The organism is Streptomyces sp. SYSU D01066-1 (genome assembly GCF_054956795.1).
This window is the reverse complement of record NZ_JBUDHV010000002.1, coordinates 114,594-172,264: the sequence shown is the minus strand read 5'-3', so window position 1 is coordinate 172,264 and position 57,671 is coordinate 114,594. Positions and strand designations below refer to the sequence as shown.

General features: G+C 72.2%; 44 protein-coding genes, 2 tRNA genes and 2 pseudogenes (2 of these 48 cut by a window edge). 36 read left to right on the top strand and 12 right to left on the bottom strand.

The genetic code is table 11. The annotated features are described in order from the left end of the window. On the top strand, positions 1 to 482 hold the 3' portion of the coding sequence (locus ACY1JF_RS02705; RefSeq protein ID WP_462703313.1) for a ribose-5-phosphate isomerase. Its footprint begins 4 nt before the window's first position; only the last 482 of its 486 coding nucleotides appear in the window; the start codon falls outside the window, past its left edge; its stop codon occupies positions 480 to 482. Between the two features lie 73 nt (positions 483 to 555). Next, positions 556 to 1,365: an Fpg/Nei family DNA glycosylase gene (locus tag ACY1JF_RS02700; protein ID WP_462703312.1), complete on the top strand. Its 810-nt coding sequence runs from the start codon at positions 556 to 558 to the stop codon at positions 1,363 to 1,365. Between the two features lie 32 nt (positions 1,366 to 1,397). Here the strand turns inward: ACY1JF_RS02700 and ACY1JF_RS02695 are convergent, their stop codons facing one another. Then, positions 1,398 to 2,648: a GNAT family N-acetyltransferase gene (locus ACY1JF_RS02695; protein WP_462703311.1), complete on the bottom strand. Its 1,251-nt coding sequence runs from the start codon at positions 2,646 to 2,648 to the stop codon at positions 1,398 to 1,400. A 164-nt stretch (positions 2,649 to 2,812) separates the two neighbouring features. Between ACY1JF_RS02695 and ACY1JF_RS02690 the strand changes: the two genes are divergently transcribed. Beyond that, on the top strand, positions 2,813 to 4,009 hold the full coding sequence (locus tag ACY1JF_RS02690; RefSeq protein WP_462703310.1) for a SpoIIE family protein phosphatase: 1,197 nt from the start codon (positions 2,813 to 2,815) through the stop codon (positions 4,007 to 4,009). A gap of 32 nt (positions 4,010 to 4,041) precedes the next feature. After that, positions 4,042 to 4,542, top strand: coding sequence for an HD domain-containing protein (locus tag ACY1JF_RS02685; protein ID WP_462703309.1), 501 nt, complete (start codon positions 4,042 to 4,044; stop codon positions 4,540 to 4,542). 52 nt (positions 4,543 to 4,594) lie between these two features. Here the strand turns inward: ACY1JF_RS02685 and ACY1JF_RS02680 are convergent, their stop codons facing one another. Continuing rightward, positions 4,595 to 5,692, bottom strand: a complete 1,098-nt coding sequence (locus tag ACY1JF_RS02680) for an acyltransferase family protein (protein WP_462703308.1) — start codon at positions 5,690 to 5,692, stop codon at positions 4,595 to 4,597. Between the two features lie 432 nt (positions 5,693 to 6,124). Between ACY1JF_RS02680 and ACY1JF_RS02675 the strand changes: the two genes are divergently transcribed. Further along, positions 6,125 to 6,319 (top strand): hypothetical protein, encoded by a 195-nt coding sequence (locus ACY1JF_RS02675; protein WP_215168989.1) that lies wholly within the window; start codon positions 6,125 to 6,127, stop codon positions 6,317 to 6,319. A gap of 45 nt (positions 6,320 to 6,364) precedes the next feature. Here the strand turns inward: ACY1JF_RS02675 and ACY1JF_RS02670 are convergent. Continuing rightward, positions 6,365 to 6,438: transfer RNA gene (locus ACY1JF_RS02670), tRNA-Gly, on the bottom strand. Positions 6,439 to 6,601: 163 nt separating this feature from the next. Here ACY1JF_RS02670 and ACY1JF_RS02665 point away from each other — a divergent pair. The 5 genes from ACY1JF_RS02665 (at position 6,602) to clpX (ending at position 11,581) form a co-directional block, all read left to right on the top strand. Further along, positions 6,602 to 6,678: transfer RNA gene (locus ACY1JF_RS02665), tRNA-Pro, on the top strand. A gap of 215 nt (positions 6,679 to 6,893) precedes the next feature. Further along, positions 6,894 to 8,327 (top strand): trigger factor, encoded by a 1,434-nt coding sequence (gene tig / locus ACY1JF_RS02660; protein WP_462703307.1) that lies wholly within the window; start codon positions 6,894 to 6,896, stop codon positions 8,325 to 8,327. Positions 8,328 to 8,763: 436 nt separating this feature from the next. Then, complete coding sequence (locus tag ACY1JF_RS02655) at positions 8,764 to 9,369, top strand: ATP-dependent Clp protease proteolytic subunit (protein WP_030858107.1); 606 nt, start codon at positions 8,764 to 8,766, stop codon at positions 9,367 to 9,369. 51 nt (positions 9,370 to 9,420) lie between these two features. Then, positions 9,421 to 10,101, top strand: coding sequence for an ATP-dependent Clp protease proteolytic subunit (locus ACY1JF_RS02650; RefSeq protein WP_308288771.1), 681 nt, complete (start codon positions 9,421 to 9,423; stop codon positions 10,099 to 10,101). Positions 10,102 to 10,291: 190 nt separating this feature from the next. After that, the gene (clpX, locus tag ACY1JF_RS02645; protein WP_462703306.1) at positions 10,292 to 11,581 is read left to right on the top strand and encodes an ATP-dependent Clp protease ATP-binding subunit ClpX; all 1,290 of its coding nucleotides are present in this window, start codon (positions 10,292 to 10,294) and stop codon (positions 11,579 to 11,581) included. Between the two features lie 74 nt (positions 11,582 to 11,655). On the opposite strand, the gene ACY1JF_RS02640 is transcribed toward clpX, so the two are convergent. After that, complete coding sequence (locus ACY1JF_RS02640) at positions 11,656 to 12,720, bottom strand: hypothetical protein (RefSeq protein ID WP_462703305.1); 1,065 nt, start codon at positions 12,718 to 12,720, stop codon at positions 11,656 to 11,658. Positions 12,721 to 12,856: 136 nt separating this feature from the next. Here ACY1JF_RS02640 and ACY1JF_RS02635 point away from each other — a divergent pair, with 136 nt between their 5' ends. The 11 genes from ACY1JF_RS02635 (at position 12,857) to ACY1JF_RS02585 (ending at position 28,805) form a co-directional block, all read left to right on the top strand. Continuing rightward, positions 12,857 to 15,481 carry a valine--tRNA ligase gene (locus ACY1JF_RS02635; protein ID WP_462703304.1) on the top strand — a complete coding sequence of 875 codons (2,625 nt, stop codon included), beginning with the start codon at positions 12,857 to 12,859 and terminating at the stop codon, positions 15,479 to 15,481. Between the two features lie 151 nt (positions 15,482 to 15,632). Further along, the gene (gene folC, locus ACY1JF_RS02630) at positions 15,633 to 17,144 is read left to right on the top strand and encodes a bifunctional tetrahydrofolate synthase/dihydrofolate synthase (RefSeq protein WP_462703303.1); all 1,512 of its coding nucleotides are present in this window, start codon (positions 15,633 to 15,635) and stop codon (positions 17,142 to 17,144) included. Between the two features lie 6 nt (positions 17,145 to 17,150). Next, positions 17,151 to 17,492 (top strand): DUF4233 domain-containing protein, encoded by a 342-nt coding sequence (locus ACY1JF_RS02625; protein WP_462703302.1) that lies wholly within the window; start codon positions 17,151 to 17,153, stop codon positions 17,490 to 17,492. A 388-nt stretch (positions 17,493 to 17,880) separates the two neighbouring features. Beyond that, positions 17,881 to 18,294, top strand: a complete 414-nt coding sequence (ndk, locus tag ACY1JF_RS02620; protein ID WP_462703300.1) for a nucleoside-diphosphate kinase — start codon at positions 17,881 to 17,883, stop codon at positions 18,292 to 18,294. Positions 18,295 to 18,593: 299 nt separating this feature from the next. Beyond that, positions 18,594 to 19,613 (top strand): rod shape-determining protein, encoded by a 1,020-nt coding sequence (locus ACY1JF_RS02615; protein WP_006133575.1) that lies wholly within the window; start codon positions 18,594 to 18,596, stop codon positions 19,611 to 19,613. A gap of 232 nt (positions 19,614 to 19,845) precedes the next feature. Then, positions 19,846 to 20,793 (top strand): rod shape-determining protein MreC, encoded by a 948-nt coding sequence (mreC, locus tag ACY1JF_RS02610; protein WP_462703299.1) that lies wholly within the window; start codon positions 19,846 to 19,848, stop codon positions 20,791 to 20,793. 14 nt (positions 20,794 to 20,807) lie between these two features. Next, positions 20,808 to 21,479 (top strand): rod shape-determining protein MreD, encoded by a 672-nt coding sequence (mreD, locus tag ACY1JF_RS02605; RefSeq protein ID WP_462703298.1) that lies wholly within the window; start codon positions 20,808 to 20,810, stop codon positions 21,477 to 21,479. Positions 21,480 to 21,721: 242 nt separating this feature from the next. Then, the gene (gene mrdA / locus ACY1JF_RS02600) at positions 21,722 to 23,989 is read left to right on the top strand and encodes a penicillin-binding protein 2 (protein WP_462703297.1); all 2,268 of its coding nucleotides are present in this window, start codon (positions 21,722 to 21,724) and stop codon (positions 23,987 to 23,989) included. After that, positions 23,986 to 25,185, top strand: coding sequence for a rod shape-determining protein RodA (gene rodA / locus ACY1JF_RS02595; RefSeq protein WP_462703296.1), 1,200 nt, complete (start codon positions 23,986 to 23,988; stop codon positions 25,183 to 25,185). Before mrdA ends, rodA begins: the two co-directional genes overlap by 4 nt. A 61-nt stretch (positions 25,186 to 25,246) precedes the next feature. Further along, a complete protein-coding gene (locus ACY1JF_RS02590; protein ID WP_462703295.1) occupies positions 25,247 to 26,758 on the top strand; it encodes a CYTH and CHAD domain-containing protein in 1,512 nt (503 codons plus the stop codon). A gap of 88 nt (positions 26,759 to 26,846) precedes the next feature. Further along, positions 26,847 to 28,805 carry a TIGR03960 family B12-binding radical SAM protein gene (locus ACY1JF_RS02585; protein WP_462703294.1) on the top strand — a complete coding sequence of 653 codons (1,959 nt, stop codon included), beginning with the start codon at positions 26,847 to 26,849 and terminating at the stop codon, positions 28,803 to 28,805. 157 nt (positions 28,806 to 28,962) lie between these two features. Here ACY1JF_RS02585 and ACY1JF_RS02580 read toward each other — a convergent pair whose 3' ends face one another. Next, positions 28,963 to 29,916, bottom strand: coding sequence for an IS481 family transposase (locus ACY1JF_RS02580; RefSeq protein WP_462703293.1), 954 nt, complete (start codon positions 29,914 to 29,916; stop codon positions 28,963 to 28,965). Positions 29,917 to 30,121: 205 nt separating this feature from the next. Further along, complete coding sequence (locus ACY1JF_RS02575; protein WP_462703292.1) at positions 30,122 to 30,406, bottom strand: transposase; 285 nt, start codon at positions 30,404 to 30,406, stop codon at positions 30,122 to 30,124. A gap of 326 nt (positions 30,407 to 30,732) precedes the next feature. Here ACY1JF_RS02575 and ACY1JF_RS02570 point away from each other — a divergent pair, with 326 nt between their 5' ends. Both ACY1JF_RS02570 and ACY1JF_RS02565 read left to right on the top strand, forming a co-directional pair. Next, positions 30,733 to 30,816 carry a putative leader peptide gene (locus tag ACY1JF_RS02570; RefSeq protein WP_462703481.1) on the top strand — a complete coding sequence of 28 codons (84 nt, stop codon included), beginning with the start codon at positions 30,733 to 30,735 and terminating at the stop codon, positions 30,814 to 30,816. A gap of 100 nt (positions 30,817 to 30,916) precedes the next feature. Beyond that, complete coding sequence (locus ACY1JF_RS02565) at positions 30,917 to 32,224, top strand: sulfite oxidase (protein WP_462703291.1); 1,308 nt, start codon at positions 30,917 to 30,919, stop codon at positions 32,222 to 32,224. A 69-nt stretch (positions 32,225 to 32,293) separates the two neighbouring features. Here the strand turns inward: ACY1JF_RS02565 and ACY1JF_RS02560 are convergent, their stop codons facing one another. Together ACY1JF_RS02560 and ACY1JF_RS02555 are read right to left on the bottom strand one after the other, a co-directional pair. Beyond that, positions 32,294 to 33,016 carry an IclR family transcriptional regulator gene (locus ACY1JF_RS02560; protein ID WP_462703290.1) on the bottom strand — a complete coding sequence of 241 codons (723 nt, stop codon included), beginning with the start codon at positions 33,014 to 33,016 and terminating at the stop codon, positions 32,294 to 32,296. Further along, positions 33,007 to 34,482 (bottom strand): APC family permease, encoded by a 1,476-nt coding sequence (locus ACY1JF_RS02555; protein ID WP_462703480.1) that lies wholly within the window; start codon positions 34,480 to 34,482, stop codon positions 33,007 to 33,009. Before ACY1JF_RS02555 ends, ACY1JF_RS02560 begins: the two co-directional genes overlap by 10 nt. A gap of 223 nt (positions 34,483 to 34,705) precedes the next feature. Here ACY1JF_RS02555 and ACY1JF_RS02550 point away from each other — a divergent pair, with 223 nt between their 5' ends. From ACY1JF_RS02550 to ACY1JF_RS02535, 4 genes and pseudogenes are all read left to right on the top strand, one after another. Beyond that, positions 34,706 to 36,151 carry an APC family permease gene (locus tag ACY1JF_RS02550; RefSeq protein ID WP_462703288.1) on the top strand — a complete coding sequence of 482 codons (1,446 nt, stop codon included), beginning with the start codon at positions 34,706 to 34,708 and terminating at the stop codon, positions 36,149 to 36,151. A 91-nt stretch (positions 36,152 to 36,242) separates the two neighbouring features. Beyond that, positions 36,243 to 38,210, top strand: a complete 1,968-nt coding sequence (locus ACY1JF_RS02545; protein WP_462703287.1) for a primary-amine oxidase — start codon at positions 36,243 to 36,245, stop codon at positions 38,208 to 38,210. Positions 38,211 to 38,248: 38 nt separating this feature from the next. After that, positions 38,249 to 38,659 (top strand): hypothetical protein, encoded by a 411-nt coding sequence (locus ACY1JF_RS02540; RefSeq protein WP_462703286.1) that lies wholly within the window; start codon positions 38,249 to 38,251, stop codon positions 38,657 to 38,659. A gap of 135 nt (positions 38,660 to 38,794) precedes the next feature. After that, positions 38,795 to 39,040 (top strand): annotated as a pseudogene (locus tag ACY1JF_RS02535) (molybdopterin-dependent oxidoreductase); the annotation flags it as partial. Here the strand turns inward: ACY1JF_RS02535 and ACY1JF_RS02530 are convergent. After that, the gene (locus ACY1JF_RS02530; RefSeq protein WP_462703285.1) at positions 38,994 to 39,509 is read right to left on the bottom strand and encodes a carboxylesterase family protein; all 516 of its coding nucleotides are present in this window, start codon (positions 39,507 to 39,509) and stop codon (positions 38,994 to 38,996) included. The pseudogene ACY1JF_RS02535 and the gene ACY1JF_RS02530 sit on opposite strands and share 47 nt — an antisense overlap. 90 nt (positions 39,510 to 39,599) lie before the next feature. Next, entirely contained in the window at positions 39,600 to 40,433 is an 834-nt protein-coding gene (locus ACY1JF_RS02525) for an SDR family oxidoreductase (protein WP_462703284.1), read from the bottom strand. A 102-nt stretch (positions 40,434 to 40,535) separates the two neighbouring features. Between ACY1JF_RS02525 and ACY1JF_RS02520 the strand changes: the two genes are divergently transcribed. After that, positions 40,536 to 41,351 carry a helix-turn-helix domain-containing protein gene (locus ACY1JF_RS02520; RefSeq protein WP_462703283.1) on the top strand — a complete coding sequence of 272 codons (816 nt, stop codon included), beginning with the start codon at positions 40,536 to 40,538 and terminating at the stop codon, positions 41,349 to 41,351. A gap of 342 nt (positions 41,352 to 41,693) precedes the next feature. On the opposite strand, the pseudogene ACY1JF_RS02515 reads toward ACY1JF_RS02520, so the two are convergent. After that, a pseudogene (locus tag ACY1JF_RS02515) lies at positions 41,694 to 42,895 on the bottom strand (recombinase zinc beta ribbon domain-containing protein); the annotation flags it as partial. 102 nt (positions 42,896 to 42,997) lie between these two features. Here ACY1JF_RS02515 and ACY1JF_RS02510 point away from each other — a divergent pair. The 8 genes from ACY1JF_RS02510 to ACY1JF_RS02475 all read left to right on the top strand — a co-directional run bounded on the left by ACY1JF_RS02510 (position 42,998) and on the right by ACY1JF_RS02475 (position 56,761). Continuing rightward, positions 42,998 to 44,047, top strand: coding sequence for a hypothetical protein (locus ACY1JF_RS02510; protein WP_462703282.1), 1,050 nt, complete (start codon positions 42,998 to 43,000; stop codon positions 44,045 to 44,047). 48 nt (positions 44,048 to 44,095) lie between these two features. After that, positions 44,096 to 44,872 carry a TIGR03936 family radical SAM-associated protein gene (locus ACY1JF_RS02505; RefSeq protein WP_462703281.1) on the top strand — a complete coding sequence of 259 codons (777 nt, stop codon included), beginning with the start codon at positions 44,096 to 44,098 and terminating at the stop codon, positions 44,870 to 44,872. 278 nt (positions 44,873 to 45,150) lie between these two features. After that, positions 45,151 to 49,713: an Rne/Rng family ribonuclease gene (locus ACY1JF_RS02500; protein ID WP_462703280.1), complete on the top strand. Its 4,563-nt coding sequence runs from the start codon at positions 45,151 to 45,153 to the stop codon at positions 49,711 to 49,713. A 401-nt stretch (positions 49,714 to 50,114) separates the two neighbouring features. Continuing rightward, positions 50,115 to 51,224 carry a DegT/DnrJ/EryC1/StrS family aminotransferase gene (locus ACY1JF_RS02495; protein ID WP_462703279.1) on the top strand — a complete coding sequence of 370 codons (1,110 nt, stop codon included), beginning with the start codon at positions 50,115 to 50,117 and terminating at the stop codon, positions 51,222 to 51,224. A 2-nt stretch (positions 51,225 to 51,226) separates the two neighbouring features. Then, on the top strand, positions 51,227 to 52,252 hold the full coding sequence (locus ACY1JF_RS02490; protein ID WP_462703278.1) for a Gfo/Idh/MocA family protein: 1,026 nt from the start codon (positions 51,227 to 51,229) through the stop codon (positions 52,250 to 52,252). Beyond that, on the top strand, positions 52,242 to 53,825 hold the full coding sequence (locus tag ACY1JF_RS02485; protein WP_462703277.1) for a glycosyltransferase family 4 protein: 1,584 nt from the start codon (positions 52,242 to 52,244) through the stop codon (positions 53,823 to 53,825). The genes ACY1JF_RS02490 and ACY1JF_RS02485 overlap by 11 nt, the downstream gene beginning before the upstream one ends. Next, on the top strand, positions 53,822 to 55,468 hold the full coding sequence (locus ACY1JF_RS02480; protein ID WP_462703276.1) for a glycosyltransferase family 2 protein: 1,647 nt from the start codon (positions 53,822 to 53,824) through the stop codon (positions 55,466 to 55,468). The genes ACY1JF_RS02485 and ACY1JF_RS02480 overlap by 4 nt, the downstream gene beginning before the upstream one ends. Before the next feature lie 9 nt (positions 55,469 to 55,477). After that, complete coding sequence (locus tag ACY1JF_RS02475; protein WP_462703275.1) at positions 55,478 to 56,761, top strand: nucleotide sugar dehydrogenase; 1,284 nt, start codon at positions 55,478 to 55,480, stop codon at positions 56,759 to 56,761. Positions 56,762 to 56,830: 69 nt separating this feature from the next. Here the strand turns inward: ACY1JF_RS02475 and ACY1JF_RS02470 are convergent, their stop codons facing one another. Continuing rightward, on the bottom strand, positions 56,831 to 57,671 hold the 3' portion of the coding sequence (locus tag ACY1JF_RS02470; RefSeq protein ID WP_462703274.1) for an acyltransferase family protein. 302 nt of this gene lie beyond the right edge of the window; only the last 841 of its 1,143 coding nucleotides appear in the window; its start codon lies off the right edge, out of view — the gene reads right to left on this strand; its stop codon occupies positions 56,831 to 56,833.

Genomic DNA, 57,671 nt, shown 5'->3' with positions numbered 1-57,671 from the left:
GCGTGTATCTCGGCTCCGACCATGCGGGCTACGAACTCAAGAACCACCTCGTCGAGTGGCTGAAGGCCGCGGGCCACGAGCCCGTCGACTGCGGGCCCCACGTCTACGACGCCCAGGACGACTACCCGCCCTTCTGCCTGCGCGCCGCCGAGCGGACGGCCGCGGAGGACGGCGCCCTCGGCGTCGTCATCGGCGGCAGCGGCAACGGCGAGCAGATCGCCGCCAACAAGGTCGAGGGCGTACGCGCCGCACTGGCCTGGAGCGAGGAGACGGCCGCCCTCGGCCGCCAGCACAACGACGCCAACGTCATCGCGGTCGGCGCCCGCATGCACTCCCGGGAGGAAGCGACGAAGTTCGTCGAGACCTTCCTCAACACCCCCTTCTCGGGTGACGAGCGCCACAGCCGCCGCATCGACATGCTGACCGCGTACGAGACGACCGGGGACCTCCCGCCGATCCCGGCCCACCACCCGCAGCAGTAGGCCGGCAGGTCCCCGCCGCCCCGCCGCGGGATTCGGCGGGGCGGGGCGGACGAGAGGAAAAGGAAGACAGCAGGTGCCAGAAGGGCACACGATCCACCGGCTGGCCCAGGACTACGGCGCCGCCTTCGCCGGCCGGGCCGTCCGGGTGACCAGCCCCCAGGGCAAGTTCTCCGACGCCGCGGCCCTCCTGGACGGCGCGGAGCTGACCGCCACCGAGGCGCACGGCAAGCACCTCTTCCTCGGCTTCCGCGACAGCGACTGGGTCCACATCCACCTCGGCCTCTTCGGCAAGGTCACCTTCGGCCCGGCCCCCGCGCCCCCGCCCACGGACACCGTCCGGCTGCGCCTGCTGAACGACACCGCCCACGTCGACCTGCGCGGCCCCACCGCCTGCGCGCTGATCACCCCCGCCGAGAAGCGGGCGATACACGACCGCCTCGGCCCCGACCCGCTGCGCGCGGACGCCGACCCGGCCGCCGCCTACGCCCGGATCTCCCGCAGCCGCACGACGATCGCCGCGCTGCTCATGGACCAGAAGGTCATCGCCGGCGTCGGCAACGTCTACCGCGCCGAGGTCCTCTTCCGGCACGGCGTCGACCCCTACCGCCCGGGCCGGGACATCGGCCCCGCCCTCTGGGACGCGCTCTGGCAGGACCTCGCCGGCCTGATGCGCGAGGGCGTCCGCACCAACCGCATCGACACGGTCCGCCCCGAGCACACCCCGGAGGCGATGGGCCGCCCGCCCCGCGTCGACGACCACGGCGGCGAGGTCTACGTCTACCGCCGGGCCGGCCGGCCCTGCCACATCTGCGGCGGCGAGATCCGCACCGCCGGCCTCGCCGCCCGCAACCTCTTCTGGTGCCCGGCCTGCCAGCGTCCCTGACCCGGCCCCCGCGGCCCGCGGACACCCCGCGTTCAGAAGTTGTGCGGCAGCCACGGGGCGACGTCGGAGCCGAACCCCAGCGACGCCTGTGCCAGGGCCCCCGGCCGCAGCTCCCGCACCCGCCCGGCCAGGCCCAGCGCGGTCAGCGGCACACCGCCGAGATAGGCCGAGCCCAGGTCCGCCGCGGACAGGGCGAGGTCCGCCGGATCGGACGTCCGGGCACAGGACGCCCCCTTCTCGTCGCCCACCAGCCGCCAGCGCCCCGCGTTCCACGGGCAGAAGGAGTCCTCGACCTCGAGGACCACGTCCACCGGCGCCCGGTACGTCCGCGCCTGAAGCGCGGCCCCCACGTCCACCAGCCGTACGTACAGCATGTCCCGCAGCTGCGGCAGGCACCGCCGGATGTCGGAGACCTGGTACTGCCACCCGTCGTCGGCCGGCCGGCGCCGCACGCTGAGCGTCGTCGTCAGGTCGATGTCGAACAGGAACCGCCACAGCGCCGCCCGGGTCGCCGGGTCGAGCCCCTCCAGGTCGGCCAGGACCACCGTGCCCTCGTCCCCGGCCTTCCCCCACCCCGGCCGCACCCGGAACCGCGCGTACCCCGTGACCTCACCCTCCCGCGACGCGACCACGCACTGCAGCGGTGACGCCCCCTCCCGCCCGCTCTCCGGGTCCAGCAGCCCCAGCCGCTCCCACCCCGGCTGCCGGGCCAGCATCCCCGGCCGCCCCGGCACCAGCCGGGCGTACACCGCCTCGCACGCGTCGAGGACCTCCGCGGGCGGTGCGTACCGCAGCCGTACGCCGTCCGTCCCGGCCGGGACGGACAGCCGTACCCGGCTGGTGTCGATCTCCGCGCTGACCTGGACGGTCGCCGCGCCGTAGCCGAACCGGCCGTAGATCGCCGGCTCGGACGCCGTCAGCGCCGCCAGCGGCTCGCCCCAGGAACGTATGTCGTCCAGCTGCCGGCGCATCATCGACGTCAGCACGCCCCGGCGCCGGTGCGTCGCGGCGACGCCGACCATCGTGACCCCCGCGGTCGGCACCAGCGCGCCGCCCGGCACGCTCATCCGGAAGCCGAACGCCCCCGCCGTCCCGACGCACTCGTCCCCCTCCCAGACACCGAGCGAACGGCCGACCTCGGTCAGGGAGTTGTACAGCGCCCGCTCCTCGGGCGCCTCCGGCACCCCGCCGAAGGCGCGCAGCAGGGTGTCGTACCACCTGTCCCACTCGTCCTGCCGCAGTACCCGCGGGGCCGTCGTCCGCTCCGTGCCGTCCGTCCTCATGGACCATGCCTATCAGGGACGACGCGGGGCGGGCCAGGGAAATTTCTCCCGGTGGCTCACACGGCGGTCCCGCTTGCAGTTCACTGTGAACTCCGGCCTCGGACGGGGGACAAGTGGTACCTCCCGTGCCAAGCGCCCGCTCCGATGGATAGGGTCCCGAACTGATGGCAGCAGGACGACAGCGGCGTGCGGAAGCCGACACGTTCACGGCCCGGTTGAAGAAGCAGTGGCACCGGGCCCGCGTCGCGCTGCGCAAATCCGCCGTCGACTACTTCCGCGGCGACGGCTCGGACTGGATCGCGCTGGCCGGGCTGCTGCTCACCGTCCCCGTCATCGCGGTCAGCACCATGGTCAACTCCGTGTGGGTCTCCCCGGCCGCGCTGGTCCTGCCGATCGTCGCCGGCGGCCTGCTGCTGCGCCCCTCCAGCCTGCTCGGCCTGTACGCGGCGGCGGCCACCGCGCTGATCGTGGAGTCCGTCCGGCTCGGCCCGTACACCGAGGGCCCCTCCCGGGTCACCCCGGGCGTGGTCCTCACCGTCGCCGCCTGCGGGTTCATCGGCCTGCTGATCGCCCAGTTCCGCAGCCGGGTCGGCGTGCCCTGGCGGCGCGGCGGCACCATGCTCTTCGACCTGCGCGAACGCATCCGGGTGCAGAGCAAGCTGCCCAAGCTGCCCCCGGGCTGGCACCGCGAGATGGCGCTGCGCCCGGCCGGCGGCCAGTCCTTCTCCGGCGACTTCGTGGTCGCCGCCCGGACCAACGGCGGCCGGACCCTGGAGGTCGTCCTCACCGACGTCTCCGGCAAGGGCATGGACGCCGGCTCGCGCGCCCTGCTGCTCTCCGGCGCCTTCGGCGGCCTGCTGGGCAGCCTGCCCCCGCACGCCTTCCTGCCCGCCGCCAACGGCTACCTGCTCCGCCAGGACTGGGACGAGGGCTTCGCCACCTCCATCCACCTCGTCCTGGACCTCGACTCCGGCGACTACGAGCTGTACACCGCCGGGCACCCGCCGGGCCTCCAGCTCAGCGCCGGCACCGGCCGCTGGGAGGAGAAGGCGGCCGAGGGGCCGCTGCTGGGCGTCTACGACGGTGCCCAGTTCGACCCGGTGAAGGGCTCGCTGCGCCCCGGCGACGTGCTGATGCTGTTCACGGACGGCCTGGTGGAGACCTCCGACCGGGACATCGCCGAGGGCCTGGACCGGCTCACCGGCGAGGCCGACCGCTATGTGGCCGGCGGCTTCCACGGCGCCGCCTGGCACCTGATCGAGGCCGTCGCCAAGGACGTCAACGACGACCGGGCCCTCCTGCTGATCTGCCGGGAGGGGCCCACCACGGCCCAGGCGCTGGCCCAGGCCGCGGACGCCTGACGGCGGGCGAGGGCCCCTGCGACACTGGGGCCATGACCGACCGACCCTCCCCGCCGGCCCCGCTGTCCCTGGCCGACGTCGAAGCCGTCGCCCGCGCCGCCCACGAGGGCCGAACCGACAAGGCGGGCCGCCCCTACGCCGAGCACCTCGCCGCGGTCGCCGAGGGCGTACGGCGCCGGGGCGGCGACGACGAGCAGATCGCGGCGGCCTGGCTGCACGACGCCGTCGAGGACGACGCCCTGCCGGACACCTGGCTGGCCGGGGCCCCGCTGAGCCGCCGTACCAAGGACATCGTGCTCGCGGTCACCAGACGGGCGGGGGAGACCCCCGAGGCGTACGCCGCCCGCATCCTCGCCACCCCCGGCGCGCTGCTGGTCAAGGAGGCCGACCTGGCGCACAACGCCGACCCGGACCGGCTGGCGGTGCTCGACGGGGCGACCCGCGCACGGCTGACCGAGAAGTACACGCGGATGCGCGCGCTCCTCGGCCTGCCGGCGCGAGGGAACGGCGGCCCGCGGGCTTGGGGGACTTGAGGGAACGGCGGCCCGCGGGCTTGGGGACTTCAGGGAACGGCGGCCCGCCGGCTCAGACGGAGACCCTCTCCCGGCGGCCCTCCTCCCGCGGCCGGCCCTGCTCGGCCCGCTCGCGCTCACGGACCGCTTCCGCCGCGTCCCGCCGGAACGCCCACGCCATCGTCGGCTCCATCGCGAACCGGAAGACCCGCCGCACCGGAGCGGTGCACAGCAGCGTGACGGCCGCCGCCGCCAGCACGCTCACCAGGATCTCGCCGAGCGGCCCGTGCAGCCGGGCGTGGTCGAACCAGCCCAGCGCGTCGCCGCCCTTGAGCAAGAAACCGTGCAGCAGGTAACCGTAGAGCGTGCCCGCGCCCAGCGCCGTGCACCACAGGTGCCGGCGCGGCACCCAGGCGAAGAAGCAGGCGGTCAGCACCAGCGAGCAGCCGAACAGCGCCAGCGTCATGACCGGCCCGGTCCACCAGGGCGCTCCCATCTCCTGGGCGGAGTCACGGTGGTAGAACCAGCCGGTCTCCATGCGCGGCACCGTCCACCAGCCGACCACCACGGCCGCCGCGAAGACCGGCACCGACGCGCTCCGCACCCACCGGCGGCGCGCCCACTGGAAGTGCTCGGCCCGCATCCGCAGCCCCAGCACGAAGAACGGCAGGAACTGCAGCACCCGCTGGAGGTCCAGGTCGTCGCCGATCTCCGGCGAGACGGACGCCAGCATGGCGATGGCCAGGGCGACGGGCAGCGGATACCGGATCAGCTTCCAGACCGGCGTGGTCAGCCGCCACACGAACAGCGCGACCAGGAACCACGTCAGGTACCAGGGGTCTAGGAGGCTGATCTCCTGGTCCGGTGCGCCGCCGGCGTAGCGGTTGAAGAGCGAGTACGCCGTCTCGAAGAGGACGTACGGCACGACGACACCGGTGATCAGCCGCCGCAGCCGGTCCGGGCGCATGTCGAAGCCGCGGGAGAAGAAGCCGGAGATGATGATGAACGCCGGCATGTGGAAGGCGTACACCACCTGGTACAGGCCTTCCAGGACGCGGCTGTCGCCCTTGAGCGGCTCCCAGGAGTGGCCCATGGCGACCAGCACGATCGCCAGGTACTTGGCGTTGTCGAAGAACGCGTCACGCTGTTTGGACGGGGCGGCGTGGAACATTCGAGGCACCCTAGCGCCGCCTGTGGGATTCCGTAAAACCCCTGGTGCCCTCCCTGCGCCCGCCCCGGGGCGCCTCGCCCCCGCACCCTCCTTGTCCCGATTGGTCATGACAAGAAGGGGCGGCGACCGGCCATGTGACGGCGTGTCGGTGGGCCCGCCGCGACAGTCCGGCATGCCGGTGGGCGCGTTGTGCGGGACCGGAGCCGAACCGGTCGTACTTTCCTCCCCGGTACCCCTTCGCACCACTGCGCGGACCAGGGGTGCCGGGGCGCCGGGGGCGGCGTGGTGCGCGGCGGACCCGTGGGGCGCCGGTAGACGTTGTGTCACGGTTCGCATGAGGCGGCCGGGTTGGTGGCACGATGGTTCCTGGCGGGGGTGCGCGAGCCGTACCCCCGGGCCGGGAGAGCGGACCGACCTAGGGTGTGATCAGTTGTGGCCATTTCACTGTCTGTGGTGCTGCTGTTGGCGATCATCCTGGTGGTGCTCATCCGCGGGGGATCCCTCAAGGCCGGCCCCGCGATCGTCGCGGTGCTCTTCGGCTTCTTCCTCGCCTCCACGGGCATGGCCCCGTCGATCAACCGCTTCATGAACTCGATAGCGGAGACGATCAACTCGATCAGCTTCTGAGAACGCCCCAGGGCCCGGTTCGCGGAACCGGGCCCTGGGGTCCTCTGGAGCGGGCGACGGGAATCGAACCCGCGTAGCCAGTTTGGAAGACTGGGGCTCTACCATTGAGCTACGCCCGCACAGCACGCGCCGCGGATCACGCGCGGCGGCACTGGAGGCATCGTAGCGGGTCGGCCCCCCTCGTCGCACACCCCGTCGCCGTCGGCGCCGGTCCGGCGCGGTCGCCCGGGGAATGTGGGGGTCCGCGGGGCCGTCGGCATGTACCCTACGTGTCGCACCAGACGGGGTGTGGCGCAGCTTGGTAGCGCGTCCGCTTTGGGAGCGGAAGGCCGTGGGTTCAAATCCCGCCACCCCGACCACCGGCCACCGGCTGCCCGGCGGCCGTCCGGCCGATCACCTCGCACGATCGCGCCGTTTCGGCGTGATCGCCTTTTGGGCCGTGTACCCGCTGCCGTTACTATGCAAGCTGCACGCCCGTGTGTCTCATCCTGTGCAGTCTCCCGGGCGGCGAACATCGGCCGGGCCGCTCTGGCTCCGGCAGAACCCAAGAAGTCAGCCACAAGGAGACCGAACCGTGAAGAGCGCCGTGGAGAACCTGAACCCGACTCGGGTTCGGCTCACTGTCGAGGTGCCCTTCGAGGAGCTCAAGGACAGCCTCGACGCGGCGTACAAGAAGATCAACCAGCAGGTCACGGTGAAGGGCTTCCGCAAGGGCAAGATCCCGGCCCGCATCATCGACCAGCGGTTCGGCCGCGGTGCGGTGCTGGAGGAGGCCGTCAACGACGCCCTCCCGAAGTTCTACACCGAAGCCGTCAACGAGGCCGAGGTGGACCCGCTGGGCCAGCCCGAGGTCGACATCACGGAGCTGAAGGACGGCGAGACGCTGAACTTCACCGCCGAGGTCGACGTCCGCCCGTCGATCGAGATCCCGGACTTCTCCGGCATCGAGGTCGAGGTCGACGCGGTCGAGGTCAGCGACGAGGACGTGGAGAAGTCGGTCGAGCAGCTCCGTGAGCGCTTCGCCTCCACCTCCCCGGTCGAGCGGGCCGCCGAGGACGGCGACGTCGTCACCATCGACCTGGAGGCCAAGGTCGGCGGCGAGGTCCTGGAGGACGGCGTCGCCAGCGGCGTCTCCTACACCATCGGCTCCGGCGAGCTGCTCGACGGCATCGACGAGGCCGTCAAGGGCCTGCGGGCCGGCGAGGAGGCCACCTTCACCTCCGAGCTGAAGGGCGGCTCGGCGGCCGGCCAGGAGGCCGAGGTCACCGTCAAGGTCAGCCAGGTCGCCGCGCGCGAGCTGCCCGAGCTGGACGACGACTTCGCCCAGCTCGCGTCCGAGTTCGACACCCTCGACGAGCTGAAGGCCGACAGCCGCAAGCGCCTCGAGAACATGAAGCAGTACGACCAGGCCACCCAGGCCCAGGAGCGCGTCCTGGACAAGCTCCTGGAGCTGGTCGAGGTCCCCGTCCCCGAGAAGCTCCTCGAGGACGAGGTCAACACGCGCAAGCACAACCTGGAGCACCACCAGCTCGGCCAGATGGGCCTCGACCTCGCGAAGTACCTGGAGATCCAGGGCAAGACCGAGGAGGAGTTCGAGACCGAGACCCGGGAGGCCGCGGTCAAGGGCATCAAGACCCAGTTCGTCCTCGACGAGCTGGTCAAGCAGGAGAAGCTCAACGTCAACCAGGAGGAGCTCACCGAGCACCTCATGCGCCGCGCCGCCTCCTCCGGCATGTCCCCCGACCAGTTCGCCCAGGCCGTCGTCGAGCAGGGCCAGGTCCCGCTCCTGGTCGGCGAGGTCGCCCGCGGCAAGGCCCTGGCCGCCGTGGTCGAGAAGGCCACGGTCAAGGACACCAACGGCGAGATCGTCGACCTGAGCGACGACGAGGAGGAGGAGACGGCCGAGGCCGCCACCGACACCCCCGCCGAGGACGCCTCCGCCGAGGACACCCCCGCCGAGGACACCTCCGCCAAGGACGCCCCGGCCGAGGAGAAGACCGAGGGCTGACCCTCGCGCCGTGTCCGACGGACGCGGACGGGCCCCGAGACGCGATCGCTTCTCGGGGCCCGTCGCGATCAGCCACCGCCACCCCGCCCGCCGGACACCGCCGCCGCCCCCGCCGGGCACCGCCGCCACCGCCCCCGCCGGGCACCGGCGTGCCCGCCCGTCCGGTGGCCGCCGCCGCTCCCCGCAGGCGCCGCCAGGGGCGCGGGAACCGCGCGCCCGGCCGCAGCGGACCCCCGGCCGCCCACAACCCGAAGTCACCGCGGCGCTACGCCCCCGGCGAACACCCCACTTCGCGGGATTCCCCGAAGGGACCCGCGCGTTAGGGTCCATGAATACGAGGGCAGTGGAGTCCCCGAAGACGGCTCCAGCCCCGCAGGGAAACGTGAGACGGCCCGGCGCCGTCGTAAGACGAGCAGGTGGATACGTGACGAATCTGATGCCCTCAGCCGCCGGCGAGCCCTCCATCGGTGGTGGCCTCGGCGACCAGGTCTACAACCGGCTGCTCGGCGAGCGGATCATCTTCCTCGGCCAGCCGGTCGACGACGACATCGCGAACAAGATCACCGCACAGCTGCTGCTCCTTGCCTCCGACCCGGACAAGGACATTTACCTGTACATCAACAGCCCGGGCGGTTCGATCACGGCCGGCATGGCGATCTACGACACCATGCAGTACATCAAGAACGACGTGGTGACCATCGCCATGGGCCTCGCGGCCTCGATGGGTCAGTTCCTGCTCAGCGCGGGCACGCCCGGCAAGCGCTTCGCGCTCCCGAACGCCGAGATCCTGATCCACCAGCCCTCCGCCGGCCTGGCCGGCTCCGCCTCGGACATCAAGATCCACGCGGAGCGGCTGCTGCACACGAAGAAGCGCATGGCCGAGCTCACGGCTCAGCACACCGGCCAGACGGTCGAGCAGATCACCCGCGACTCGGACCGCGACCGCTGGTTCGACGCCTTCGAGGCCAAGGAGTACGGCCTCATCGACGACGTCATCGCCACGGCCGCGGGCATGCCGGGCGGCGGCGGCACGGGCGCCTGAGCCCCCTTTTCGCCCCCAGCCGACCGCCTCAGCCTCTTTCCAGGAGACACTGTGAACGACATCCCCGGCAGCGGCCTGTACGACCGCACCCGCGCCGAGTACACCGGCCCCACGGCCGAGTCCCGCTACGTCATCCCCCGCTTCGTCGAGCGCACCTCCCAGGGCGTGCGCGAGTACGACCCGTACGCGAAGCTCTTCGAGGAGCGGGTGATCTTCCTCGGCGTCCAGATCGACGACGCCTCCGCCAACGACGTCATGGCGCAGCTGCTGTGCCTGGAGTCGATGGACCCCGACCGGGACATCTCGATCTACATCAACAGCCCCGGCGGCTCCTTCACGGCCCTGACGGCCATCTACGACACGATGCAGTACGTGAAGCCGGACATCCAGACGGTCTGCATGGGCCAGGCGGCCTCCGCCGCCGCCGTCCTGCTCGCCGCCGGCACCCCCGGCAAGCGCATGGCGCTGCCCAACGCCCGCGTGCTGATTCACCAGCCGTACAGCGAGACCGGCCGCGGCCAGGTCTCCGACCTGGAGATCGCCGCCAACGAGATCCTGCGGATGCGCACGCAGCTGGAGGAGATGCTGGCCAAGCACTCCACCCAGGAGATCGACAAGATCCGCGAGGACATCGAGCGCGACAAGATTCTCACGGCCGAGGACGCGCTCTCCTACGGTCTGATCGACCAGATCATCACCACCCGGAAGATGGACAACTCCTCCCTCCGCTGAGGCGAGCTGAGGCAAGAGGCTGTATCGTCTGCCGCCCCTTGGCATGGTCCGGCGCGGGTCACGTCAACGCGAACCGTGCCAAGGGGGGCCCGGACGGGGGCCCAGGCAAGGTACCGTCGACATAAGGCAGCACCAGGAGTCCGCTGGACCTCGGCGTCCAGGAGTCTCCCAGGCGAAGGGGAAGCACACCGTGGCACGCATCGGTGACGGCGGCGATCTGCTCAAGTGCTCGTTCTGCGGCAAGAGCCAGAAGCAGGTCAAGAAGCTCATCGCAGGGCCCGGTGTGTACATCTGCGACGAGTGCATCGACCTCTGCAACGAGATCATCGAGGAGGAGCTGGCCGAGACCAGCGAGGTCCGCTGGGAGGAGCTCCCCAAGCCCCGCGAGATCTACGAGTTCCTCGAGGGGTACGTGGTCGGCCAGGAGGCCGCCAAGAAGGCGCTCTCCGTCGCGGTGTACAACCACTACAAGCGGGTCCAGGCCGGTGAGAACGGCGGTGCCCAAGGCCGCGAGGACGCCATCGAGTTGGCGAAGTCCAACATCCTGCTGCTGGGCCCCACGGGCTCCGGCAAGACCCTGCTGGCGCAGACGCTGGCGCGCATGCTGAACGTCCCGTTCGCGATCGCCGACGCCACGGCGCTCACCGAGGCGGGCTACGTCGGCGAGGACGTCGAGAACATCCTGCTGAAGCTGATCCAGGCGGCCGACTACGACGTCAAGAAGGCCGAGACCGGGATCATCTACATCGACGAGATCGACAAGGTCGCGCGCAAGAGCGAGAACCCGTCGATCACGCGCGACGTGAGCGGCGAGGGCGTCCAGCAGGCGCTGCTCAAGATCCTCGAGGGCACGACGGCCTCGGTGCCGCCGCAGGGCGGCCGCAAACACCCCCACCAGGAGTTCATCCAGATCGACACGACGAACGTGCTGTTCATCGTGGGCGGTGCCTTCGCGGGCCTGGAGAAGATCATCGAGGCCCGGGCCGGCGCCAAGGGCATCGGCTTCGGCGCGCAGATCCGTTCCAAGCGGGAGCGCGAGTCGCAGGACCACTTCCAGGAGGTCATGCCGGAGGACCTGGTCAAGTTCGGCATGATCCCCGAGTTCATCGGCCGGCTTCCGGTGCTCACCTCCGTGCACAACCTCGACCGCGAGGCCCTGCTCCAGATCCTGGTCGAGCCGCGCAACGCGCTGGTCAAGCAGTACCAGCGCCTGTTCGAACTCGACGGCGTGGAGCTGGACTTCGAGCGCGAGGCGCTGGAGGCCATCGCCGACCAGGCGATCCTGCGCCAGACCGGCGCCCGCGGCCTGCGCGCCATCATGGAGGAGGTCCTCCAGGGCGTGATGTACGAGGTGCCGTCCCGCAAGGACGTCGCCCGGGTCGTCATCACGGCCGACGTGGTCCTCTCCAACGTCAACCCGACGCTGATCCCCCGGGACTCGCGCGGCGGACGCGGCCCCGGCGAGCAGAAGTCGGCGTAGCCGCCACACGGATGTGACGAGGGGCCCCGGCCGTCCGGCCGGGGCCCCTCGTCACATCCGTGTCCGTCCGCCGGTCACGAGGCGACGCGGACCTCCGCGCGGAGCCTCTTGGTGATGTCCACGACCTCGTCCTTGCTCATGCCGGCCTCGGCCGAGCCCGGCGACACCATCGCGATCGTGCTGTGGTCCGCCCAGGCGCAGAACCAGTCGGAGGTCTCCTCCTCGCTGATCGGGTTGAGGCCCGTGGCCTGCTGGCACTTCATGAGGGCGCCGTCGATGTCCACGGCCTCGGGCTCACCGACGAGTTCGGGCGTGGTGGTGCCGCTGCCGGAGGAGTCCTCCGAGGACGACTTCCGCGCCTTCGAGAAGAAGTTGTCCAGGGCTGCCTCGGGGTCGTCGATCTCCCCGTAGACACCGATCAGCATGAGCGTCGAGAAATCGGTCGACAGCGAACCGGGGTCGCTCGGGTCGTAGCTGTCCAGGTCCATGGTCGAGTACACGCCGACCACGGACGTACCGTTCCTGACGCCGCTCGCGAAGTCCTCCGTGGTGTCGGAGCTCCCGGTACCGCTGTCGGACAGGATCTTGTACTCGCCGTCCAGCACGGTCTCCGGCGCCGTCAGCTTGTGCGCTCCGTCGTCCGCCACGGAACCGGAACCGCCGCCCGCGCCGAAGACGAAGTACAGGCCCACCCCGATCGCCGCGGCCACCGCGACCGCGCCGACTATCAGCCCGGCCTTCTTCCCGCCGCCGGCCGGCGGCGGGGGCTGCGGAACCCCGTAGGGAGCCTGCCCGTACGGCGGCTGCTGTCCGTAGGGACCGCCCTGCTGTCCGTACGGCGGCGGCTGCTGTCCGTACGGCGGCTGCTGTCCGTAGGGGCCGCCCTGCTGTCCGTACGGCGGCTGCGGCGGCGGTCCCTGCGGGGGCGGCGGCGGGTAGCCGTAACCGGGCTGCGGCTGGGGCGGGCCCGGCGGGACCTGCGGAGGGGTGGCCGGCTGCTGGGGGTAGCCGTAGCCGGGCTGCGGTGCCCGGGGCGGCTGCGGCGGGCCGTACGGCCCCGGCTGCCCGTACGGACCGGGCTGCTGACCGGGGTGCGGGGGCTGCTGCCCGCCGTACGGACCCGGCTGGTTCTCACTCATCTCTGGGTTCCCCTCCAGATGTTCACGCGTTCCCGACATCCTGGCCCAGGAGCCGTCCGCGCAGGGCACCGGGGATCGCACCGTTACAAACGAAACGGGTTTCGGGACTCGGTCGCGACACCTCTAAACTGGCCCGGTGACCGAGAACACTCAGCAGCCGCAATCAGCGCCCACGACCGATCTGCCGACCCAGTACACGCCGGCCGACGTAGAGGGGAAGCTGTACGAGCGCTGGGTGGAACGGGGCTACTTCACCGCCGACGCCAAGAGCGAGAAGCCCCCGTACACCATCGTCATCCCGCCGCCGAACGTCACCGGCTCGCTCCACCTGGGCCACGCCTTCGAGCACACGCTGATCGACGCCCTCACCCGCCGCAAGCGCATGCAGGGCTACGAGACGCTCTGGCAGCCCGGCATGGACCACGCCGGTATCGCCACCCAGAACGTCGTCGAGCGGGAGCTGGCCAAGGAGGGCAAGTCCCGTCACGACCTCGGTCGCGAGGCGTTCGTCGAGCGGGTGTGGCAGTGGAAGGCCGAGTCCGGCGGGCAGATCGCCGGCCAGATGCGGCGCCTGGGTGACGGCGTCGCCTGGGACCGCGACCGCTTCACCATGGACGAGGGACTCTCCCGCGCCGTCCAGACCGTCTTCAAGAAGATGTTCGACGACGGCCTCATCTACCGCGCCGAGCGCATCATCAACTGGTGCCCGCGCTGCCTGACGGCGATCTCGGACATCGAGGTCGACTACCAGGACGACGACGGCGAGCTGGTCTCCATGCGGTACGGCGACGGGGAGGACACCGTCGTCGTCGCGACCACCCGCGCCGAGACGATGCTGGGTGACACCGCGGTCGCCGTCCACCCGGACGACGAGCGCTACGCGCACCTCATCGGCAGGCGGATCAAGCTCCCGCTGACCGGGCGGACGATCCCCGTCGTCGCGGACACCCACGTCGACCCGGAGTTCGGCACCGGCGCCGTCAAGGTGACGCCCGCGCACGACCCGAACGACTTCGCCATCGGCCGGCGCCACGACCTGGAGTCGATCGAGGTCCTGGACGAGCGCGGCGTCATCACCGCCCACGGCCCCTTCGAGGGACTCGACCGCTTCGAGGCGCGTTCGGCGATCGTCGCCGCGATGCGGGCCGAAGGCCGGATCGTCGCCGAGAAGCGGCCGTACGTGCACTCGGTCGGGCACTGCTCGCGGTGCAAGACGACGCTGGAGCCGCGGCTGTCGCTGCAGTGGTGGGTGAAGGTCGAGACGCTCGCGAAGGCGGCCGGCGACGCGGTCCGCGACGGACGGGTGGACATCCACCCCGCCGATCTGTCGCAGCGCTACTTCGACTGGGTCGACAACCTCAACGACTGGTGCATCTCGCGCCAGCTGTGGTGGGGCCACCGCATCCCGGTCTGGCACGGCCCCGACGGCGAGACCGTCTGCGTCGGCCCCGACGAGCAGCCGCCGAGCGGTGCGGGATGGGAGCAGGACACCGACGTCCTCGACACCTGGTTCTCCTCCGGCCTCTGGCCGTTCTCCACGCTCGGCTGGCCGGAGCGGACCGAGGACCTCGCGAAGTTCTATCCGAACTCCGTCCTGGTCACCGGGTACGACCTGATGTTCTTCTGGGTCGCCCGGATGATGATGTTCGGCCTGTACGCGATGGACGGCGAGGCCCCCTTCCGGACCATCGCGTTCCACGGGATGGTCCGGGACGAGCACGGCAAGAAGATGTCGAAGTCGTTCGGCAACACCGTCAATCCGCTGGACTGGATGGACAAGTACGGCTCCGACGCCGTCCGCTTCACCCTGGCCCGCGGCGCCAACCCCGGCACCGACGTGCCGATCGGCGAGGACTGGGTCCAGGCGTCCCGCAACTTCGCCAACAAGATCTGGAACGCCACGCGCTTCGCGCTGATGAACGGCGCCACGGTCGAGGGCCCGCTGCCGGAGGCGTCCGAGCTGTCGTCCACCGACCGCTGGATCCTGTCCCGGCTGAACCGCACGGTCGCCGCCGTGGACGCGTACTACGAGGACTACCAGTTCGCCAAGCTCTCCGACGCCCTCTACCACTTCGCGTGGGACGAGGTCTTCGACTGGTACGTCGAGCTGTCCAAGACCACGTTCCAGGCGGGCGGGGCCGCGGCCGAGGTCAGCAAGCGCGTCCTCGGCGAGGTCCTCGACGTCACGCTCAGGCTGCTGCACCCGGTCGTCCCGTTCGTCACCGAGGAACTGTGGACGACGCTGACCGGTGGCGAGTCGGTCGTCATCGCCGAGTGGCCCACCGACAGCGGCTTCCGCGACGAGGCCGCCGAGCGCGAGATCGAGCTGGTCCGGTCCGTCATCACCGAGGTCCGCCGCTTCCGCGCCGACCAGGGCCTCCAGCCCGGCCAGCGGGTCCCGGCCCGCCTCACCCTGGAGGGCACGGCCCTCGCCCCGCACGAGCCGGCCGTCCGCCAGCTGCTGCGCCTCCAGCCGGAGGGCGACTCCTTCACGGCGACGGCGACCCTGCCGGTGGCGGGTGTGGAGGTCGCCCTCGACCTCTCCGGCGCGATCGACGTGGCGGCGGAGCGCAAGCGCCTCGCCAAGGACCTCGCCGCCGCCGAGAAGGAGAAGGCCCAGGCCACCGCCAAGCTCGGCAACGAGGCGTTCCTGGCCAAGGCCCCGGACCACGTGGTCGACAAGATCCGCGGCCGGCTGGCCAAGGCGGAGGAGGACCTGACCCGCATCCAGGCCCAGCTGGACCGGTTGCCGCAGGCGTAAGGCGCTCCCCCCCCCACGGGGTCCCCGGCGCCTTCCCGGCGCCGGGGACTCCGTGCGGGCGCGGGGAACCGCGCGACCAGCCACAACACCCGCGCTCGCCCGCGAAGGCCAGCCGCCGCGCCCCCGGGGGCGCACTCGTAGACTGGGCCCTGTGAGCGACAACCCCGCCGACGCCCAGCCCGACCCCCTCGACTCCTTCGACGAGATCATCGACGCGGAGACCACCCGCGACCCCGACCTCGCCGTGATCGAGGCCGGCAGCCGCACTCTGCGCACCCAGGGCGGCCCCCCGCAGGCCGACGTCCCCGCCCGCCCCGAGGACCCCGAGGTCGACAAGGCGCTGCGCGAGGTCGAGGCGGAGCTGGCCACCCGCTGGGGCGAGACCAAGCTGGAGCCGTCCGTCACCCGGATCGCCGCCCTGATGGACGTCCTGGGCGAGCCCCAGCGCTCGTACCCGTCGATCCACATCACCGGCACCAACGGCAAGACCTCCACCGCCCGCATGGTCGAGGCCCTGCTCGGCGCCTTCGAGCTGCGCACCGGCCGGTACACCTCGCCGCACGTCCAGTCGGTCACCGAGCGGATCAGCCTGGACGGCGCCCCGGTCAGCGCCGAGCGCTTCATCGAGACGTACCGGGACCTCAAGCCGTACGTCGAGATGGTCGACGCGCGGCAGGAGTACCGCCTCTCCTTCTTCGAGGTGCTCACCGGCATGGCGTACGCCGCCTTCGCGGACGCCCCCGTCGACGTCGCCGTCGTCGAGGTCGGCATGGGCGGCAGCTGGGACGCCACCAACGTCATCGACGGGGACGTCGCCGTCGTCACCCCGATCGACCTCGACCACACCGACCGGCTCGGGAACACCACCGCCGAGATCGCCGGCGAGAAGTCCGGGATCATCAAGCAGGACGCCACCGTGATCCTGGCCCAGCAGCCGGTGGACGCGGCCCAGGTCCTGCTGAAGAAGGCCGTGGACGTGGACGCCACGGTGGCCCGCGAGGGCCTGGAGTTCGGCGTCGTCTCCCGCCGGGTCGCCGTCGGCGGACAGCTGCTCACCCTGCGCGGCCTGGGCGGCGAGTACACCGACGTGTACCTGCCGCTGCACGGCGCCTACCAGGCGCACAACGCCGCCGTCGCGCTCGCCGCCGTCGAGGCGTTCTTCGGCGTGGGCGCCCAGCGCCCCGACCCGCTGGACATCGACACCGTCCGCAAGGCGTTCGCCGCCGTCGCCTCGCCGGGCCGCCTGGAGGTCGTACGGACCTCCCCGACCGTCGTGCTGGACGCCGCCCACAACCCGGCCGGCGCCCGCGCCACCGCCGAGGCGGTGGGGGAGGCGTTCGACTTCAGCCGGCTGATCGGCGTGGTCGGCGCGAGCGGCGACAAGAACGTCCGGGGGCTCCTGGAGGCCTTCGAGCCGATCTTCGCGGAGGTCGTCGTCACCCAGAACTCCAGCCACCGGGCGATGGACGCCGACGCGCTGGCGGCCGTCGCCGTCGAGGTGTTCGGCGACGACCGCGTCCAGGTCGAGCCGCGGCTGCCGGACGCGCTGGAGGCCGCGATCACGCTGGCCGAGGAGGAGGGCGAGTTCGCCGGCGGCGGCGTCCTCGTCACCGGTTCCGTCATCACCGTCGGCGAGGCCCGACTGCTGCTGGGAAGGGGCTGACATCCCGTGCGTACCCTCTGCTCCTCGACCCTGATCGGCGAGTTCCTCGTGATCGGCTTCGCCGGGCTGGTCGCCATGAAGGACCCCGGCCTCACCATGGGCGCGGTGTGGACGGTCAGCGGCATCGCGATGTTCCTGTGCGTGGTGCTGTGCGGCGTGGTCACCCGCCCCGGCGGCGTCGTCCTCGGCTGGGCCCTGCAGATCGCCCTGATCGCGTCCGGGCTCGTCGTCCCGATGATGTACGTCCTCGGGGTCGTCTTCGCCGGCCTGTGGTGGGCGTCGGTGCACTACGGCAGGAAGATCGACGAGGCGAAGGCGAGGTTCGCGGCACAGGCCGACGCGGCCTGACCTCCGGGGCCGGGGCCGGGGCCGGGGCCGTGCGGGGGCGGTGCCACCTGGGGGGCCGGGGCCGTGCGGGGGCGGTGCTGTCCGGGTTTCGGGTGCGTGGGGGACGGTGCTGTCTGACCTTCGGGTCCGTGTGGGGGTCGGAGCCGTCTGACTGCCGGGTCCGTGTGGGGGTCGGAGCCGTCCGACCCCCAGGTCCGTGGGGACGTTGCCGTCGCCCGGCCCCGGGTCCGCGTGGGACCGGAGGCCGCCCGGCCCCGGGTCCGCGTGGGACCGGAGGCCGCCCGGCCCCCGGGTCCGCGTCTGAGGCTGACGCTGCGTGACGGGCGCTCCCGCGCGCCCGGTAATCTCAGTCCCCACCCGCACGACCTCACCTTCCAAGGAGCCCGCAGTGACCCAGCGCACCCTCGTCCTCCTCAAGCCCGACGCCGTCCGTCGTGGCCTGATCGGCGAGATCATCAGCCGTATCGAGCGCAAGGCCGGCTGGCGGATCACCGCGCTGGAACTGCGGACCCTGGACCAGGAGACCCTGGAGCAGCACTACGGCGAGCACAAGGGCAAGCCGTTCTACGAGCCGCTCGTGGAGTTCATGGCCTCCGGCCCGGTCGTCGCGATGATCGTCGAGGGCGAGCGGGTCATCGAGGGCGTGCGCGCCCTGGCCGGCCCCACCGACCCGATCGCCGCGGCGGCCGGCTCCATCCGCGGTGACTACGGCGTGATCGTCCGGGAGAACCTGATCCACGCCTCCGACTCCGAGGAGTCCGCCGAGCGCGAGCTGAAGATCTTCTTCCCGGGCCGCGACTGAACCGACCGTTCCCTTTTTCCTGACGGTGTGTCAGCCAAATGGCCCACCTGACCAGGGCGGTCGTGCAAAAGCGACCGCCCTGTGACATATGCGTGCCGATCGGGGGAACGTTTGCCTCCGTCGGCCCGTCTCCACAAGCGAGGCAGTACGTGATCTGCTGACAATGGCGAAGACCCTCGCGCAGTGCTCGCGAAAGCGCGTCTACGATGGAAGCCTTCACGCCACTGCACCCACTTCGCCGACCTGAAAAGCTCTCGAAAGCTCTTGGGAAGGCCAGTCGAATCCTGATGGGGAACTCAATGTCGTTCATCGGCCGTGACATGGCTGTCGACCTCGGGACCGCCAACACGCTGGTGTACGTCAGGGGTCGCGGGATCGTACTCAACGAGCCGTCCGTCGTCGCCATCAACACCAACACCGGCGGCATTCTGGCGGTCGGTGCCGAAGCGAAGAAGATGATCGGGCGCACGCCCGGCAACATCGTTGCCGTGCGACCGCTGAAGGACGGTGTGATCGCCGACTTCGAGATCACCGAGCGCATGCTCCGCTACTTCATCCTGAAGATCCACAAGCGGCGCTATCTGGCTCGTCCGCGCGTCGTCGTCTGTGTGCCCTCGGGCATCACCGGCGTCGAGCGCCGTGCCGTCATCGAGGCGTCGTCCCAGGCCGGCGCCCGCCAGGTGCACATCATCGAGGAGCCCATGGCCGCGGCCATCGGCTCCGGCCTGCCGGTCCACGAGGCCACGGGCAACATGGTGGTCGACATCGGCGGCGGCACCACGGAGGTCGCGGTCATCTCCCTCGGCGGCATCGTCACCGCCCAGTCCATCCGCGTCGCGGGCGACGAACTGGACAACGCCATCATCCAGCACATCAAGAAGGAGTACTCCCTGCTGCTGGGTGAGCGGACGGCCGAACAGATCAAGATCACGATCGGCTCGGCGTACGACCTCGACACCGACGAGCACACCGAAATCCGCGGCCGGGACCTGGTCTCCGGACTGCCCAAGACCGTCGTCATCTCCGCCGCCGAAGTGCGCAAGGCGATCGAGGAACCGGTCAACGCCATCGTCGACGCCGTCAAGACCACCCTCGACAAGTGTCCGCCGGAGCTGTCCGGCGACATCATGGACCGGGGTATCGTCCTGACCGGCGGCGGCGCGCTGCTGCGCGGACTCGACGAGCGGCTGCGCCGGGAGACCGGCATGCCGATCCACATCGCCGAGGACCCGCTGGACAGCGTGGCGCTCGGCTCCGGCAAGTGCGTCGAGGAGTTCGAGGCGCTCCAGCAGGTGCTGGACGCCCAGCCCCGCAGATGACGTGACGCTTCGGTCCCGCCGTACGAGACGATCTCCTCTCGTGCGGCGGATCGTTGATATAGAGACATGGGAACACCCGTTGCGCCCGCCGCCGGGCGGGCCGGGTGCCATCGCCGCACAACAGAAGAACCACTGACGTACCGGTTGCGTATCGCCCAGGCATGACCTGTGCACCGCCTACGCACCGCCGACGAATTCCCGAATTCCGACGAGGAAGGCACGGCCGCCGCACGTGAGGGACACGAAAGAGAGCCGGCTGCTCCTGGTGCTGCTGATCGCCGTCGCGTTCGCGCTGATCACGGTGGACATCCGCGGCGGGGAGGATTCCCCGGTCGACGGTGCCCGGCAGGCCGCGGCCACCGTCTTCGGCCCGATCGAGAGCGGGGTGTCGTCCGCCGTGGACCCCGTCGGCAACGCGATCTCCGCGATCCGTGACTCCGGTGACCGGCACGACCGGCTCGCGCGGCTGGAGCAGGAGAACGCGGCCCTGAAGGCGAAGCTCGGCAGCGACGACCGCGCCCGCAGCCGCCTGGCGCAGCTCGACAAGATGCTCAAGACCGCCGGGGAGGGCCAGTACGGCATCAAGGGTGCCCAGGTCATCGGCATAGGAGCGGCCCAGGGCTTCTCCTGGACCGTCACCCTGGACGTCGGCGCCGAGGACGGCATCGAGCGGGACATGACCGTCCTCAACGGCGACGGCCTGGTCGGCCGCGTCACCACGGTCGGCCCCGGCTCCTCCACCGTGCTGCTCGCCAGCGACCCCGACTTCACCGTCGGCACCCGCATGGAGAACGGCGACGAACTCGGCTTCGCCTCCGGCCAGGGCGACCGTCCGCTCCGCGTCGAACTGCTCAACGGCAAGGCCGAGGTGAAGAAGGGCGACCGTCTGGTCACCTTCGGCTCCCAGGGCGACAAGCCCTTCGTGCCCGGCGTCCCCGTCGGTGTCGTCTCCCGCGTCGACCCCTCCGGCGGCGACCTGACCCGCACCCTCTACGTCACGCCGTACGTCAGCTTCACCAAGCTCGACATCGTCGGTGTCGTCGTCCAGGCCCCGAAGAAGGACCCCCGCGACACAGTGCTCCCCGACAAGCCGAAGCCGACCCCCACGCCCACCGTGACGGTGACCGTGACGCCGTCCGCCGAGGCGCCCGCCGACGGCCAGTTCCAGTCCGAGCAGTAGGAGCCACGAGTCCCATGCGCGTCAACCGCATCCTGCTGTCCGCCCCCCTGGTCGTCGTCGCCCTGGTGATCCAGGTCAGCGTGCTGGCCCGGCTCCACCTGCCCGGCGCCGTCCCCGACCTGCTGCTGCTCACCGTCCTCGGCCTCGCCCTGGTCTACGGCCACACCGGCGGCGCCCTGGTCGGCTTCGGCGCCGGCCTGCTCGCCGACCTCGCCCCGCCCGCCGACCACGCCGCCGGGCGCTACGCCCTCGTGCTGTGCGTCATCGGCTACCTGGCCGGCCTCGCCCGGCCCGACAACGGCCGACTGAAGTCCGCCACCGGTCCGATGGCCGTCGTGGTCGTCGCCGCCGTCGGCTCCACGCTGCTCTACGCCGGGGTGGGTGCCCTGGTCGGCGACACCGCCGCCCGCCATGTCGGCCTGGGCGGACTGCTGTTCACCGCCGCCCTCTACGACCTGCTGCTCGCCCCGTTCGTGGTCCCCGGGATCATGGCCCTGGCCCGGCGCGCGGAGAACGACCCGCTCGCCGACACCGGCTCCGCCGCCCAGACCACCGACATCTCCTCCGGCTGGCTCGCCGGCGGCACCGGCCTGCGCGTCGGCGGCCAGAAGAACGGCCTGCGGCTGAAGGCGGCCCGGGCCCGGGTCGCCCGCGCCGGACGCATCAAGGGGGTCAAGCGGCTGTGAACCGGACACATCACCGGACGGGCCGGGGCCAGGCGGCGGCGAGCCGGACGCATCACCGGACGGGCCGGGGCCAGGCGGCGGCGAGCCGGACGCACCACCGGACGGGCCGGGGCCAAGCCGCGGCCGGAGCGGGCGAGTTCACTCGAACGGGTGTGCCGAGACGGAACGCGACCGCACAGCCCGACCGTTCATCATCCGTACGCGCACACACGTCGGCGCACTGAGAGGGGGCGGCAACCGCAGTGACCAACATCCCCGAGACCGGTCGGAGCACACGCGTCCAGACCCGGCTCATCGTCATCCAAGTCCTCGTGCTCTCCCTCCTGTGCACCCTCGGCGGCCGGCTCTGGTACCTCCAGATCCGCGAGGGCGACGCCTACGCCAAGGAAGCCTCCGGCAACCACGTGCAGCAGGTCGTCCAGCCCGCCGTCCGCGGCTCCATCCTGGACGCCCGCGGCGTGGCCCTCGCGGACAACGAGACCCGCCTGGTCGTCTCCGCCTCCCGCACCGACCTGCTGAAGATGAAGGACGACGGCGAAGCCGTCCTCACCAAGCTCGCCGGGGTCCTGGGCATGCAGCCCAAGGACGTCATGGAGAAGGTCCGCCTCTGCGACGCCGAGACCCCCCAGCCCTGCTGGAACGGCTCGCCCTACCAGCCCATCCCCATCACCGACGAGGCCACCGCCAAGCAGGCCCTCCAGATCCGCGAGCGCTCCGAGGAGTTCCCCGGCATCACCGCCGAGCCCCAGGCCGTACGCCGCTACACCGCGCCGGGCCAGGCCAACACCGCCCAGGTCCTCGGCTACCTCTCCCCGGTCACCGACGACGAGATCCAGCAGGCCCAGGACACCGACTCGCCCTTCCTGCGCTCCGACCAGGTCGGCCGCAGCGGCCTGGAGCGCCAGTACGACAAGGCACTGCGCGGCAAGGCCGGCGTCACCCGCTACGAGGTCGACAACCTCGGCCGGGTCATCGGCGAGGCGGAGTCCGACGCCGCCCAGCCCGGCGACAACCTGGTCACCAGCATCGACGCCCGCGTCCAGCGCATCGCCGAGTACGAGCTGAACGAGGCGATGAAGGCCGCCCGCAAGGAGTACGACCGCAACACCGGCACCAACTACAAGGCCGACTCCGGCGCGGTCGTGGTGATGGAGGCCAAGACCGGCCGCGTCGTCGCCATGGCCTCCAACCCGACCTACGACCCCAACGCCTGGGTCGGCGGCATCTCCGCCGCCGACTACAAGAAGCTCACCGGGAAGAACTCCAACTACCCGCTGCTCAACCGGGCCATCCAGGGCCAGGCCGCCCCCGGCTCCGTCTTCAAGGTGGTCTCCACCTCCGCCGCCGTCGAGGCCGGCTACGACTTCGACGGCGGCTACGACTGCTCCAGCTCCTACTCGGTCGGCGGCCAGGTCTTCAAGAACTTCGAGTCCGCCAACTACGGCTCGATCGACCTCGGCCGCGCCCTCGAGGTCTCCTGCGACACCGTCTTCTACCGCCTCGCGCACCAGGAGTGGAAGAAGGACGGCGGCATGGACGGCAAGAACGCCAACGACTACTTCTACAAGGCCGCCCACCAGTTCGGCCTCGGCGAGGAGACCGGCATCGACCTCCCCAACGAGGTCACCGGCCGCGTCCCCGACCGCCAGTGGAAGCAGGAGTACTGGGAGGCCAACAAGGACGCCTGGTGCAAGACCGGCAAGAAGGACGGCTCGTACGTGGAGAAGATCGCGTACGAGAACTGCCTCGAAGGCAACAAGATGCGCGCCGGTGACGCCATCAACTACTCCATCGGCCAGGGCGACACCCTCGTCACCCCCATCCAGATGGCCACCATCTACGCCGCCATCTCCAACGGCGGCACCCTCTACGACCCCTCCGTCGGCAAGGCCGTCATCAGCGCCGACGGCAAGGACGTCGAGGAGATCGAGCCCAAGTCGCACGGCAAGCTGCCGATAAGCAAGGACACCCTCGACAAGATGGACGCCGCTCTCGCGGGCGTCGCCACCAACGGAACGGCCGCCTGGCGGTTCCAGGGCTGGCCGCAGGACGAGATCCCGATGCACGCCAAGACCGGTACCGCGGAGGTCCACGGCAAGCAGACCACGTCCTGGTTCGCCACGTACACCGAGGACTACGCGATCGTCATGACGATCTCCCAGGGCGGCACCGGCTCCGGCGCCTCCGGCCCGGCCGTCCGCAACATATACGACGCCCTGTACGGCGTCTCCGACGACGGCGAGATCGACCAGAAGAAGGCGCTGCTCCCCACACCGCAGAAGAGCCTGCCGAAGGTCAAGTCGGACGGCACCATCGCCGCCCCGAAGATCTCCGACGACCCGGTCAAGGACCAGCAGGCCACCGAGGAGGACGAGTACGCCCCGCTCGACGGCACCGAGCAGGGCGCGACCGTCGCCGACCAGGACACCGGCAACCGCCAGACCCGCCGCCGACGGCGCGGCGGCTGCCCGGGCGACCGCGGGCGCAGGACGCGCAGGAGGCTCACATGACCGGGGTCAACAGCTTCCAGGTCTCCGGCTACGGACCCGAGCGCGCGGGCTGGACCCGCGTCTTCGCCCGCGACTCGGTGGCCCGCCGACTGGACTGGCCGATACTGCTGGCCGCCGGCGCCCTGTCCCTGCTCGGCACCCTGCTGGTCTACTCGGCCACCCGCAACCGCACCGAGCTCAACCAGGGCGACCCGTACTACTTCCTGCTCCGCCACCTGCTCAACACCGGCATCGGCCTCGCCCTGATGGTCGCCATAGTCTGGATCGGCCACCGCACGCTGCGCACGGCCGTGCCGCTGCTGTACGGCGCCTCCGTGTTCCTGATCCTGCTGGTGCTCACCCCGCTGGGCTCCACCATCAACGGCGCCCACTCCTGGATCAAGCTCCCCGGCGGCTTCTCCCTGCAGCCCTCGGAGTTCGTCAAGCTCACCATCATCCTGGGCATGGCGATGCTGCTGGCCACCCGCGTCGACGCGGGCGACAAGCAGCACCCCGACCACCGCACGGTGCTCCAGGCGCTCGGCCTCGCCGTCGTCCCCATGCTGATCGTGATGCTCATGCCCGACCTCGGGTCGGTCATGGTCATGGTCATCATCGTGCTGGGCGTGCTGCTCGCCTCCGGCGCCTCCAACCGCTGGGTGTTCGGCCTGATCGGCGCGGGCACGGCCGGCGCCCTCGCGGTGTGGCAGCTCGGCATCCTGGACGAGTACCAGATCAACCGCTTCGCCGCCTTCGCCAACCCCGAACTGGACCCGGCGGGCGTCGGCTACAACACCAACCAGGCCCGCATCGCCATCGGTTCCGGCGGCCTCACCGGCTCCGGCCTCTTCCACGGGTCGCAGACCACCGGCCAGTTCGTCCCCGAGCAGCAGACGGACTTCGTCTTCACGGTCGCCGGCGAGGAACTGGGCTTCGTCGGCGCGGGGTTCATCATCCTGCTCCTGGGCGTCATCCTGTGGCGTGCCTGCCGCATCGCCCGCGACACCCCCGACCTCTACGGCACGATCGTCGCCGCCGGGATCGTCGCCTGGTTCGCCTTCCAGTCGTTCGAGAACATCGGGATGACCCTCGGCATCATGCCGGTGACCGGCCTGCCCCTCCCCTTCGTCTCCTACGGCGGCTCCTCCATGTTCTCGGTGTGGATGGCCGTCGGCCTGCTCCAGTCCATCACCGTGCAGCGGCCCATGTCGGCCTAGCGCCGCCGGTCGCCTCCCCGCCAGGAGGTGATCGGCGGCCGATGCCGGGTACGTACGCCCCATGGCGGACACCAAGCGTGAGATCGAGCGGAAGTACGAGTCCGACGGCGACAGCGGCGGCCTCCCCGACCTGACCGGTGTGGCCGGCGTCGCGACCGTCGCCGACCGGGGCGTCGCCCACCTCGACGCCACCTACTACGACACCGCCGACGAGCGCCTCGCCGCCCACGGCATCACCCTGCGCCGCCGCACCGGGGGTCCGGACGCGGGCTGGCACCTCAAACTCCCCGTCGCCCCGGGCGAGCGCGAGGAGATCCACGCCCCGCTCTCCGACACCCTCCCCGACGAACTGGCCGCGCTGGTCCGCTCCCGGGTCCGCGGCGCCGAACTGCTCCCTGTCGTCCGGCTGCGCTCGGACCGCGACGTGCGCGACCTCCTCGACGCGCGGGGCCGGCCGCTCGCCGAGGTCGGCCTGGACACGGTGCACGCCGAACGGCTCAGCGGCGGCGTCGGCGACACCCGCTGGACCGAGATCGAGGTGGAGCTGGCCGACGGCGGCGACCCGGCCTTCCTCGACAAGGTGGAGAAACGGCTGCGCGGGAGCGGCCTGCGCCCCGCCGCCCACTCCTCCAAGCTGGCCCGCGCACTCGCCGAGACGGCCCCGGCCAGGACCCGGGGCCCCGCGCCCGCCGGGGAGCCGGTGAACGCCGGCGACCACGTCCTGGCCTATGTGCGGGAGCAGCGGGACGCGATCGTCGACCTCGACCCGGCCGTCCGCCGGGACGCGCAGGACGCCGTGCACAGCATGCGGGTGGCGACGCGCAGGCTGCGCAGCACCCTCAAGTCGTTCCGCGCCGTACTGGACCGCTCCGTCACCGACCCGGTCGGGGACGAGCTGAAATGGCTGGCGGGCGTCCTCGGCGAGGACCGCGACCGCGAGGTGCTCACCGCACGGCTGACGGCCACCCTCGAGGACGTACCGCACGACCTGGTCCACGGCCCGGTCGCCGAGCGGATGCGGAAGTGGTCCGGCGCCGAGCACGGCGGCGCCCGCGGCCGGCTCCTCGCCGTCCTCGACTCCCACCGCTACCTCACCCTGCTCGACACCCTGGACACCCTGCTCACCACCCCGCCCCTGCGCGAGGCCGCCGGCGAGAAGCCCCACAAGGTGCTCGCCAAGGCGGTCCGCAAGGACTTCCGCAAGGTCTCCGCCCTGATCGCACACGCCCTGGACGCCGACCCCGGCACCGACCGCGACGTGGCGCTGCACGAGGCCCGCAAGAAGGCCAAGCGCACCCGGTACGCGGCGGAGGCGGCCGTACCGGCCCTCGGCAAACCGGCGAAAGCCGTGGTCAAGTCCATGAAGGAGCTGCAGAACCGGCTCGGCGAGCACCAGGACGCCGTGATGGCACGCGCGGCCCTGCGCGAACTGTCCGCGGTCGCCCACGCCGCCGGGGAGGACACCTTCACCTACGGCCTCCTGCACGAGCGCGAGCGGTGCCGGGCGACCGGGGTGGAGGCCGAGCTGCCCGCCTTCTGGGACGGCGTGAAGGACGCGACGGCCGCCCTGTGACCGTCCGGCGTGCGGGTGACGCCCCGGGACCGCGTTAGGCTAGATGGTCACCCCTGCCAGTTCAGTCCAGCTCACGAAGGTGCGCGAGATGTCTGCCGAAGTCGCTGCGGCCGCGGAGTCCGTTTTCCCGCAGCTCGAAGCTCTGCTCCCGCATGTGCAGAAGCCGATCCAGTACGTCGGCGGAGAACTCAACTCGACCGTCAAGGACTGGGACTCCTGCGACGTCCGCTGGGCGCTGATGTACCCGGACGCCTACGAGGTCGGCCTGCCCAACCAGGGCGTCATGATCCTCTACGAGGTGCTCAACGAGCAGCAGGGCGTCCTCGCCGAGCGCACCTACAGCGTGTGGCCGGACCTGGAGGCCCTGATGCGGGAGCACAAGGTCCCGCAGTTCACGGTGGACAGCCACCGACCGGTGAAGGCCTTCGACCTCTTCGGCCTCTCCTTCTCCACGGAGCTGGGCTACACCAACATGCTCGCCGCGCTCGACCTGGCCGGCATCCCCCTGGAGGCCAAGGACCGCGGCCTCGACGACCCGATCGTCCTGGCCGGCGGCCACGCCGCGTTCAACCCGGAGCCGATCGCCGACTTCATCGACTGCGCCGTGATCGGCGACGGCGAGCAGGCGGTCCTGGAGATCACCGCGATCGTCCGCGCCTGGAAGGCCGAGGGCCGCCCCGGCGGCCGGGAGGAGCTCCTCTTCCGCCTCGCCCGCACCGGCGGTGTCTACGTCCCCGGCTTCTACGACGTCGAGTACCTCCCCGACGGCCGCATCGGACGCGTCGTACCGAACCGCTCCGGCGTGCCGTGGCGCGTGTCGAAGCACACCGTCATGGACCTCGACGAGTGGCCCTACCCCAAGCAGCCGCTGGTCCCGCTCGCCGAGACCGTCCACGAACGCATGTCGGTGGAGATCTTCCGCGGCTGCACCCGTGGCTGCCGCTTCTGCCAGGCCGGCATGATCACCCGCCCGGTGCGCGAGCGCTCCATCACCGGCATCGGCGAGATGGTCGACAAGGGCCTGAAGGCGACCGGCTTCGAGGAGGTCGGCCTCCTCTCCCTGTCGTCCGCGGACCACTCGGAGATCGGCGACATCGCCAAGGGCCTGGCCGACCGCTACACCGAGGACAAGATCGGCCTCTCCCTCCCCTCCACCCGCGTCGACGCCTTCAACATCGACCTGGCCAACGAACTGACCCGCAACGGCCGCCGCTCCGGCCTCACCTTCGCCCCCGAGGGCGGTTCGGAGCGCATCCGCAAGGTCATCAACAAGATGGTCTCGGAGGACGACCTGATCCGGACGGTCGCGACGGCCTACGGCAACGGCTGGCGCCAGGTGAAGCTGTACTTCATGTGCGGCCTGCCCACCGAGACCGACGACGACGTCCTCCAGATCGCCGACATGGCGGCGAACGTCATCCAGAAGGGCCGCGAGGTCTCCGGCTCCGGCGACATCCGCTGCACCGTCTCCATCGGCGGCTTCGTCCCCAAGCCCCACACCCCCTTCCAGTGGGCCCCGCAGCTCTCCGCCGAGGAGACCGACGCCCGCCTGGCCAAGCTGCGCGACAAGATCCGCGGCGACAAGAAGTACGGCCGTTCCATCGGCTTCCGCTACCACGACGGCAAGCCCGGCATCGTCGAGGGACTCCTCTCCCGCGGCGACCGCCGCGTCGGCGCCGTCATCCGCGCCGTCTACGACGACGGCGGCCGCTTCGACGGCTGGCGCGAGCACTTCTCCTACGACCGCTGGATGGCCTGCGCCGACAAGGCGCTCGCCCCCTTCGGCGTGGACGTCGACTGGTACACCACCCGCGAGCGCTCCTACGAGGAGGTCCTGCCCTGGGACCACCTGGACTCGGGCCTCGACAAGGACTGGCTCTGGGAGGACTGGCAGGACGCCCTCGACGAGACGGAGGTCGAGGACTGCCGGTGGACGCCCTGCTTCGACTGCGGGGTGTGTCCTCAGTTCGACACATGGCCACAACTGAGCGAGAGCGGCAAGAAGCTGCTGCCGCTGACGGTCAAGAAGTCGTCTCCGACCAGCTGAAACGGAGGACCGGGGGTGGACGGGCCGTTGCGACGCATCGCTGAGGTTGTGGCGGATGCCACAGAGGGAGACGTAGTGACGGTACTGAGCGCGCTCGGCGTGCAGAGGGGGCGGCAGCGGCCGGTGCAGAGCGTGCCTAGAACGCCGCTGCCGCCGCCTAGGTGTATTGCCTCGTGAGGTTGGGGACGCGGCCGGCGGGTGGTCGGCCCTTCAGTGCGGTGTGTCCGCGGTGGTGATTGTAGGTGTGCAGCCAGCCGGGGAACGCTTCGCGTCGTTCCTGCTCGCTGCGGTAGGGGCGGGCGTAGGCCCATTCGTCGAGCAGGGTGCGGTTGAAGCGTTCGACCTTGCCGTTGGTCTGGGGCCGGTAGGGACGGGTGCGCTTGTGGGCGATCCCGGCCGCGGTGAGCAGGTCGCGCCAGTCGCGTGAGCGGTAGCAGGAGCCGTTGTCGGTCAGGACACGTTCGACGGTAATGCCGGCCTGGGTGAAGAACACCCGGGCCCGGCTCCAGAAGCCGGTGGCGGTCTCCTTCTTCTGGTCCGTGTGGATCTCGCTGCAGGCGAGGCGGGAGTGGTCGTCGACGGCGGTGTGGAGGTAGCTGTAGCCGGTCCCGGAACGGGTTTTGCGGCCGGCCTGGCGGCCCAGGACTTTGTGTCCGCCGCCGTCGGGGATGTTGCCGAGCTTCTTGATGTCCACGTGGACCAGCTCGCCGGGCCGCTCGCGTTCGTAGCGGCGTATGACCCGGCCCGTTGCCCGGTCCAGGTGGGTGAGGCGGGCCAGGCCGAAGCGGGTCAGCACCCGGTGCACGGTCGAGGGCACCAGCCGCAGGAGATGGGCGATGCGGGCCGGTCCCCAGCGGCGCAGGACGCGGACCTTGATGATCCGGCGTTCGGTGCGGGTCGGGGTGCGGCGTGGGCTGGTGTGCGGGCGGGAGGAGCGGTCGCGCATGCCGGCCTCGCCGAATGTCCGGTAGCGGTCGGCCCAGCGCTGGGCCGTGGTCGGCGAGACCTGGGAGCGTTCCGCGGCCCGGCGCAGGGGCCAGCCGTCCTCGGCCACGCAGCGGGCCAGACGCAGCCGTCCGGTCTCGGTCAGAGGTGCATCACGGTGGGACACGAGGGCCTTTCGCTCAGGTGTAGACGTCGCAATCCACACCGAACCGGAAGGCCCTCACCTGTTCAAGATCCCTCAGCCGGGACCTGGCTCACCCGTCCACAACCTCCCGGGACAGAACAGAACCCGGACCTCGACAGGTTCAGCACGGTGCCCAGCCGCTTCACGCCGAAGGCGTCGCGACGGTCGGCAACGAACTCGAAGCGGCTCACCAGTTCGTCCCGCCCGCAAAATATTTGGCCGCCCGGCGCAGGATGTCGCGTTCCCTCTCCAGCTCGCGGACCTGCTCGCGCAAGGCCGCGATCTCCGCGTCCTTCGTGGACTGTGCGACCGCCTCGGGCCGCTCGGCATGCTCCGCGGTCCTGATCCACTGCCGCAGCGTCTCGTGGTTCACGCCGAGCTCGGCGGCGATGCGCGAGACGGGCCGGCCCGACGAACGGGCCGGCGCCACCGCGTCCGCCCGGAACTCCGCCGAGTATTTACAGGTCCCCACCTGGGACTCCTCTCCCTGGACTCAAAATCCAGTGTCGAGGTGTCCACGAGCAAGGTGGAGGGCCCGCCTTTCTGTTGCCGTTGCCGAACGGCTTCGCCCTCTGCCCCGAAGGCGCCGCCGCCCGCGTCCTGCGGTCATCCTGCGGAGAATCCGGCCGGTCAGGCAGCGCACCCGCTTTCCTGGGACCGCCGGTACCAGGGTGGAGGGCGGGCACGTGACGCCGCGAGGCGCCGAAGGTCCCGTGCCCGACCCGGTCCGGCAGTCCCGCCGTGCCGTGCGGTAACGGGACCGTTGACACGTGCCGGGGCGCGTGCTTGCATCCCGGCATGTCTCCGTTGGAGCCGCTGACCCGCCGCCGTGCCGTGGACCTCGTCCGCGTGGCCGCCGCGCTGTGTCGGCTCCCCGGCTGACCGGTTCGCCACCCGGTTCACGCTTTCCGGTTTTTCTTCCCGACGGCCGCGCACGCGCCGCCGTGCTCCGCAGCCCCGATGACGTCTGACGAGGATCGCCATGCCCGCTGCCGGTTCCGCCACCCACCACACCACCGTCCCGACCGTCCCGACCGTCACGACCGACGAGACCGCCTACGACCACCGCAGGCTGCGCCAGTGGCTCGCCGGGGAGGCCCGGGCGGACGGCGTCACGCGGCGCCGACTGCTCACCCTGCTCGCCGCGACCGCCACCGCCACCGCGCTCCCCGCCCCGACGCCGTCCCGCGCCGCCGACTCCCCGATCGTCAAGCCGCTGCCACCCGAGTGGTTCGTCCAGCGTGGCACCAACGCCGAGACCCGCTGGGAGGCGCTGCGCGACACCGGCCACCACACGCCCAACGAACGGTTCTTCGTCCGCAACCACACGGCGACCCCCGTCCTGGACGCCGCCGACTGGCGGCTGGCCCTGTGGGGCGACGGGCTGCGCGGCGCGCCCGCCGAGGACCGGCCGGTGGAGTTCGGGTACGACGACCTGCGGGCCCTGCCCGCCGTCACCCGCACCGCGTTCGTCGAGTGCGCCGGGAACGGCCGCAGTCACTACACCACCCAGCAGGGCGAGACGGTCACCGGCACCGCCTGGACGCTGGGCGCGATCGGCGTGGCCCGCTGGCACGGGGTGCGGCTGGCCGACGTGCTGCGCCGGGCCGGGCTGTCCCGGTACGCCGTGGACGTGCAGCCCCGGGGGCTGGACGCCGAGTACGTCAGCGGCGGCGAGAGCCTGGGCCGGGTGCGCCGCCCGCTGCCGCTGGCCAAGGCGCTGGACGACGTACTCCTCGCGTACGAGATGAACGGCGAGCCGCTGCCGTACGACCACGGGTACCCGGTGCGGGTGCTGGTGCCGTCCTGGGTGGGGATCGCCTCCGTCAAGTGGGTCGGCGACATCCAGGTGTCGGCGCAGCCCCTGTACTCGCCGTGGAACACCACCTTCTACCGGCTGTTCGGCCCGGCCTACCCGGCGGAGGGCAGCGCGCCGCTGACCCGGCAGACGGTCAAGAGCGCCTTCGAGCTGGCGAGCGGCGCGACGTTCCCGGCGGGGGAGGACCAGGTGCTGCACGGCCGGTCCTGGTCCGGTGCGGGCGCCGTGGCGCGGGTCGACGTCAGCACGGACGACGGGGCGAGCTGGCGGCGGGCCCGGCTGCACGACCGGCCGCGTCCCGACACCTGGACGCGCTGGTCCCTGCCCTGGACGCCCGGCACGCCCGGCCCGACGCACCTGCTGGCCCGCGCCACCGACACGGCGGGCCGCACCCAGCCGGACACCGCCGTGTACAACACGCAGGGCTACCTGTTCGACGCGGTGGTACGGCACCCGGTGACCGTGGTCTGACACCGCCGCCCCGGGCGCGGTGGCCGGCGACGGCCGTCCTCACCGACGCCCGGGACGCGTCCCGCCCGCTCAGGCCAGCAGCGGCGCCAGCCGGTCGGCGTGCGTGCGCAGCAGCGAGGTCAGCCGGCCGGTCAGGGAGTCGACGCGGTCGGCCGGCGCGCAGAGCGCGAGCCCGGCGATCAGTGCGCCGGTCGCCGGTTCCCGGACCGGGACGGCCAGGCAGCCCAGGCCGAGGCGCAGCTCCCCGAGCTGGCGGGCGACCTGCCGCTCGGCGACCGACGCCAGTTCGCCGGCCAGCTCGGCCCGGTCGGTGACCGTGCGCGCGGTCAGCCGCGGCAGCGCGGACCGGCCGTCGCCGCCGGTGCCGCCCTGTTCGGCCAGCAGCAGTTTGCCGAGCGACGACGCGTGCGGATGCCGGGTGAGGAGTGCCGCGTCGGCCGGCGGATGGTCCGGGTCGGGGTCGGCCAGCGCCAGCCGGCCACCCGGATACGCGGCCAGGTGCACGCCCCAGCGGGTCCGCTCACGCAGCTCGGCGAGCACGGCCCGGGCCGCGGTGCTGGGCCGGGGGACCACCGGCGGCGCCAGCCGGGCCGCACGGCGGCCGACGGCGAAACCGTGCAGATCGGGCAGCCGGACCAGGTACTCCTCCGCCACGAGCAGATTGAGCAGGCGGTAGGTCGTCGCCGGGGGCAGCCGCAGCGCCGCGCAGATCTCCCGCGCGGTGACGCCTGGCCCGGCGGCCACCACCTCCTCCAGCACGCGCAGCGCGTTGCGCGGGGCGCTCACCGCCACCGGCCCGGGACGGTGACCGGTACGGCGGCGGCATCGGGCAGGTCGGCGAGCGACGTCTCGTCGTACACGCCGATCCCGGCCAGCCGTTCGGGCAGCCGGTGCCGCAGCCACAGGTACCAGGCCAGCGCGGACGCGACGAGCACGGCGAAGACCGCGGCGGCGGCGGGCGTGGCCCTGGAGACGGTGAACGCGCCCAGCACGGCCGCCAGCACCGGGACCACGCCCAGCGCCGCGGCCACCGGTGCCGCCGTGGACTCGCCCAGCCCGCGCAGGAAGAACGGTACGGCCAGACAGACCAGCAGGTACGCCACCAGGTAGCCGACGGTGGCCGCCTGGAGCAGACCGCGCAGCACCTGCCCGGCCGGCACGCCGCAGGCCAGCATCAGCAGCGGTGGTGCGCTCGTCACCGGCAGCACCAGGGCGACGGCGACGTGCGGCGTGCGGTGCGCGGGGTGGGTGCGGCACAGCGCGGCGGGCGCGATGCCCTCGGTGCCGAGTGAGTACAGCACGCGGACGAGGGCGTTGGCCGTCGCCAGGGCACAGGCCAGGAAGGAGGCGGCCAGACCGGCGTCGAGCAGCCGCCCGATCCACGCCAGGAGCGCCGGGGCGGCAGTCGCGGTGGTCCGGCCGCCGTCCCCCAGCCCCGCCTGGACGACCGCCGCGCCCAGGTACATGAGCCCGGTGAGCGCGGCCGTCCAGGTCACCGCGCGCGGCACGCTGCGGTAGGGACGGCGGGCCTCCACCCCGAGGGCCGTCGCCGCCTCGAACCCGATGAAGGAGCCCAGCGAGGGCACCACCGCCGCGGCCACCGCGCCGGCGTCGCCGGGCGGGCGGACGGCGTGCGCGACGTCGCCGTGCCAGGACACCCCGTCCAGCAGCAGACCGAACACGGTGAGGATCAGCGCGATGGAGACACCCTCCACCAGCAGCGCCACCCGCGCGGACAGCCGCACCCCGCGCCACACGCAACCCGCGACCGCGCAGCCCAGCACCGGGACCAGGACGGCCACCGCCACCCCGGACGGTCCCGTCCCGCCGACCGCACCGGCCACCTGCGCCGAGCGCCCGAACAGGGCCGCGAGGTGCACCGCCGCCCCGGTGAGCGTGGCCGCCACCAGCAGGGCGTAACCGGCGAGCAACGCGCACGCGGCGGCGAACGCACCCGTCGGCCCCAGCCCCTTGGCGGCCAGGCTGTACAACGAGCCGGCCGCCGCCATCCGCCGGGTGAACTGGCCGATGCACCCGGCGACGAGCAGCGCCACGACGGTGGCGGCCAGACACGCCCACACGCCGGCGGCGCCGCCCGCGGTGGCCGCGACCATCGCCGGGGTGGTGGCCATCCCGGCGGCCGGAGCGGTGGCCGACACCGACTGCGCGAACACCTGGACCGGTCCCAGGGTGCGCCGGTCCAGGCCGGGCAGGCGGGGGCCCGCCCGGACACCCGCGGGTTTCGCGTACATCATCATGAACGCCACCCAACCGGCATTCGGGACAGCGCGTGTGACGGCCGTGTGTCCGGTGCGTTTCTCGAGGTGGGAACGGTGTGTGAGGTTTTTCTCGGCGTGGGTGACGGCGGTTTGACGGACGGGTGACGGGCCGGCAACGGCGGTCGGCGAGGGTCGTCCTCAGTTCCCGAGGGCACCCCCTCGGTCCCGTCAGGTCCCCTTCAGTCCCGTACGTGGAGGTGCGATGTCCACCGTGGCCGGCGAGCGCGCGGCGCCCGCCCTGACCGGCTCCCTGGGCGCCGGTTCCATCGTCTTCATGGTGGTGGCCGCGGCCGCCCCGCTCACCGTCGTCGGCGGTGCCGTACCGCTGGGCATCGCGCTCGGCGACGGAGCCGCCTTCCCCGCCACCTTCGTCCTGTGCTGCGCGGTTCTGCTGCTGTTCGCCGTCGGCTACGCCGCGATGAGCCGCCACGTCCCGCGGGCCGGTGCCTTCTACACCTACGTGCGGCACGGCCTCGGCCGGCCCGCCGGACAGGGCGCCGCCTACCTGGCCCTGGCCACCTACACCGCCGTCCAGCTGTCCGTCTACGGTTACTTCGGGTCGGTCGCCACCGACTTGGTGCGGCACTACGGGGGTCCTGCCCTGCCCTGGTGGCTGTGGTCGGCGCTGGCCCTGGCCGGGGTCGGCGTGCTCGGCTACCGGCGCATCGAACTGAGCGGCAAGGTGCTGGGCGTCCTGCTGGTGTGCGAGGTGGGCATCGTCCTGGCCCTGGATGCCGTGGTCACCGCCCGGGGCGGCGCGGCCGGGCTGTCGACGGCGTTCCTGCGGCCCGAGCAGGTCACGTCCGGGTCGTTCGGGCTCGGTCTGGTCTTCGCCGTCGCCAGCTTCCTGGGCTTCGAGGCCACCGCGGTCTTCCGGGACGAGGCCCGCGACCCGACGCGCACGATCCCGCGTGCCACCTATCTGTCGTTGCTGCTCATCGGCGTCTTCTACACGCTGTCGAGTTGGGCGGTCGTGTCGGCCTGGGGCGACGAACGGGCCGTCGCGGCGGCCGTCGCCGACCCGGGCGGCATGCTGCTGACCACGGTACGCGGCCAACTCGGCGGTATGGCCTCGGACGTCACGCAGGTCCTGCTGCTGACCAGTCTGTTCGCCGCCCTGCTGTCCTTCCACAACGTACTGGCCCGCTACGGCTTCTCCCTCGGCGGCTCCGGCGCGCTGCCCCGGCCGTGCGCGGCCCGCCACACCCGGCACGGCTCTCCGCACGTCTCCTCGTCGCTCCAGACTGCCTGCGCCGCCGTGCTGCTGGCGGTCTGCGCGGCCACCGGTCTGGACCCGGTCACCCAGGTCTTCGCCTGGCTCTCGGGCACCGCCACCCTCGGCGCCCTCGCGCTGATGGCCCTGACCTGCTTGGCGGTGATCGTCTACTTCCGCCGCACCGGCACCGACCGGCGGCTCTGGCACACCCTGGCGGCCCCCGGACTCGGCCTGGGAGGTCTGGCTGCCTGCCTGGTCCTGGCGGTCGCCAACTTCCCCCTCCTGATCGGCGGTTCGACCGCACTCGCCACCGTGCTGGGGGTGGTGCTGGTGCTGTCCTTCGCGGTGGGCGTCGGCCGCGCGCTGCGCGGCCGACGGCGACCCGCGCCGGAGCCCACCGCCGGGGACCCGGCGGTCCCGGAGACCGTCTGAACCGCCACCGGCCCGCCCCCCGGCCACCGCCAACCCTCAGCCACCCGACTCGCCCACCCGACCCACACACCAACCCGCGAAGGACCCCCCGATGACCGACATCACCCTCGCCCCCGAGCACCCCGGCACGCCGGTGGCCCCCGCCCCGGTCGTGGACCACCCGCTGTCCCCGCTGACGCCCGGCGAGATCGACAGTGCCCGCCGCGCCGCCGAGGCCGCCGGGCTGGTCACCGGCACGACCCGTTTCGTCTATGTCGGCCTCGACGAGGCACCCAAGGCGGAACTGCTCGCCCACCGCGCCGGTGACCCGGTACGACGCCGCGTCCGCATGATCCTCCTCGACCGGGCCACCGGCGCCGGCACCGTGGCCACCGCCGACGTCACCGCGGGCGCCGAGCCCACGATCGTCGACGCGACGCCGGTCGACGCCACCGGACAGGGCCAGACGCCCATCCTCGACGAGGAGTTCGAGGACATCGAGGCGATCCTGCTGCGCAGCGGGGACTGGCTCGCCGCCCTCGCCCGGCGCGACATCGACCCCCACAAGGTGCGCGCCGTACCGCTGTCCGCGGGCAACTTCGGCCACGACGACGAGACCGGCCGACGGGTCTGCCGGGTCCTGGCCTTCCTCCAGCTCGACGAGGCCGACCTGCCGTGGGCGCACCCCATCGACGGCGTCTGCGCCTACATCGACCTCACCGCCGGGGAGGTCTTCAAGGTCGTCGACAGCGCCGACCTGCCGGTGCCCATGGAACGCGGCGAGTGGAACGCCGAGCCGCACGCGTCACCGCAGCGCACCGACCTGAAGCCGCTGGAGATCACCCAGCCCGACGGCCCCAGCTTCACCGTCGACGGCAATCTGATCACCTGGGCCGACTGGTCCTTCCGCTTCACCTTCGACGTGCGCGAGGGACTCGTCCTGCACCAGCTCGGCTTCCGCGACGGTGACCGGGTCCGCCCCGTGGTCCACCGCGCCTCCATCCCCGAGATGGTCGTCCCCTACGGCGACCCGTCCCCGGCCCGCTACTGGATCAACTACTTCGACCAGGGCGAATACCTCTTCGGCCGCTACACCAACTCCCTGGAACTGGGCTGCGACTGCCTGGGCGAGATCACCTACTTCGACGCCGTCATCAGCGACGAGAAGGGGCACCCCCGCCGCATCAAGAACGCCATCTGCCTGCACGAGGAGGACTACGGCGTGCTGTGGAAGCACACCGACCTGTTCAACGGCATGGCCGAGACCCGCCGCTCCCGGCGGCTGGTGATCTCCTTCTTCCTCACCATCGGCAACTACGACTACGGCTTCTACTGGTCCCTCTACCTCGACGGCACCATCGAACTGGAGGCCAAGGCCACCGGGATCGTCTTCACCTCCGCCTACACCGGCCCCGAGGGCTACGCCACCCAGATGGCGCCCGGCCTCGGAGCCCCCTTCCACCAGCACCTGTTCTGCGCCCGCCTGGACATGGCGGTCGACGGCACCCGCAACACCGTCGACGAGGTCGACGCCGTGTCCGTGCCGGTCGGCGACGGCAACCCGTACGGCAACGCCTTCCGCCAGTCCCGGACCCGGCTCGTCTCCGAACGCGGGGCCCGCCGCAAGGCGGACAACCGGCGTGCCCGCACCTGGGTGATCGCCAATCCCGACCGGCAGAACCGGCTCGGTGAGGACGTCGCGTACGCCCTGCACCCCGAGGGGCAGCCGACGCTGCTGGCCGACCCCTCCAGCGCGATCGCCCGGCGCGGCGCGTTCGCCACCGAGCACCTTTGGGTCACGCAGTACGACCCGGCGCAGAAGTGGCCCGCCGGTGAGATCGTCAACCAGAGCCCCGGCGGCGACGGACTGGAGGCGTACACCGCCGGTGACCGGCCGCTGGACGGCGAGGACGTGGTGCTGTGGCACACCTTCGGCCTCACCCACTTCCCGCGTCCCGAGGACTGGCCCGTCATGCCGGTCGACTACACCGGCTTCAAGCTCCGGCCGGTCGGCTTCTTCGACCGCAACCCCGCGCTGGACGCGCCGCGCGGCACGACCTCGCACTGCCACGGCTCGTGACGGCCGTGCCGGGGCCGAGCCCCTTCCGCCCGGCGGCCGTGACCGCGGCGGCCTTCTCCGCCGTCGTCCACCTGGCCCTGCTGGGCACCCACGGCGGGGTCACCGCGGTCCTCACGCTGGTGCTGGCCCTGGCCTGCCTGGGCTGCTCGGTGATGCTGGCCCGGTCGTCGGGGCCGCGTGAGTGGACCCTGATGGCCGTGCTCGGTACCGCGATGCTCGCCCTGCACGGACTCGCGGCGGCGACCGGCTCCATGTCCATGACGCACCACACGGGCGGCGAGAACATGGAGCACATGGCGGACGCCCAGGGCTACGGCGCGCTCCTCATGTACGTCGCGTCGGCACTGGCCGCGACCGAGGTCGCCTTCGCCCTGACCGGACTGCTCGCGGACTCCGGGTCCCGCGGTGGCGGAGGCGGACGGCGGCTGCCGCGGACCACCGGCGGGTAACCCGCGGCGGGACCACGGGGCGCGCCGGGCGGAACCGGCGGCCTCCGCCAGCGCACTCGGCCTCCGCACCCCGCCCCGAGCGCGTCCTTCAGCTGATCACCAGTGCGATCACCATGGCCATGAGGTCCACGGCCGGGATGTCCGTTGCCCTGTGACCACGGGTACCCGGTGCGGGTGCTGGTGCCGTCCTGGGTGGGGATCGCCTCCGTCAAGTGGGTCGGCGACATCCAGGTGTCGGCGCAGCCCCTGTACTCGCCGTGGAACACCACCTGCTACCGGCTGTTCGGCCCGGCCTACCCGGCGGAGGGCAGCGCGCCGCTGACCCGGCAGACGGTCAAGAGCGCCTTCGAGCTGGCGAGCGGCGCGACGTTCCCGGCGGGGGAGGGCGTGGGGCCCCCGGCCCGTCGGCGTAGGCATCGTCCAGGTGACCGGCGTGCAGGAACCCGAAGGCACCGAGGCGGTAGTTGCAGCTGACGAGTACTGCTCCGTCGCGGGCGAAGGTGTTCCCCTCCGAGCCGGAGCCGGCGTTGGAGCCCATGAGGAAGCCGCCGCCGTGGATCCAGAACATCACCGGCAGGTTGGTTGCGACCTCCGGGGCCCACACGTTGACCGACAGGAAGTCCTCGCCGGTGCTCAGTCCCCGGAAAATGGGTGAGGACGGCTGGGGACAGCCCGGCCCGTAGTCGGTGCAGTCACGTACGCCCTCCCAGGGAGCGCGCGGTACGGGCGGCTCGAACGCGTTGGCGCCGAACGGCGGCTCCGCATAGGGGATGCCCTTGTACGCGGCGATCCCGTCACGCAGCTCCCCTCTGACTGTCCCCGCTGTCGTCTCGGCGTCGATCGTGTCCATGCCGTGCGCTCCATTCGGTAGGGGGTGTCTCGCCGTGAGTGGCGAGACGTCGTCAGGTGGGGATGGTGGGCGGTCGGGCCGCTGCTGTGCTCAGCTGTCGGCGTCGGTCTCGGCCGCGCTCGCCTGCTGAGGTTCGACCTGGGCGAGCCGGCCCCGCAGCGCGGCGGTGACTCCCTGGTAGGAGTCGCTGCCCAGGACGACCCTCATCGGGGCCGGCTTCTGCGCGGCGCTGTCGATGACCTTCGCCGCGACCTTCACAGGGTCGCCGGGAACCGGAATCTGGGTGTCCCTGAAGGCGCGCACCATCGCGGCCGGCGTCCCGTCGTACGCGGCCAAGGGCTCACTCAGCCGGAGGCTGCTGCCGGTGAAGGACGTCCGCGCTCCGCCGGGCTCGACGAGGGTCACCTCGATCCCGAACGGTGCGACCTCCTGGGCGAGAGCCTCCATGAAGCCCTCCACACCCCACTTGCTCGCGTGGTAGAGCGAGGCACCGGCGTGTGCGGCGAGCCCGGCGACCGACGAAATCTGGATCACCCGGCCGCCGCCCTGCGCACGCAGGTGCGGCAACACGGCCCGCGCCGTTTGGATCGAGCCGAGGAGGTTGGTGTTGATCTGATGGACGACCTGCTCGTCGGTGAACTCTTCGGCGGCACCGAACAGGCCGTAACCCGCGTTGATCACGACAACGTCGATGCGGCCGAGGTCTTCGAAGGCGGCGTCCACGACCTCGCGGACCCGCAGCAGGTCGGTGACGTCGAGGTGGCCGACCCAGAAGCGGTCCCCGTACTTGGCGCGCAGATCATCGACCGAGCCCTCCCGCCGTACTGTCCCGGCGACCCGGTCGCCGCGAGAAAGGAGCTGCTCGGCCAGCTCACGCCCGAACCCGCTGTTGACACCAGTGATGATCCACGTCTGCATCGTCATACCAACGAGCCTCACCGGCGCCAAAGAGCCCTGCCAGCTCCCCCGTGTTCCTGGTAGTGACAGGGACACCCAGAATTGATCGCGACCACATAGCCTGCCCATGTGGACAACGCCCTCGGAGACTTCCTGCGTGCACGACGCGAACAGGTCACCCCCGCCGATGCGGGCCTGCCGCCCGGGCACGGGTTGCGCCGGGTGACCGGTCTGCGCCGCGAGGAGGTCGCCATGCTGGCAGGCATCAGCGCCGAGTACTACCTGCGCCTGGAACAAGGCCGCGACCGCAACCCCTCGGCCCAGGTACTCGATGCGCTCGCCCAGGTCCTCCAGCTGGATACGGAGGGCACGGCCTACCTGCTGTCCCTCGCCGCCCCGAAACCGCGCCGCGGCCTCGACCTTCCCGACGAGCGCCTGCCTTCGGGGCTCGACATGCTCCTGCGGACCCTCAACGTGCCCGCGTTCGTCTTCAACCAGTACAGCGATGTCCTGGCCGCCAACCGACTGGCCCGGGCACTGTCACCGGATCTGGCGCCCGGAACGAACCGGCTGCGCGCCCTCTTCACCGAGGAGGCGCTCCAGGAGTACCACGCCGACTGGGAGCACTACACGGCCGTCGCCGTTGCCCACCTGCGCGCCACGATCGGCACACAGAACGACGACGAGCGCTTCCAAGCTCTGATCGGGGAGATGTCCCTCAAGAGCGACCGGTTCCGTCAGCTGTGGGCACGCCACGATGTGCGTTCCGCGGCCGAGGCCATGTTCCGGATACAGCATCCACAGGTCGGCTCCCTCGAACTGCTGGTCGAGAAGTTCCAGATGGTGGGGGCCAGCAAGCTGGAGATGATGCTCCTGCACGCCGAGCCCGGCACCCGCTCGGCCGAAGCTCTGTCCCTGCTCGCTTCCCTCGACGCGTCTTCCTGACACCGCATCGGCCCGGCCCATGAGGACGCTGGTCCTCATGGGCCGGGCCGATGCGTGGTCGTGCGCCTCAACTGCGTCGACCAGCCGGTCGTCGTACGCGGACTCGCGGAGTGCCGACGGCTCAGCGCTGATGCCAGGCATGGGGAGGCGAGGGCTGATCACTCCTCTGCCCGAACTTGAGCCTGCGAACGACAGAGCCACAGGACTGATCGAAAGCGAGATCGTGATCGTGGATGAGGACGGCACGGAAGAACCGTTCGACGCCACTACATGGTTCGAGTGAGACGTAAAGCCGCCTCCCTGCGTGACGGGAAGGCGGCTTCGTCCTTGTGTGGCCCGGGGTCAGAAGGCCTGCGCGAAGTCGTCCTCGCGGATCACGAGCCGTTCACGTACGTCCTTCGGGATCAGCAAGCGAAGGTGCACCTTCGGCGCCCGGACCTTCGGCACCTTCGTACGGGTGACCTCGCAGCGGATGCCGACTCGGTACAGGTCTGCGGACATGGCCTCCATGCCGCCTTCCTGCCAGTGCTCACGGAAGGTCTTGCCGCCGTGGACGTCGACCCACCGGTCCCTCGCCGTCTCGGGGTCGATGGACTCCAACTCCCCGATGAGCTTGTCGAGCGTTGCCTCTGCCTGTTCCTTCGTGAACCGGGTCTCGTGTACCGGCCTCCAGGTTCGAGCTCCTTCATGTACAGCGCGATGGAGTCCTGCAGCCGCTTGATCTGCTTCCGTGCCTCGGCGCCCTCCGCGTACTGGCGTACCTGCACGGGGAAGTCTCCGAGGACCTTGAGCACGTCCTCCACCAGACGCTCGTAGATCCGCTCGGGGTCGGGTGCCCCGAGCCCGCGGCTCTTGCGGTTGCGGCACCGTAGGTACTGCTAGGTCCCGTACGTGTTGTTCGTGATCTGAACCGTCATGTTCGTCTTGCAGTCGGCGCACAGGAGAACGCAGAGGAACTGGGTCGCTCCACCGACACGGCGGGGAGGCTGGTTCTTCTTGCGCTTGTCCAGAGCGGCGCCGAGGGCCTCGAACTCCTCCTCAGTGAAGATGGGGGAAGCGACCTTGATCGGCCTGCCGTCCTTGCCGAGGACCGGCTTCGAACGTCGCTGTCCTCCGTTCTTGTCCTCTTCTCCGCGGTAGCCGAGGAGTGCCGGGTCGCGGAGACGGCGGAGGAGAGTCGCCACGGTGAGCCCTTGGCTCATGAGGCCGGACCGCTTCAGGCAGCGCACCATGAAGCGGGCGGAGCGTCCCCGAAGCGCCATGCGCCGAGCCCAGTGCAGTGCCTTGTACGCCTCGGGATCGATGGCGAGAACGACCTTCCCCGCGTCGTCCTCGTCCGTGACGTAGCCGTACGCCGGCTTCCCGACGAGCCAGTCCTCCTGAGACTTCGCGTAGTCCCACGGGCTCGTGACGCGCGTGGAGGTGTTGGCCGCTTCGATCTCGGCGATGCCACCGATGACCGTGACCATGATCTTTCCGGCGGTCGTCGTGAGGTCGAGGCTGTCGTTCTTCGAGACCAGATTCTTCCCGCGCTTCAGGCTCCAGATGGATATCAGTATTCAAATCGGACCAACCGGTAAGAAGCTGCTGCCGCTGACGGTGAAGTAGTCCGCATCCGAAAAGGCCGCTCAGGCGTCTACTTCGGTATGGATCTCGAGAAGCCGCCCCGGGGCGAGCGGGACGTGGCGCCCGTGGCGGGGCGGTCCCCCGAAGGGTGCCTCACCGTCGCCGTCCGCGTCCCGGTGCGGGTCGTGGCGCTCGTGCTGGTGCTGCCGGTGCGGATGGCGTGGGACGCGCTGGTGGCCGCCGGGCGGTTCCTGGGGCGCACGGTGTTCCGGCCCCTGGGGCGGGCGGTGCTGTGGCTGGCGCGGGCGGTGTTCGTCTGGCCGCTGGTGGGGCTGTGGCGGTACGTCGTGGTCCCGGTGGGCAGGGCGCTGGGGTGGCTCGGGGCCGTACTGGTCGTCCGGCCGGCCCAGTGGGTGTACCGGTGGGTGCTGACGCCGGCGGGGCGCGCGGTGGTGTGGGTGTACGGCCGGCTGATCGTGCCGGTCTGGCTGGGGCTGTGGGCCGCCCTCGGCCGGCTGGCGCGGTATCTGGTCCTGCTCCCGTTGGGGTGGGTGTACCGGTGGGTGCTGACGCCCGTCGGGCACGCGCTCGCCTGGTGCGGCCGGGCGGTGGCGTGGTGCGTGCGCGTGGTCGTCACCGGGATCGGTGCGGCCCTGTACTGGACCGCACGGGTGCTGCTGGTGCTGCCCGCCCTCGCCCTGTGGCGGTGGGTGCTGGTGCCCGTCGGCCGGGTCCTGGCCGTGATCGGGCGGGAGGTCGGGGCCGCCCTCGGCCATGCCTGGCGGATCGCCGGGTACGTCTCCGTGGCGGTCGGACGGTTCCTCGGGACGCTGGTGCGCCTGGTCTTCGTGGAGCCGGTGCGCTGGGTGTACCGGACGGTGCTGACGCCCGTGGGACACCTGGTGCGGGACTGGGTCCTGCGGCCGGTCGCCGAGGCGGTGCGCGGTGCCGGCCGGGCCGTGCGGCAGGGCTTCGCCTCCGTGCGGGCCTCGGTGCGGCAGGCGCGGGCCGATGTGCGGCGGGCGCTGTTCGGGGCGCCCCGGCAGCCCCCGCCGGTGGACCGGCGGGAACCTTCCGGTGCCGAGGCACGTACTCTTGGTAGTAGTAGGACCGCTCTCACGAAGGACTGAACGACACTGGGCAAGCGACAGCCCGAAGGCCCGCCGCCGGTACCCGCGGTGCAGCGCATCCGATTGCGCTACACCAAGCGCGGCCGCCTCCGGTTCACCAGCCACCGTGATTTCCAGCGCGCCTTCGAGCGTGCGCTGCGCCGTGCCGAGGTGCCGATGGCGTACTCGGCGGGGTTCACCCCGCACCCGAAGGTGTCGTACGCCAATGCCGCACCCACCGGCACGGGCAGTGAGGCGGAGTACCTGGAGATCGCGCTCACCTCGGCGCGCGACCCGGAGCAGCTGAGAGCCCTCCTCGACGCGTCCCTGCCCGCCGGGCTCGACGTCGTCGACGCGGTCGAGGCCCGGACCTCCGGACTCGCCGACCGGCTGACGGCTTCCGAGTGGGAGCTGCGGCTGGCCGGGGTGGACCCGGCCGAGGCCGGCCGCGCGGTGGACGCCTTCAACGAGGCGCCCGCCGTGGAGGTGCAGCGCCGTACCAAGAACGGTGTGCGCACCTTCGACGCCCGCTCCGCCGTCGTGCGTCTGGAGAGCGTCCAGGCGCACGGTTCACAGGCTGATAGGCCGAGTGACCAGCCCTGTGCGATACTGCGGCTGGTTGTTCGGCACGTGACGCCTGCCGTGCGACCCGACGACGTCCTGTCCGGTCTCCGCGCCGTGGCCGACCTGGCGCCGCCGGTCCCCGTAGCGGTGACCAGGCTGGCGCAGGGGCTGCTCGATGAAGAGACCGGCACGGTGACCGACCCGCTCGCGCCCGACCGCGAGGCAGTAGCGACCGAGCCGCAGACGGCCGCCGCGACCGCCGCCGCGACGGCGCCCGCGTAGGGAAGGTCCCGTGGAGGGACGCACGTCGTAAGCGCCGCCGTCGGACTCGGGAGCCACCTGGGCCGGGCAGCGCCACCGACCACAAGACTTTCGCCAGGCCGTACGCGACAAGGTCGTACGGAACCGGTGAGACAGGACACAGCGAGCTCCCGAGCGGCGCCCGCGCCAACGGACGGCGGCACCCGCGCAGAGCGCGAGCCGCGGACGTCACCGGAGGTCGACGAGATCGACACCGGGCCAGGCGCGGCGCCCGGGAGCCTGACGGGAGATACGCCCGCATGCTCGAACCGACCGAATCCACGGAGTCCGTGACCGGCTCCGCATCCGACAACACCCCCGGCGACACCCTGCCGCCGCGCCGTCGGCGCCGGGTGGCTTCCCGGCCGGCGGGACCGCCGGCCGGCTCCTCCGGTACTCCGGCGGAGACCGTGGAACCCGCCGTTCCGGCCGCCGGTACCGGCCTCGCCGACGAGGCCGGGGACGAGGTCCTCGACGAGACCGTCGAGGAGGCCGTGGAGAAGGCGGAGGAGACCGAGCCGGCCGAGAGGCCGGTGGAGGAGCCCGCCGCCCGCCCGCGCCGCCGAGCGGTGCGCCGCGCCTCCGCGCCCGCCGGGGCCCCCTCGTCCGCGGCGGCCGCCGAGACCGTGGTCCCCGCGACTCCCGCAGCCGAGGCGGCACCGGCCCGGCCCGTGGCGGCAGAGCCCGCCGCTGCTGCCGAGCCCGCCGTCTCCGCCGCCTCCTCGGCGTCCGACGAGGGTGCCGCCGCTCCGCGCCGGACGCGTCGGCGTGCCACCCGCAGCGCGTCGGCGCCGGTGGCGGCGGCTGACAGCGCCGGGGCGTCCGTGACGTCCGAGGCGGCGTCCGGGACTTCCTGGGCGGCGGCTGCCGAGCCCGCCGCCGCTGCCGAGCCCGCCGCGTCCGCCGTCTCCTCGGCGTCCGACGAGGGTGCCGCCGCTCCGCGCCGGACGCGTCGGCGTGCCACCCGCAGCGTGTCCGCGCCTGCGGCGACCACTGAGGGCACTGAGACGTCCGAGGCGGCCGAGACCGCCAAGACCGCCGGGACCCCCGCGACCCCCGCACCGGAACCCGAGACGCCCGCGGCTTCCGAGGCGCCGGCTGCCGAGAGCGCCCCGCCCGCCGAGGACGCCGCTCCGCGCCGGACCCGTAGGCGGGCGACCCGTCGGGTGACCGCCCCGGTCGAGACGCCGGAGAGCACCGACGCGCCCGAGAGCGCCGAGGCCGAAGCCGGGGGCGGCGGGACGGCACGGCCCGCCGAGGTGGCCGAGGAGGCCGAGACGGCCCCCGAGACACCGGCCGCCCCCGCCGCCGAGGCCCCCGCCGAGGAGGCCGCGCCGCGTCGTTCGCGTCGCCGGGCCGTCCGCAAGGCCGCCACCGGTTTCGCCGAGCCCGCCCGGAAGGCCGGGAGCGCTCCGGCGGGGGAGGAGAGGGCGGTCCGTCCGGCCCGTCCCGCCGTCGCGCTGTTCCAGCCGCCGGTGTTCACCGAGCCCCAGTTCCAGACGCCCGAGCGGGCGGCGGCGGAGGCGGCCGCGGTGGCCGCCGGAGCCCAGGAGCCCGAGCAGGAGCCGCAGCGCACGCCGGTCGCGGAGGCCGTGGAGGAGCAGCCCGCCGGGTCGCGCCGCCGTCGCCGTCGCCGCGGTGGCGCCGACGAGGCCGCCGAGGAGCGGCCCGCCGAGCCCGTCGAGTCCGCCGAGCCCGACGCCGACGAGCCGGAGGCCGAGGCGGACGCGGAGGAGCCGGAGGAGGACACCGAGGAGGCCGACGCCGAGGAGGGCGGTTCGCGCCGCCGTCGTCGCCGGGGCGGCCGTCGCCGTCGCCGGGGCGACCTGATCGACGGCGACGCCGACCACGACACCGACGGCGCGGACGCCGACACCGAGCACCTCGCCGCCGAGCAGGCCGCGCAGGACACCGAGGACACCGCAGAGCAGGCCGACGAGGACGCCGAGGACGACGACACGGACACCCGGGGCGGTGAGGGCGCCGGCGGGTCCGGCTCCAGCAGCAGCCGTCGCCGCCGTCGCCGTCGCCGCCGGGCCGGTGACAGCTCCTCCGAGGGCGAGCCGTCCGGAGACGACCCGGAGCGCACGGTCGTCAAGGTCCGCGAGCCCCGTCCGAAGGCGGAGCCCTCCGACGAGGTGCAGTCCATCAAGGGCTCGACCCGGCTGGAGGCCAAGAAGCAGCGCCGCCGGGAAGGCCGTGAGCAGGGGCGCCGGCGCGTCCCGATCATCACCGAGGCCGAGTTCCTGGCCCGCCGCGAGGCCGTCGAGCGCGTGATGGTCGTCCGCCAGCACGGTGAGCGCACCCAGATCGGCGTCCTGGAGGACGGGGTGCTCGTCGAGCACTACGTCAACAAGGAGCAGGCCACCTCGTACGTCGGCAACGTCTACCTCGGCAAGGTGCAGAACGTCCTGCCGTCGATGGAGGCCGCCTTCATCGACATCGGCAAGGGCCGCAACGCCGTGCTCTACGCCGGTGAGGTCAACTTCGAGGCGCTGGGGATGGCGGGCGGCCCCCGCCGCATCGAGTCGGCCCTCAAGTCCGGCCAGTCGGTCCTCGTCCAGGTGACCAAGGACCCGATCGGCCACAAGGGCGCCCGGCTGACCAGCCAGGTCTCCCTCCCGGGCCGTTACCTCGTGTACGTCCCCGAGGGTTCGATGACCGGTATCAGCCGCAAGCTGCCCGACACCGAGCGGGCCCGGCTGAAGACCATCCTCAAGAAGATCGTCCCCGAGGACGCGGGCGTCATCGTGCGCACCGCCGCCGAGGGCGCCAGCGAGGACGAGCTGCGCCGCGACGTGGAGCGGCTCCAGGCGCAGTGGGAAGAGATCAAGAAGAAGGCCAAGAGCGGCAACGCGCCGACCCTGCTGTACGGCGAGCCGGACATGACCGTCCGTGTCGTCCGCGACATCTTCAACGAGGACTTCACCAAGGTCGTCGTCAGCGGCGAGGACGCCTGGCAGACCGTCCACGGGTACGTCTCCCACGTCGCCCCCGACCTGGCGGACCGTCTGCAGAAGTGGACCAGCGAGGTCGACGTCTTCGCCACGTACCGGATCGACGAGCAGCTCGCCAAGGCCCTGGACCGCAAGGTCTGGCTGCCCAGCGGCGGTTCGCTGGTGATCGACCGGACCGAGGCGATGGTCGTCGTCGACGTCAACACCGGCAAGTTCACCGGCCAGGGCGGCAACCTGGAGGAGACGGTCACCAGGAACAACCTGGAGGCGGCCGAGGAGATCGTGCGCCAGCTGCGGCTGCGCGACCTCGGCGGCATCATCGTGATCGACTTCATCGACATGGTGCTGGAGTCCAACCGGGACCTGGTCCTGCGCCGCCTGCTGGAATGCCTGGGCCGGGACCGTACGAAGCACCAGGTCGCCGAGGTGACCTCGCTGGGGCTGGTGCAGATGACCCGCAAGCGGGTCGGGCAGGGGCTGCTGGAGTCGTTCTCCGAGACCTGTGTGCACTGCAACGGCCGTGGGGTCATCGTCCACCTCGACCAGCCCTCCTCCAGCGGGAACGGCGGCGGCAAGCGCCGCAAGCGGGCCCGCGCGGGCGGCGCCGAGCAGCCGCACGAGCACGAGGCCGCGCTCACCACCGTCGACACCCCGACGGCGGAGCAGGAGGCGGAGGCCGAGGCCGAGCAGACCGCGGAGCGCGTCACCGAGCCGATCGCCCTGCCGTCGCCGGACTTCGCGCCCGACGAGGAGCTGTACAGCAGCGTCTACGAGGCGGAGGCCGCGGCCAAGCGAGGCCGGAGCCGGCGCCGGACCAGCCGGCGCGCGTCGGCCCCGGCGGGCACGCCGAAGCAGGAGGCCGTCGAGGCCCCCCGGGCCGTGGCGCCCGCCGAGTCCGACCAGGCCGATCGGGCTGCTCAGACTCCTCAGGCCGATCAGGTCGCTCAGGCTCCTCGGGCCGAGGCGCCGACGGCGCAGGACGTGACGGCGCGGGAGGAGGCCGAGCGTCCGGTGCGTCCGGAGCCGGCCGCCGAGGCGCTGGCCGAGCCCGCGGCCGTGGAGGACGCGGTGGTCGGCACGCCGCAGGAGCAGGCGGCCCCGGCCGCCGAGGCCCCGGCCGTCGCCGAGGCGCCCGTGGAGGAGGCCGCGCCCAAGGGCCGTACGCGCCGCAGGGCGACCCGCAAGGCGTCCGCCCCCGCCGGTTCGCCGGCCGGCGCGGAGGCCGCCGTGGTGACGGTCCCGGAGTCCGCCGCCCCGGTGGAGCGGGCCGAGCCGCAGGCGGCTCAGGCCGAGCGGCAGCCCGAGCCGGCGGCGGCCGAGCCCGCGCCCCCGGCCCGTCCGCGGCGCCGTGCCGTGCGCAAGGCCACCGCGCCCACCGCCGACGCGGAGGCGGCCGTCGTGGTCGTCCCGGCCGCCGAGGCCCCGGCCGCGGAGGCTCCGGCCCCCGCGGAGGCTCCGGTCGCCGCGGAGGCTCCGGCCCCTGCGGAGGCTCCGGTCGCCGAGGAGGCCGCCCCGGCCAAGAAGACCGCCCGCAAGGCGGCGAAGAAGGCCCCGGCGAAGAAGACGGCCGCCAAGAAGACGACCGCCGCGAAGAAGACGGCCGCGAAGAGGACGACGGCCAAGAAGGCGGCGTCGGAGAAGGCGGCGGCTTCCGAGGCGGCGGCGCCCGAGGAGGCGACGGTCACCGAGGCGGCCACCGAGGCCACCGAGGGGACCGCCAAGGCGGCCACCAAGACCGCCGCCAAGCGGACGACGGCGAAGAAGGCGGCGAAGACCACCAGGTCGGCCGCGAAGAAGACCACGTCGAAGAAGACCGCGGCGGCCGAGCAGTCGGCACCGTCGGTGTCGGCCACGACGGAGGACTGAGCCGGACGAAACGGCGCGGGGGGGGGGGGGGGGCCGGCCGCGGGGGGCGGGGGCCGCCCCCCGCGGGGGGGGCGGCGCCGCGCGCCCCGGGCCCCCCCCCCCCCCCCCGCCCCGTCGCGTTTTCCCGTGCTCCGGTCACGCTGTGTTCACCTTGTGACCTAGCACACGTCGAGCTGTGATTCCCCTGTTGTCTCCATGAGGAAACCCTGTGGCCATGTGCTGATAACGTGACGTCGGTCTCGGCCCATGATCAAGCGCCGCGGACCGCAGCCGATGAGGTGCCCGGCCCTTCCGGCCGGATGACGGCTGCCTTCCCACACGACGACCCAGGGGGCGGGCTTCGTGTGTCTGTGTCACGGCCCGGCGTGTCTTCACGGCCGCCGACGAGGAGGGGGATGTCGATGACCGACGCCCAGGAGTTGATACCCGCAGCCAGACCGGTGATCGGCGAGGAGGAGATCGACGCCGCCGTGCGCGTGCTGCGCGGCGGCCGGGTCGTCCAAGGCCCCGAAGTGGCGGCGTTCGAGGAGGAGTTCGGCGAGCTGGTCGACGGCCGGCACTGTGTCGCCGTCAACTCCGGCACGTCCGCGCTGCACCTGGCCCTGCTCGGCATGGGCATCGGCCCCGGCGACGAGGTCGTCGTGCCCTCGTTCTCCTTCGCGGCCTCCGCCAACGCCGTACGGCTGGTCGGTGCCGACGTGGTCTTCGCCGACATCGAGGCCGACAGCTTCTGCCTGGACCCGGCGGCCGTCGAGGCGGCCGTGACACCGCGCACCGCCGCCGTCATGCCGGTGCACCTCTACGGCCACCCCGCCGCGATGGACCGGATCACGGCCATCGCCGAGCGGCACTCGCTCGCCGTCGTGGAGGACGCCTGCCAGGCGCACGCGGCGGCCCTGAACGGCACCCCGGTCGGCGCCTTCGGCACGGCCGGGACGTTCAGCTTCTATCCGACCAAGAACATGCACAGCCTCGAGGGCGGCATGGTCACCACCGCGGACGCCCAGCTCGCCCGCACCCTGCGCCTGCTGCGCAACCAGGGGATGGAGCAGCGCTACGCCAACGAGATCGTCGGCGCCAACCTGCGCATGACCGACGTGGCCGCGGCGATCGGCCGGGTCCAGCGCCGCAAGCTGGCCGGCTGGACCGAGCGGCGCATCGCCAACGCCGCGTACCTCACCGGGCACATCAGCGCGCCGGGCGTGGTCACGCCGAGGACCGCCGAGGGCGCCCGGCACGTGTACCACCAGTACACCGTACGGGTGCGGGGCGACCGGGGCGCCGCCATGGCCCGGCTGACCGAGGCGGGGATCGGCAACGCCGTCTACTACCCGACGCCGATCCACCGGCTGAAGCCGTACTGGGAGCCGGACCAGAAGGCCGGGCGCCACTGGGACCTGCCACAGACCGAGCGGGCCGCCGCCGAGGTCGTGTCGCTGCCCGTCCACCCCGGCCTGTCGCAGGCGGACCTGGAGCGGATCGTGACCGCCGTGAACGGACTGGGGGAGTGACCGTGACCACCTCCCGGACCCTGCGCGCCGGTCTCGTCGGCCTCGGCTCCATGGGCCGGCACCACGCCCGCGTCCTGTCCGGTCTGGAGGGCGTCGACCTCGTCGCCGTCGTCGACCCGATGGGCGACAAGTACGGCGCCGCGCCGGGCACCCCGGTCGTGGAGACCGTCGAGGAACTGATCGGCCTGGGCGTCGACTACGCCGTGGTGGCCTGCCCGACGGGCCTGCACGAGGAGGTCGGCCTCCAGCTCGCCGAGGCCGGCGTGTGCGCGCTGGTCGAGAAGCCGGTCGCCGACACCGTCGAGGGCGCCCGCCGCCTCGTCGAGGCGTTCGAGTCCCGCGGCCTGGTCGCCGGCGTCGGCCACATCGAGCGCTGCAACCCGGCGCTGCGTTCCCTGCGCAGCCGCCTGGAGGCCGGCGAACTCGGCGACGTCTACCAGGTCGTGACCCGCCGTCAGGGTCCCTTCCCGCACCGCATCGCGGACGTCGGCGTGGTCAAGGACCTCGCCACCCACGACATCGACCTCACCGGCTGGGTGACGGGACGCGCGTACGTCTCCGTCGCCGCGCACACCGTCTCCAAGAGCGGCCGTCCGCACGAGGACATGGTCTCCGCGGTGGGCCGTCTCGACGACGGCACGATGGTCAACCACCTGGTCAACTGGCTGAGTCCGCTCAAGGAGCGGTTCACCTCGGTCACCGGCGAGCGCGGCTGCTTCATCGCCGACACCCTCACCGCCGACCTCACCTTCCACTCCAACTCCGCGGTGGCGACCGAGTGGGAGGCCCTCCAGGCCTTCCGCGGCGTCTCCGAGGGGGACATGATCCGCTACGCCATCCAGAAGCGCGAGCCGCTCCTGGTCGAGCACGAACTGTTCCGGGACGCCGTCCTGGGTCTGCCCGCCGACATCTGCACCCTGCGCCAGGGCATGCGGACCGTCGAGGTCGCGGCGGCGGTGCTCGAGTCGGCGCTGGACAACCGCGCCGTTTCGCTTCAGTCGGAGGACCTGGCCACCCATGGCAGCTGACAACCACGCCGAGGCGGGCCGTCCCGCCCGCGGCCGGATCGTGATGCTCGTCGACAACGGGGTCAACGGCGACTCCCGCGTCCAGAAGGAGGCCCGTTCGGCCGCCGAGGCCGGCTGGGACGTGGTCCTGCTCGGCCGGGCCAAGGGCAAGAAGGAGCAGACCTGGGAGATCGGCGGCGCCCGGGTGAGGCTGCTGCCCGTGCCCGGCCCGTTGCAGCGCCGGCGGCACGAGTTCCGCCGCGCGGTGCTGCGCTCCCCGCTGGCCTACCGGCCCGGTCCGCTCGCCTCGTACCGGAGGCAGAAGGTGAGGGCCTGGCGCACCGACCTCAACGTGCGGCTGATCCTCGCCCGGCGGGAGGGCTCGGTCCTCGGCCGGCTGCGGCTGCTGGTGCCCCGGCTCGCCGCCCGGCTGCTGTCCTCCTGGGTGGAGCTGCGGGTCCGCCGGACCAGGGCGCTGGAGCGGCGGCGCAAGCGCATGGACTCGGCGCTGGACCGCTTCACCACCGCCTTCTGGCGCAGGACCATGGGCCACCGCAGCTGGCGCCGGCTCGACCCGCACCTGTGGGACTTCGAGCTGGCGTACGGCAAGGTCGTCGACGAGCTGGCCCCCGACCTGATCCACGCCAACGACTTCCGGATGCTGGGCGTCGGCGCCCGCGCCGCGCTGCGCGCCCGGGCCGCCGGCCGGGACGTCAAACTGGTCTGGGACGCCCACGAGTTCCTGCCGGGCATCAAGCCCTGGGACGCGCACCCGCGCTGGCACCTCGCCCAGTGCGCGCACGAGCTGGAGTACTCCCGGCACGCGGACGCCGTGACGACGGTCTCGGACACCCTCGCGGGGATGCTCCAGGAGCGGCACAAGCTGGCCGAGCGCCCCGCCGTCGTGCTCAACGCGCCCGACGCCGCGGTCTCCCCGGAACAGGCCGCCGAGCCCGTACCGGACCTCAGGGAGCTGTGCGGCATCGGGCACGACGTGCCGCTCACCGTGTACAGCGGCGCCGCCGCCGTACAGCGCGGCCTGGACATCATGGTCGAGTCGCTGCCCCTGCTTCCGGAGGTGCACGCCGCGTTCGTGGTGCTCAACACCAACTCCGAGTACATGCGCGCGCTGCGGGCCCGCGCCGGGGAACTCGGGGCCGGCGACCGGCTGCACATCGTGCCGTACGTGCCGCACTACCAGGTGGTGCGGTTCCTGTCCGCGGCCGACGTCGGGGTGATCCCGATCCACCACTGGCCGAACCACGAGATCGCGCTGATCACCAAGTTCTTCGAGTACTCCCGCGCCCGGCTGCCCCTGGTGGTCAGCGACGTGAAGACGATGGGCGCGATGGTCGAACGGACCGGCCAGGGCGAGGTGTTCCGCGCCGAGGACCTGGAGGACTACGTACGGGCGGTGAAGTCGGTGCTCGGCGACACCGAACGCTACCGGGGCGTGTACGACACCTCCGGGCTCCTCGACGAGTGGACCTGGGAAGCACAGGCCGAACGGCTGGACGCCGTCTACAGCGCCCTGCTGCCCGGCGGCGGCGCCCGCCCGGCCGGCCGACGCACCGCGGTGGAGGCCCCCGCATGAGCAGCACCCCCGACGTCAGCGTCGTCGTCGCCGTCTACAACACCATGCCGTATCTCACCGAGTGCCTGGACTCCCTGGTGGGGCAGAGCATCGGCCTGGACCGGCTGGAGATCGTCGCGGTGGACGACGGATCCACCGACGACAGCGGCGCGGAACTCGACCGGTTCGCCGCGCGCTACCCGGACACCGTCAAGGTGATCCACCAGGAGAACTCCGGCGGTCCGGCCGCCCCCAGCAACCGCGCGCTGGACGTCGCCACCGGCCGGTACGTCTACTTCGTCGGCTCCGACGACCACCTCGGCCAGGAGGCCCTGGAGCGGATGGTGGCCTGTGCCGACGAGCACGGCTCGGACGTCGTCGTCGGCAAGATGGTCGGCACCAACGGCCGCTACGTCCACCAGGCGCTCTACAAGAAGAACGACCCGGACGTCACCTTCACCGGCTCCGCCCTGCCGTGGACGCTGGCCAACACCAAGCTGTTCCGGCGCGAGCTGGTCGAGCGGCACAAGCTGCGCTTCCCCGAGCACCTGCCGGTCGGCAGCGACCAGCCGTTCACCATCGAGGCGTGCGTCCGCGCGAAGAAGGTCTCGGTGGTGGCCGACTACACCTGCTACTACGCGGTCAAACGCGGCGACGCCGGCAACATCACCTACCGCGCCGACCACCTGTCCCGGCTGCGCTGCACCGCCGAGATCATGGACATGACGGCGAACCTCATCGCGCCCGGTCCGGAACGCGACGCCGTGCTGCGCCGGCACTTCACCTGGGAGCTGTCCAAGCTCATCCAGGACGACTTCCCCGCCCTCGACCGCGAGGTGCGGCGGGAGATCTGCGCGGGCATCGCGCGCCTCGCCGACGACTACCTCACCGACTCCCTCCGCGACGCCCTGGGCGTCAAGCGCCGGGCGCGGCTGAGCCTGGCCCGGGCGGGCGCCGTCGACGAGCTGTGCGAGGCGATCACCTGGGAGAAGGCGCACGGCGCGCCCCCGTTCGTGCTGGAGGGCGGCCGGGCCTACGCCCGCTACCCGGGTTTTCGCGACCCCCGGATCGGCCTGGCCGACCGCTGCTTCGAGGTCCTCGGGGAAACGGTCGTCGGCCGGCTCGTCCAGGGCACCGACCTGCTGGCCTCCGGCTGGGAGCAGGACGACGAGGAGATCGCGTACACGGCGTCCGTGCGGGTGCCCCTCCTCGGGGACGTCGGCACCGCCACGCTGCGGCTGGTCAACGGCGCCATGCCCAAGGCGGCGGACAAGGCCGGCGGCCGGAAGCTGCCGGCCAAGCACTCCCCGCCGCCCCCGGTGGGCACCGTCACCGCCGAACCGCTGCCCGACGGCACGGTGCTGCACGCCCGGGTCCCGCTGGAGCGGCGCACCGTCAAGCTGGGCGTCCGGGTCTACCTGGACGTCGCCGGGTCGACGTACGAGATACCCGTGCGCGGCACCGGCAAGCCGATGCCGCTGACCCGCCGCTGGAGCGGCGACGACACGGAGCCGTACCGGGTGGCGGCCCTGGTGAACGACAAGGGACGGGTGGTGGTCGCCACGGCGCCCCTCTTCCCGCCGAAGAAGACCCTGGGCTCCCGGCTCAGGGGCACCCTCGACCGCCGTTCCAAGAGGGACCCGAGGAACAAGAGGAAGAAGTAGCGACCGCCCATGAACATCTGTGTAGTAGCGCTCGGCAAGATCGGACTTCCGCTGGCCGTGCAGTTCGCCGCCAAGGGCCACCGGGTCATCGGCGCGGACGTCAACGAGAAGGTCGTCGAGCTGGTCAACGCCGGCACCGAGCCGTTCCCCGGTGAGCACGGCCTGGACGTCAGGCTGAAGGCGGCGGTCGAGGACGGTCTGCTGAGCGCCACGACGGACACGACGGCCGCGGTCGCCGCGTCCGAGGCCGTGGTCGTGGTGGTGCCGCTGTTCACCGACGCCGAGGGCGTGCCGGACTTCGGCTGGATGGACGCCGCGACCAGGGCGATCGCCAAGGGGCTGCGGCCCGGCACGCTGGTCTCCTACGAGACGACCCTCCCGGTGGGCACCACCCGCACCCGCTGGGCGCCGATGCTGGCCGAGGGGTCGGGCCTGACCCCGGGGGACGACTTCCACCTGGTGTTCTCGCCCGAGCGGGTCCTCACCGGCCGGGTCTTCGCCGACCTGCGCCGCTACCCCAAGCTGGTCGGCGGCGTCGACGAGGCGTCCACGGCCCGAGGCGTGGCCTTCTACGAGGCGGTCCTCGACTTCGACGTCCGCGACGACCTGCCGCGGCCCAACGGCGTCTGGGACCTGGGCACGGCCGAGGCGTCGGAGCTGGCCAAGCTCGCCGAGACGACGTACCGGGACGTGAACATCGGCCTGGCCAACCAGTTCGCCCGCTTCGCCGACGCCCACGGCATCGACGTCGAGAAGGTCATCGAGGCCTGCAACTCGCAGCCCTACAGCCACCTCCACCAGCCGGGCATCGCCGTCGGCGGCCACTGCATCCCGATCTACCCGCGGATGTACCTGTGGAACGACCCGGCCGCCACCGTCGTGCGCTCCGCCCGCGAGGCCAACGCCGCGATGCCCGAGTACGCCGTCGACCTGCTGGCCGCCGCCTACGGCGACCTGACCGGGGTGAACGTGCTGGTGCTGGGCGCGGCCTACCGCGGCGGCGTGAAGGAGACGGCCTTCTCGGGCGTCTTCCCGACCGTCGAGGCGCTGCGCGCCCGCGGGGCCGTCCCGTACGTCTCCGACCCCCTGTACACGGCCGGGGAACTGTCCGCCCTGGGTCTGACCCCGCACGCCGGCGAGAAGGTCACCGCCGCGGTCCTCCAGGCCGACCACGCCGAGTACCGCGAGCTGACCCCCGCCGACCTGCCGGACGTCACGGTCCTGGTCGACGGGCGCCGCACCACGGACCCGGAGGCGTGGCAGGGCGTCCGGAGGGTCGTCATCGGCGGCTGAGGGCCGCGGGAGCCGCGAAAGGGGGCCTCCCGGCGCCGGGAGGCCCCCTTCAGGCGTGTGCCCGCCGCGTCAGACCGACGCCGCGGGCTCGGGCCGGGCGGGTCCCCTCCCGGGCGTGCCGGGCCCCGCCCGGCGCAGCACGCGTTCCAGCGGACGCTCCACCCAGTGGTGGGCGAGGCCCGCCAGGGCGAGGCTCACCGCCAGGACCAGCGCCCAGAAGGCGGCCGTGGCGGTCTGGGTGTGGGGGCGGCCGACGGCGACGAGCAGCACCCGCAGCACGATCTCGTGGATCAGGTACCAGGCGAACGACCAGGTGCCGAGCCGGATCATCCACGGCCCGGCGAGGCCGGTGGTCCGCCGCCGCACGTCGCTGTACGCCGCCGCCGCGACCAGCGCCGCGAAGAGCGGCGCGGACAGCAGCTGGGAGGCGCTGTAGGCGCTGTACCAGGCGGAGTCCGGGACGGCGCGCGACCAGGGGACCAGCGCGACCTGCCAGGCCAGCACCAGGGCGACGGCGGCCGGCAGGCCGACCGGGGGCCGCCGGCCCCGCTTCACGGCCAGGCCCGCCGCGACCCCGAGCACGAACTGCAGCATCCGCACCGGCGGGAAGTAGTCCAGGAACCAGCGGCGGACGAGCAGATCGGGGATCAGCGCCCCGCCCAGCCACAGGGCTGCGGACGCGGCGCACACGGCGACCGCCGTCCACCGGCGGCGCCGCGCGGTCCGCAGGAAGGGCGCGACCAGCAGCAGCGGGAAGAGGGCGTAGAAGAACGCCTCGTCACTGAGGGACCAGGCGGCGGGATTGCCGCCCATCATGAACCGCTTGTCGGGTATCCAGGCGTTGACGACCAGCAGGGCGGCCACGACGCCCTTGCGGGACACCTCGGTGCCGATCGCGAGGTAGGCGGCG

Bases quoted from the DNA above. Each gene is read 5' to 3' on its own strand.
- ACY1JF_RS02530 (WP_462703285.1), bottom strand. From the start codon at position 39,509: ATGGACACGATCGACGCCGAGACGACAGCGGGGACAGTCAGAGGGGAG.
- ACY1JF_RS02475 (WP_462703275.1), top strand. From the start codon at position 55,478: ATGAACATCTGTGTAGTAGCGCTCGGCAAGATCGGACTTCCGCTGGCC.
- ACY1JF_RS02500 (WP_462703280.1), top strand. From the start codon at position 45,151: ATGCTCGAACCGACCGAATCCACGGAGTCCGTGACCGGCTCCGCATCC.
- ACY1JF_RS02555 (WP_462703480.1), bottom strand. From the start codon at position 34,482: ATGATGATGTACGCGAAACCCGCGGGTGTCCGGGCGGGCCCCCGCCTG.
- ACY1JF_RS02590 (WP_462703295.1), top strand. From the start codon at position 25,247: ATGGCGGACACCAAGCGTGAGATCGAGCGGAAGTACGAGTCCGACGGC.
- ACY1JF_RS02615 (WP_006133575.1), top strand. From the start codon at position 18,594: ATGTCGTTCATCGGCCGTGACATGGCTGTCGACCTCGGGACCGCCAAC.
- ACY1JF_RS02680 (WP_462703308.1), bottom strand. From the start codon at position 5,692: ATGTTCCACGCCGCCCCGTCCAAACAGCGTGACGCGTTCTTCGACAAC.
- ACY1JF_RS02655 (WP_030858107.1), top strand. From the start codon at position 8,764: ATGCCCTCAGCCGCCGGCGAGCCCTCCATCGGTGGTGGCCTCGGCGAC.
- ACY1JF_RS02690 (WP_462703310.1), top strand. From the start codon at position 2,813: ATGGCAGCAGGACGACAGCGGCGTGCGGAAGCCGACACGTTCACGGCC.
- ACY1JF_RS02525 (WP_462703284.1), bottom strand. From the start codon at position 40,433: ATGACGATGCAGACGTGGATCATCACTGGTGTCAACAGCGGGTTCGGG.
- ACY1JF_RS02565 (WP_462703291.1), top strand. From the start codon at position 30,917: ATGCCCGCTGCCGGTTCCGCCACCCACCACACCACCGTCCCGACCGTC.
- ACY1JF_RS02685 (WP_462703309.1), top strand. From the start codon at position 4,042: ATGACCGACCGACCCTCCCCGCCGGCCCCGCTGTCCCTGGCCGACGTC.
- ACY1JF_RS02510 (WP_462703282.1), top strand. From the start codon at position 42,998: ATGGATCTCGAGAAGCCGCCCCGGGGCGAGCGGGACGTGGCGCCCGTG.
- ACY1JF_RS02550 (WP_462703288.1), top strand. From the start codon at position 34,706: ATGTCCACCGTGGCCGGCGAGCGCGCGGCGCCCGCCCTGACCGGCTCC.
- rodA (WP_462703296.1), top strand. From the start codon at position 23,986: ATGACCGGGGTCAACAGCTTCCAGGTCTCCGGCTACGGACCCGAGCGC.
- ACY1JF_RS02485 (WP_462703277.1), top strand. From the start codon at position 52,242: ATGGCAGCTGACAACCACGCCGAGGCGGGCCGTCCCGCCCGCGGCCGG.
- ACY1JF_RS02570 (WP_462703481.1), top strand. From the start codon at position 30,733: ATGTCTCCGTTGGAGCCGCTGACCCGCCGCCGTGCCGTGGACCTCGTC.
- ACY1JF_RS02640 (WP_462703305.1), bottom strand. From the start codon at position 12,720: ATGAGTGAGAACCAGCCGGGTCCGTACGGCGGGCAGCAGCCCCCGCAC.
- ACY1JF_RS02585 (WP_462703294.1), top strand. From the start codon at position 26,847: ATGTCTGCCGAAGTCGCTGCGGCCGCGGAGTCCGTTTTCCCGCAGCTC.
- ACY1JF_RS02695 (WP_462703311.1), bottom strand. From the start codon at position 2,648: ATGAGGACGGACGGCACGGAGCGGACGACGGCCCCGCGGGTACTGCGG.
- mreD (WP_462703298.1), top strand. From the start codon at position 20,808: ATGCGCGTCAACCGCATCCTGCTGTCCGCCCCCCTGGTCGTCGTCGCC.
- ACY1JF_RS02495 (WP_462703279.1), top strand. From the start codon at position 50,115: ATGACCGACGCCCAGGAGTTGATACCCGCAGCCAGACCGGTGATCGGC.
- ACY1JF_RS02545 (WP_462703287.1), top strand. From the start codon at position 36,243: ATGACCGACATCACCCTCGCCCCCGAGCACCCCGGCACGCCGGTGGCC.
- ACY1JF_RS02480 (WP_462703276.1), top strand. From the start codon at position 53,822: ATGAGCAGCACCCCCGACGTCAGCGTCGTCGTCGCCGTCTACAACACC.